At 61.0% G+C, this 57283-nt stretch carries 49 protein-coding genes (1 of these 49 cut by a window edge); 18 read left to right on the top strand and 31 right to left on the bottom strand.

Features of this window, described 5'->3' with window-relative positions; translation table 11 throughout:
* Window positions 1–98: 98 nt before the first annotated feature.
* The 4 genes from ACIP8I_RS00005 to ribBA form a co-directional block, all read right to left on the bottom strand.
* Entirely contained in the window at window positions 99–908 is an 810-nt protein-coding gene (locus ACIP8I_RS00005; protein ID WP_007965718.1) for an ABC transporter permease, read from the bottom strand.
* Window positions 909–914: 6 nt separating this feature from the next.
* Window positions 915–1859 carry an ABC transporter permease gene (locus ACIP8I_RS00010; protein WP_007965717.1) on the bottom strand — a complete coding sequence of 315 codons (945 nt, stop codon included), beginning with the start codon at window positions 1857–1859 and terminating at the stop codon, window positions 915–917.
* Window positions 1856–2881 (bottom strand): ABC transporter substrate-binding protein, encoded by a 1026-nt coding sequence (locus tag ACIP8I_RS00015; protein WP_115989585.1) that lies wholly within the window; start codon window positions 2879–2881, stop codon window positions 1856–1858. The genes ACIP8I_RS00010 and ACIP8I_RS00015 overlap by 4 nt, the downstream gene beginning before the upstream one ends.
* A 324-nt stretch (window positions 2882–3205) precedes the next feature.
* Window positions 3206–4321, bottom strand: coding sequence for a bifunctional 3,4-dihydroxy-2-butanone-4-phosphate synthase/GTP cyclohydrolase II (gene ribBA, locus ACIP8I_RS00020; RefSeq protein WP_400757785.1), 1116 nt, complete (start codon window positions 4319–4321; stop codon window positions 3206–3208).
* A gap of 69 nt (window positions 4322–4390) precedes the next feature.
* Between ribBA and ACIP8I_RS00025 the strand changes: the two genes are divergently transcribed.
* On the top strand, window positions 4391–4684 hold the full coding sequence (locus ACIP8I_RS00025; RefSeq protein ID WP_400757787.1) for a DUF1330 domain-containing protein: 294 nt from the start codon (window positions 4391–4393) through the stop codon (window positions 4682–4684).
* A 125-nt stretch (window positions 4685–4809) separates the two neighbouring features.
* Here ACIP8I_RS00025 and ACIP8I_RS00030 read toward each other — a convergent pair whose 3' ends face one another.
* From ACIP8I_RS00030 to ACIP8I_RS00060, 7 genes are all read right to left on the bottom strand, one after another.
* Window positions 4810–5373 carry an NUDIX hydrolase gene (locus tag ACIP8I_RS00030; protein ID WP_400757789.1) on the bottom strand — a complete coding sequence of 188 codons (564 nt, stop codon included), beginning with the start codon at window positions 5371–5373 and terminating at the stop codon, window positions 4810–4812.
* A gap of 1 nt (window position 5374) precedes the next feature.
* Complete coding sequence (locus ACIP8I_RS00035; RefSeq protein ID WP_007968636.1) at window positions 5375–6127, bottom strand: GntR family transcriptional regulator; 753 nt, start codon at window positions 6125–6127, stop codon at window positions 5375–5377.
* A 58-nt stretch (window positions 6128–6185) separates the two neighbouring features.
* Window positions 6186–6575, bottom strand: coding sequence for a carboxymuconolactone decarboxylase family protein (locus tag ACIP8I_RS00040; RefSeq protein WP_027613073.1), 390 nt, complete (start codon window positions 6573–6575; stop codon window positions 6186–6188).
* Between the two features lie 131 nt (window positions 6576–6706).
* Window positions 6707–7192 carry a flavin reductase family protein gene (locus tag ACIP8I_RS00045; RefSeq protein ID WP_166497336.1) on the bottom strand — a complete coding sequence of 162 codons (486 nt, stop codon included), beginning with the start codon at window positions 7190–7192 and terminating at the stop codon, window positions 6707–6709.
* Between the two features lie 12 nt (window positions 7193–7204).
* Complete coding sequence (locus ACIP8I_RS00050; protein WP_400757791.1) at window positions 7205–8686, bottom strand: aldehyde dehydrogenase; 1482 nt, start codon at window positions 8684–8686, stop codon at window positions 7205–7207.
* Complete coding sequence (locus ACIP8I_RS00055) at window positions 8683–9516, bottom strand: alpha/beta fold hydrolase (protein ID WP_330206142.1); 834 nt, start codon at window positions 9514–9516, stop codon at window positions 8683–8685. Before ACIP8I_RS00055 ends, ACIP8I_RS00050 begins: the two co-directional genes overlap by 4 nt.
* A 31-nt stretch (window positions 9517–9547) precedes the next feature.
* A complete protein-coding gene (locus ACIP8I_RS00060) occupies window positions 9548–10138 on the bottom strand; it encodes an amino acid synthesis family protein (RefSeq protein WP_025111640.1) in 591 nt (196 codons plus the stop codon).
* 438 nt (window positions 10139–10576) lie between these two features.
* Here ACIP8I_RS00060 and ACIP8I_RS00065 point away from each other — a divergent pair, with 438 nt between their 5' ends.
* Together ACIP8I_RS00065 and ACIP8I_RS00070 are read left to right on the top strand one after the other, a co-directional pair.
* Window positions 10577–11620 carry a WD40/YVTN/BNR-like repeat-containing protein gene (locus tag ACIP8I_RS00065; RefSeq protein ID WP_400757794.1) on the top strand — a complete coding sequence of 348 codons (1044 nt, stop codon included), beginning with the start codon at window positions 10577–10579 and terminating at the stop codon, window positions 11618–11620.
* Entirely contained in the window at window positions 11617–14001 is a 2385-nt protein-coding gene (locus ACIP8I_RS00070; protein ID WP_103369119.1) for an RND family transporter, read from the top strand. The genes ACIP8I_RS00065 and ACIP8I_RS00070 overlap by 4 nt, the downstream gene beginning before the upstream one ends.
* 261 nt (window positions 14002–14262) lie before the next feature.
* Here ACIP8I_RS00070 and ACIP8I_RS00075 read toward each other — a convergent pair whose 3' ends face one another.
* Both ACIP8I_RS00075 and ACIP8I_RS00080 read right to left on the bottom strand, forming a co-directional pair.
* Window positions 14263–14982: a FadR/GntR family transcriptional regulator gene (locus tag ACIP8I_RS00075; protein WP_007917986.1), complete on the bottom strand. Its 720-nt coding sequence runs from the start codon at window positions 14980–14982 to the stop codon at window positions 14263–14265.
* A gap of 253 nt (window positions 14983–15235) precedes the next feature.
* A complete protein-coding gene (locus ACIP8I_RS00080) occupies window positions 15236–16972 on the bottom strand; it encodes an IlvD/Edd family dehydratase (protein WP_400757796.1) in 1737 nt (578 codons plus the stop codon).
* Window positions 16973–17166: 194 nt separating this feature from the next.
* Between ACIP8I_RS00080 and ACIP8I_RS00085 the strand changes: the two genes are divergently transcribed.
* The 8 genes from ACIP8I_RS00085 to ACIP8I_RS00120 all read left to right on the top strand — a co-directional run bounded on the left by ACIP8I_RS00085 (window position 17167) and on the right by ACIP8I_RS00120 (window position 23894).
* Entirely contained in the window at window positions 17167–18489 is a 1323-nt protein-coding gene (locus tag ACIP8I_RS00085; RefSeq protein ID WP_123586618.1) for an MFS transporter, read from the top strand.
* Window positions 18490–18634: 145 nt separating this feature from the next.
* Entirely contained in the window at window positions 18635–19627 is a 993-nt protein-coding gene (gene araD1, locus ACIP8I_RS00090) for an AraD1 family protein (protein ID WP_400757797.1), read from the top strand.
* Between the two features lie 9 nt (window positions 19628–19636).
* Window positions 19637–21217, top strand: coding sequence for an aldehyde dehydrogenase (NADP(+)) (locus ACIP8I_RS00095; protein WP_400757798.1), 1581 nt, complete (start codon window positions 19637–19639; stop codon window positions 21215–21217).
* 169 nt (window positions 21218–21386) lie between these two features.
* Window positions 21387–21677, top strand: a complete 291-nt coding sequence (locus tag ACIP8I_RS00100; protein ID WP_400757800.1) for a DUF5629 family protein — start codon at window positions 21387–21389, stop codon at window positions 21675–21677.
* Window positions 21664–22839, top strand: coding sequence for a lactonase family protein (locus ACIP8I_RS00105; protein ID WP_400757801.1), 1176 nt, complete (start codon window positions 21664–21666; stop codon window positions 22837–22839). Before ACIP8I_RS00100 ends, ACIP8I_RS00105 begins: the two co-directional genes overlap by 14 nt.
* Before the next feature lie 157 nt (window positions 22840–22996).
* A complete protein-coding gene (locus tag ACIP8I_RS00110; protein ID WP_115989595.1) occupies window positions 22997–23176 on the top strand; it encodes a hypothetical protein in 180 nt (59 codons plus the stop codon).
* Between the two features lie 254 nt (window positions 23177–23430).
* A complete protein-coding gene (locus ACIP8I_RS00115) occupies window positions 23431–23640 on the top strand; it encodes a hypothetical protein (RefSeq protein WP_367084266.1) in 210 nt (69 codons plus the stop codon).
* Window positions 23637–23894: a hypothetical protein gene (locus ACIP8I_RS00120; RefSeq protein ID WP_400757803.1), complete on the top strand. Its 258-nt coding sequence runs from the start codon at window positions 23637–23639 to the stop codon at window positions 23892–23894. Before ACIP8I_RS00115 ends, ACIP8I_RS00120 begins: the two co-directional genes overlap by 4 nt.
* Before the next feature lie 160 nt (window positions 23895–24054).
* Here the strand turns inward: ACIP8I_RS00120 and ACIP8I_RS00125 are convergent, their stop codons facing one another.
* The 3 genes from ACIP8I_RS00125 to ACIP8I_RS00135 are packed head-to-tail and all read right to left on the bottom strand — an operon-like array spanning window position 24055 to window position 29518.
* A complete protein-coding gene (locus tag ACIP8I_RS00125; protein ID WP_400757805.1) occupies window positions 24055–24639 on the bottom strand; it encodes a glutathione S-transferase in 585 nt (194 codons plus the stop codon).
* Complete coding sequence (locus ACIP8I_RS00130; protein WP_400757807.1) at window positions 24636–28277, bottom strand: AAA family ATPase; 3642 nt, start codon at window positions 28275–28277, stop codon at window positions 24636–24638. Before ACIP8I_RS00130 ends, ACIP8I_RS00125 begins: the two co-directional genes overlap by 4 nt.
* Complete coding sequence (locus ACIP8I_RS00135; protein ID WP_400757809.1) at window positions 28274–29518, bottom strand: exonuclease SbcCD subunit D C-terminal domain-containing protein; 1245 nt, start codon at window positions 29516–29518, stop codon at window positions 28274–28276. Before ACIP8I_RS00135 ends, ACIP8I_RS00130 begins: the two co-directional genes overlap by 4 nt.
* Window positions 29519–29723: 205 nt before the next feature.
* Here ACIP8I_RS00135 and ACIP8I_RS00140 point away from each other — a divergent pair, with 205 nt between their 5' ends.
* Window positions 29724–33398 (top strand): RCC1 domain-containing protein, encoded by a 3675-nt coding sequence (locus ACIP8I_RS00140; RefSeq protein WP_400757811.1) that lies wholly within the window; start codon window positions 29724–29726, stop codon window positions 33396–33398.
* 89 nt (window positions 33399–33487) lie between these two features.
* Here ACIP8I_RS00140 and ACIP8I_RS00145 read toward each other — a convergent pair whose 3' ends face one another.
* The 7 genes from ACIP8I_RS00145 to ACIP8I_RS00175 form a co-directional block, all read right to left on the bottom strand.
* Window positions 33488–35125 carry a BatD family protein gene (locus ACIP8I_RS00145; protein WP_400757813.1) on the bottom strand — a complete coding sequence of 546 codons (1638 nt, stop codon included), beginning with the start codon at window positions 35123–35125 and terminating at the stop codon, window positions 33488–33490.
* A complete protein-coding gene (locus tag ACIP8I_RS00150) occupies window positions 35122–36858 on the bottom strand; it encodes a tetratricopeptide repeat protein (protein ID WP_400757815.1) in 1737 nt (578 codons plus the stop codon). The genes ACIP8I_RS00145 and ACIP8I_RS00150 overlap by 4 nt, the downstream gene beginning before the upstream one ends.
* Window positions 36855–37934, bottom strand: a complete 1080-nt coding sequence (locus tag ACIP8I_RS00155; protein ID WP_400757816.1) for a vWA domain-containing protein — start codon at window positions 37932–37934, stop codon at window positions 36855–36857. Before ACIP8I_RS00155 ends, ACIP8I_RS00150 begins: the two co-directional genes overlap by 4 nt.
* The gene (locus ACIP8I_RS00160) at window positions 37927–38424 is read right to left on the bottom strand and encodes a DUF4381 domain-containing protein (protein ID WP_400757818.1); all 498 of its coding nucleotides are present in this window, start codon (window positions 38422–38424) and stop codon (window positions 37927–37929) included. Before ACIP8I_RS00160 ends, ACIP8I_RS00155 begins: the two co-directional genes overlap by 8 nt.
* Window positions 38421–39365 carry a DUF58 domain-containing protein gene (locus ACIP8I_RS00165; protein WP_400757820.1) on the bottom strand — a complete coding sequence of 315 codons (945 nt, stop codon included), beginning with the start codon at window positions 39363–39365 and terminating at the stop codon, window positions 38421–38423. Before ACIP8I_RS00165 ends, ACIP8I_RS00160 begins: the two co-directional genes overlap by 4 nt.
* A 5-nt stretch (window positions 39366–39370) precedes the next feature.
* Window positions 39371–40330, bottom strand: a complete 960-nt coding sequence (locus ACIP8I_RS00170; protein ID WP_003218556.1) for a MoxR family ATPase — start codon at window positions 40328–40330, stop codon at window positions 39371–39373.
* A gap of 290 nt (window positions 40331–40620) precedes the next feature.
* Complete coding sequence (locus tag ACIP8I_RS00175; RefSeq protein ID WP_400757822.1) at window positions 40621–40974, bottom strand: hypothetical protein; 354 nt, start codon at window positions 40972–40974, stop codon at window positions 40621–40623.
* Between the two features lie 120 nt (window positions 40975–41094).
* On the opposite strand from ACIP8I_RS00175, the gene ACIP8I_RS00180 reads away from it, so the two are divergent.
* The gene (locus ACIP8I_RS00180; protein ID WP_400757824.1) at window positions 41095–42705 is read left to right on the top strand and encodes a hypothetical protein; all 1611 of its coding nucleotides are present in this window, start codon (window positions 41095–41097) and stop codon (window positions 42703–42705) included.
* Between the two features lie 49 nt (window positions 42706–42754).
* On the opposite strand, the gene cui is transcribed toward ACIP8I_RS00180, so the two are convergent.
* Both cui and ACIP8I_RS00190 read right to left on the bottom strand, forming a co-directional pair.
* Window positions 42755–43330 (bottom strand): colicin immunity protein Cui, encoded by a 576-nt coding sequence (cui, locus tag ACIP8I_RS00185; RefSeq protein ID WP_400757826.1) that lies wholly within the window; start codon window positions 43328–43330, stop codon window positions 42755–42757.
* Between the two features lie 78 nt (window positions 43331–43408).
* A complete protein-coding gene (locus ACIP8I_RS00190) occupies window positions 43409–43822 on the bottom strand; it encodes a colicin-like pore-forming protein (protein WP_400757828.1) in 414 nt (137 codons plus the stop codon).
* A 686-nt stretch (window positions 43823–44508) separates the two neighbouring features.
* Between ACIP8I_RS00190 and ACIP8I_RS00195 the strand changes: the two genes are divergently transcribed.
* The gene (locus ACIP8I_RS00195; RefSeq protein WP_400757830.1) at window positions 44509–49404 is read left to right on the top strand and encodes an NAD-glutamate dehydrogenase; all 4896 of its coding nucleotides are present in this window, start codon (window positions 44509–44511) and stop codon (window positions 49402–49404) included.
* 165 nt (window positions 49405–49569) lie between these two features.
* On the opposite strand, the gene ACIP8I_RS00200 is transcribed toward ACIP8I_RS00195, so the two are convergent.
* The 4 genes from ACIP8I_RS00200 to ACIP8I_RS00215 form a co-directional block, all read right to left on the bottom strand.
* Entirely contained in the window at window positions 49570–50283 is a 714-nt protein-coding gene (locus tag ACIP8I_RS00200) for an ATPase (protein WP_400757832.1), read from the bottom strand.
* A 241-nt stretch (window positions 50284–50524) separates the two neighbouring features.
* Window positions 50525–50926: a cupin domain-containing protein gene (locus tag ACIP8I_RS00205; protein WP_367084281.1), complete on the bottom strand. Its 402-nt coding sequence runs from the start codon at window positions 50924–50926 to the stop codon at window positions 50525–50527.
* Between the two features lie 253 nt (window positions 50927–51179).
* On the bottom strand, window positions 51180–51473 hold the full coding sequence (locus tag ACIP8I_RS00210; protein WP_400757834.1) for a putative quinol monooxygenase: 294 nt from the start codon (window positions 51471–51473) through the stop codon (window positions 51180–51182).
* A gap of 123 nt (window positions 51474–51596) precedes the next feature.
* Window positions 51597–53030 (bottom strand): PLP-dependent aminotransferase family protein, encoded by a 1434-nt coding sequence (locus ACIP8I_RS00215; RefSeq protein WP_400757836.1) that lies wholly within the window; start codon window positions 53028–53030, stop codon window positions 51597–51599.
* A 308-nt stretch (window positions 53031–53338) separates the two neighbouring features.
* Here ACIP8I_RS00215 and ACIP8I_RS00220 point away from each other — a divergent pair, with 308 nt between their 5' ends.
* The gene (locus tag ACIP8I_RS00220; protein ID WP_400757837.1) at window positions 53339–53779 is read left to right on the top strand and encodes a carboxymuconolactone decarboxylase family protein; all 441 of its coding nucleotides are present in this window, start codon (window positions 53339–53341) and stop codon (window positions 53777–53779) included.
* Window positions 53780–54078: 299 nt separating this feature from the next.
* Here the strand turns inward: ACIP8I_RS00220 and ACIP8I_RS00225 are convergent, their stop codons facing one another.
* Complete coding sequence (locus ACIP8I_RS00225; RefSeq protein WP_400757839.1) at window positions 54079–54393, bottom strand: hypothetical protein; 315 nt, start codon at window positions 54391–54393, stop codon at window positions 54079–54081.
* 207 nt (window positions 54394–54600) lie between these two features.
* Here ACIP8I_RS00225 and ACIP8I_RS00230 point away from each other — a divergent pair, with 207 nt between their 5' ends.
* Genes ACIP8I_RS00230 through ACIP8I_RS00240 form a run of 3 tightly spaced genes read left to right on the top strand, consistent with a single transcriptional unit; the run spans window position 54601 to window position 56784 of the window.
* A complete protein-coding gene (locus tag ACIP8I_RS00230) occupies window positions 54601–55266 on the top strand; it encodes a secretin and TonB N-terminal domain-containing protein (protein WP_400757841.1) in 666 nt (221 codons plus the stop codon).
* Complete coding sequence (locus ACIP8I_RS00235; protein ID WP_027613107.1) at window positions 55263–55814, top strand: RNA polymerase sigma factor; 552 nt, start codon at window positions 55263–55265, stop codon at window positions 55812–55814. Before ACIP8I_RS00230 ends, ACIP8I_RS00235 begins: the two co-directional genes overlap by 4 nt.
* 31 nt (window positions 55815–55845) lie before the next feature.
* Complete coding sequence (locus ACIP8I_RS00240) at window positions 55846–56784, top strand: FecR family protein (protein WP_400757843.1); 939 nt, start codon at window positions 55846–55848, stop codon at window positions 56782–56784.
* A 141-nt stretch (window positions 56785–56925) separates the two neighbouring features.
* Here the strand turns inward: ACIP8I_RS00240 and ACIP8I_RS00245 are convergent, their stop codons facing one another.
* Window positions 56926–57283, bottom strand: partial view of a prepilin-type N-terminal cleavage/methylation domain-containing protein gene (locus ACIP8I_RS00245; RefSeq protein WP_400757845.1) — the 3' portion only. The gene runs 251 nt beyond the window's last position; the window shows 358 of its 609 coding nt (coding positions 252–609); the start codon falls outside the window, past its right edge — the gene reads right to left on this strand; the stop codon is at window positions 56926–56928.

The raw sequence follows: 57283 nt of genomic DNA on the forward strand, positions 1-57283 counted from the left end.
GCGGTAGTGCTTGTTCAGATTGCGCAGGCTGACCAGTGGTTTGTCGTTCTGCTGGGATGCGTCTTTGATCACGGCACTCATGTCGTACTCCTGGGCGCTCAGGCGCTGATTTCGTTGCGCCGGCGCAGCGCGGCGGCGATCACCATGACCAATACCGACAGGCCGATCAGCAGCGTCGAAGCGACGGCGATCACCGGGGTCAGGTCCTGGCGCAAAGTGGTCCACATTTTCACGGGAAGGGTTTGCAGGGTCGGGCTGGCCATCATCACGCTGAGCACCACTTCGTCCCACGAAACCAGGAAGGCGAAGAGGGCGCCGGCGACCATGCCCGGGCGGATCGCCGGAAAGGTCACCTTGAATACCGCTTGCAGGCGTGAGGCGCCGCAGATCACCGCCGCGTCTTCAACCGACTGATCGAACAGCTTCAGCGAGTTGATGATCGAGATGATGGTGAACGGCAGCGCGACGATCACATGGCTGACCACGAAGGCGAACATGGTCCCGGTGTAACCGAGCTTGAGAAACAGCGCGTACACCGCCACCGCGATGATCACCAGCGGCACGATCATCGGCAGGGTGAACAGACCGTAGAGCATTTCCCGGCCGGGAAAACGCCCGCGCACCAAGGCAAACGCGGTTGGCAGACCGAGGGCCACGGCGCAGATCGTGGTCAGCACGGCAACCTTGAGGCTGGCTGCCGCAGCGTTCATCCAGTCGGCGTTGGAGAAGAACTGGCCGTACCATTTCAGCGTCCAGCCCGGCGGCGGGAACACCAGCCACTGCGACGAGCCGAACGACAGCAGGACGATGAACACGATCGGCAACAGCAGGAACAGGCCGATCAACCCGGTGGTGGCGTAGAGCCCGAAACGCATCCGGCGGCTCATGGCATTGGGAGTCAGGAGCATCTCGGCTTACCTCGCGTTGCTGGCGCCAACCGGGGATTCCGGCTGAAGCTTCAGGTAGAAATAGAACAGCACCAGCGTGATCGCGATCAGCAACGCGGCGCCGGCACTGGCCAGGCCCCAGTTGAGGAACGATTGCACCTGCTGAATGATGAACTCCGGCAGCATCATGTTCTGCGCCCCGCCCAGCAGCGCCGGGGTGACGTAATAACCGAGCGACATCACGAACACCATCAACCCGCCGGACGCCAGACCCGGCCGGCACAGCGGCAGGAACACCCGGAAGAAGTTGGTCCAGGGACTGGCGCCGCAGATCGAGCCAGCCTGCAGGATCATCGGGTCGATGGCCTGCATGGTCGCCTGCAACGGCAGGACGATGAACGGGATCATGATGTAGCTCATGCCGATCACCACGCCGGTGAGGTTGTGCACCATTTCCAGCGGCTGATCGATGATGCCCAGCGCCATCAAGGCCTTGTTGATCACCCCCGAGGCTTGCAGCAAAACCAGCCACGAATAGGTGCGGGCGAGCAGGCTGGTCCACATCGACAGCAGCACGATGTTGAGGATCCAGCGGCCCCAGCCGCGCGGCACCAGGGTGATCGCCCAGGCCAGTGGAAAGCCCAACAACAGGCTGAAGATCGTCACCAGCCCGGCCACCGAAAAGGTGTTGAGCAGCACCCGTGCGTAGGCCGAGTTGGCGAACAGTTGTTCATAGTTGCCAAGACCCGGGGTCGGTTCGAGCACGCCGCGCAACAGCAGGCCAATCAACGGCGCGAGAAAGAACAGGCCGAGGAACAGCAGTGCCGGCGCGAGGTTGCCGGCGCCGCGCCAGCGTTGTCTGAGGGACGGGGCTTGCGCCATTGCACTGGCCTTGCCTGTGGCCGGGCCGGCAGCGCTCGCGGCGCTCCCGGTGGCAGTGGAGGGACGGGACGCAGTGGCCGCCATTTTCATTTGACCAGCCATTCGTTCCACCGTGTCGCGATGGCTTGACCGTTCTTGGCCCAGTACGCGAAATCAAGAGTGATCTGATCCTTAGCGTAGGCAGTCGGCAGGTTCGGGGCCAGCACCGAGTCCAGGCGCGCCACGCTGTCGACGTTGACCGGGGCGTAGGCGGTCAGGTTGGAGAAGTCGGCCTGGCCTTTGGCACTGCTGGCATTGGCCAGAAACTTCATCGCCGCGTCCTTGTTTTTCGAACCTTTTGGAATCACCAGAATGTCGGCCATGACCAGGTTCTGTTTCCAGCTCACGCCCACCGGCGCGCCGTCTTCCTGCAGGGCGTGAATCCGCCCGTTCCAGAACTGGCCCATGCTCGCTTCACCGGAGGCCAGCAGTTGTTGCGACTGCGCGCCGCCGCCCCACCAGACGATGTCTTTCTTGATGGTGTCGAGTTTCTTGAAGGCGCGATCCAGATCCAGCGGGTAGAGCTTGTCAGCCGGCACGCCGTCGGCCAGCAGCGCCAGTTCGAGCACGCCGGGGCTCGGCCATTTGTACAGAGCGCGTTTGCCGGGGTAGGTCTTGGTGTCGAACAGGGCGGTCCAGTCCTGCGGCTTGGCCGCGCCGAGCTTGCCTTCGTTGTAGCCGAGGACGAAAGAGAAGAAGAACGAGCCGACGCCGTAATCGCTGACGAAACGCGGGTCGATCTTGTCGCGCTGGATGACTTTGAAATCGAGGGGTTCGAGCAGGCCTTCGGAAGCGGCGCGCAGGGCAAAGTCGGCTTCGACATCGACCACGTCCCACTGCACGTTGCCGCTCTCGACCATGGCTTTGAGTTTGCCATAGTCGGTCGGGCCGTCCTGGACAACGGTGATGCCGCTCGCCTTGCTGAACGGATCGGCCCAGGCCTGTTTCTGCGCATCCTGGGTGCTACCGCCCCAGCTGACGAAGTTCACGCTTTCGGCGGCCATTGCAGCCTGGCCGGTCACGCTCAGCAGTCCCGCAAAAAGGATTGCGGTTGCAGCTTTGTTCAACACCATTTTCACGCCCTCATTGTTGTGTTTTTGAGCGGGCTTGCGTTGTTGCCCGCCTGTCGGGAGCAGTAGCTGGACGGTTTTTTCAGGTCGTCCGGTCTATGGAATATCATATTATGGTATTCCAAACTTTGTGCAAGCACTTTGCCTTACCGGTTATCTGGCGGATGGGCTTTTTTGACCGCCGAAGGATTTTCGATGGGTGGAAAATTGTGGCGAGGGAGCTTGCTCCCGCTGGGTTGCGAAGCGACCCTCGCTTTACCCAGAAAAGGGGCCTGCTGCGCAGTCCAGCGGGAGCAAGCTCCCTCGCCACAGGTGATCTTCGTTTTCTCAGGAATGCTCGGTGAAAGGTATGCTCTCGACCACCTCCAGGTCATACCCGGTCAACCCCGCATACTTGAGCGGCGGCCCAAGATGCCGCAGCTTGCCGACGCCGAGGTTCTGCAGAATCTGCGCCCCGGTCCCCACCTCCGAATAGATCCGCGATTGCGAACGGCTGAACTGCCGCGGTGGCTGGGTCAGTTGCGGCACGCGCTCCAGCAATGCCTGCGACGATTCATGATTGGCCAACACCACCACAACTCCATGACCTTCTGCCGCAACCCGCTGCAGCGCCGCCCACAGTGTCCAGTTGCTCGGCCCGCTGTACTCGGCGCCGACCAGATCACGCAGCGGATCAATCACATGCACACGCACCAGCGTCGGCTCTTCGCGACGCAGATCGCCCATGACCATCGCCATGTGCACGCCGCCCTCGATGCGGTCTTCGAAAGTGATCAAACGAAAAGTGCCATGCACCGTCGGCAACTCACGCTCGCCGATGCGCTCGATGGTGTGTTCGGTGCTCAGGCGATAGTGGATCAGGTCGGCGATGGTGCCGATCTTGATCCCGTGCTTGCGCGCGAACACTTCCAGATCCGGGCGGCGGGCCATGGTGCCGTCATCGTTCATCACCTCGACGATCACCGAGGCCGGGGTGAAACCGGCGAGGCGCGCGAGGTCGCAACCGGCCTCGGTGTGGCCGGCGCGGGTCAGCACGCCGCCTTCCTTGGCACGCAGCGGGAAGATGTGGCCGGGCTGCACCAGGTCTTCGGCGCGGGCGTCCTTGGCCACGGCGGCCGCGACTGTACGCGCGCGGTCAGCCGCAGAAATGCCAGTGGTGACGCCGACCGCCGCTTCAATCGACACGGTGAACGCGGTGCTGAACACGCTGCCATTGCTCGGCACCATCTGCTCAAGGCCCAGGCGTTGACAGTGCTCGTCGGTCAACGTCAGGCAAATCAACCCGCGCGCCTCACGGGCCATGAAGCTGATCGCCTGGGGCGTGCAGCAGTCGGCGGCCAGCAGCAGGTCGCCTTCGTTTTCCCGATCTTCGTCATCGACCAGCAGGACCATTTTGCCGAGGCGATAATCTTCGAGGATTTCTTCGATGCTGTTGAAGGCCATGCTGGACTCTCAGGGTGGGTTGCAAATAATATTGGTATACCATAATACAAAATCAACAAAGAGGTCACTATGAAGGCGTACTGGATTGCCCACGTGGATGTCGATGATGCCGAGCACTACAGCCAATACACCCAGCGCGCGCCGGCCGCGTTTGCCGAGTTCGGCGCGAAGTTTCTAGCCCGGGGCGGGCGCAGCGAAGCGCTGGAGGGCAGGGCTACGCCTCAGCGTAGCGTGGTGATCGAGTTCGAGAGCTATGAGAAGGCCGTAGCGTGCTACCACTCGGCGGCGTATCAGGAGGCGAAAAGTTATCGCGAGGAATGGGCGAGGGCGGAGATTGTCATCGTCGAAGGCCTGGCACCATAACCCCTGTAGGAGCTGCCGCAGGCTGCGATCTTTTGATGTTGTTTTTTAAAATCAAAGTCAAAAGATCGCCCGATCGCGGCCCGAGCCTGCGGCAGCTCCTACAGGGATCGAGAAGAGATCGGGTATCAGCGGATAAAGTGAATCTTCCCGCTGTCATCATTGCCCATGTAGATCCCATACACCCCGGCCTGACGCTCCTCGATGTAACGCTCAAGAATCTGCCGGATCGCCGGGTAATAGATCTGCTCCCACGGAATGTCTTCAGGGGCAAAGAACTTGTAGTCGAGGGTCTCAGGGCCGAACTGGCCGGTGATCTCCAGCGCGAGGGCGCGGAAGATGATGTACACCTCGCTGATCTTCGGCACGCTGAAAATCGAGTACGGCGAGACGATTTCCGCACGCACGCCGCTTTCTTCCCAGACTTCACGCAGCGCCGCCTGCTCGGTGGTTTCGCCGCTTTCCATGAAGCCGGCCGGCAGCGTCCAGGTGCCCGGGCGCGGCGGGATCGCCCGTTGGCACAAAAGGTATTTGCCGTCCTGCTCGATGATGCAGCCGGCGATGATCTTCGGGTTGACGTAGTGGATGTAGCCGCAGGCGCGGCACATCAGGCGCTCGTGCGTATCGCCCGGCGGCACCTGCTGACCGAGGTCAGGGCCACCGCATTTCGGGCAAAAGCTCGGGCTGAACATGTCAGTGACCTATGCGCGGTTCTTTCAGCGCGATGGGCAGGGTGATGTTCGGCGTGGCGCCGGTCTCTTCCTGCTTGCGCTTGAGGTAGTCGAGGGCCACGGCGGCCGCAGCGCGCACGTGATCGACACAGGCCTGATGCGCCGCCAGCGGATCACCGCTCTTGATCGCCTCAACCATTTTTTCCATTTCGTGGTTACTCGCGCCGCGCCGGTTTTCCTGGGATACCGAGGTCGCCCGCAGGTAGCTGATGCGCGCCTGCAACTGGCGCAGCTGCGTGGCCGCGACGTGGTTGCCCGAGCCTTCGAGCAGCACGTCGTAGAAGCCCTGCACCGAGTCGATCACCTGCTGCAGTTCGCCGTCCTTGAGCGCCTTGCGGTTCTCGTCGAGGGCTTTTTCCAGGGCCTTGATGTCCTTGGCCTTGGCGCGCAGGGTGAACAGCTGGACGATCAGACCTTCGAGCACGCAACGCAGCTCATAGATGTCGACTGCATCGGCGAGGGTTATGATCGCCACCCGTGGGCCTTTGGCATCGGCAAACTCGACCAGTCCTTCGGACTCCAGGTGACGCAAGGCTTCGCGTACCGATGTGCGGCTGACACCGAGGCGATCGCACAGGTCGCGCTCGACCAGACGATCGCCGGGCATGAGCTGGAAATTCATGATCGCGCTACGCAGTTTATCCAGCACGATTTCGCGCAGGGTAACGGGGTTGCGATTGACCTTGAAGCTGTCGTCGAGTGGCTGGCGTTTCATGGGGTCCGCTCTTGAAGTTGGCTGTCCATGCCAGACGGGCATCTAAACAGCCGAGGGGTTAACTGGAGGCCTCGGCGTCGGCTTCGGCGAAGGCTTCACGGGCGAGCCGGAAACTGTCCACGGCTGCCGGGACGCCGCAATAAATACCGACCTGAAGCAGAATTTCGCGTATTTGCTCACGACTCAGGCCGTTACGCAAGGCGCCGCGCACATGCAGCTTGAGTTCGTGCGGGCGGTTGAGCGCCGAGATCATCGCCAGGTTGATCATGCTGCGCTCCTTGAGCGACAAACCCTCGCGCCCCCAGACATGGCCCCAGCAATATTCGGTGACCATTTCCTGCAGCGGGCGGGTGAAGTCATCGGCGTTGTCGATGGAGCGCTGCACATAGGCTTCGCCCAGTACCTGGGTGCGGATCTTCAGGCCTTTTTCGTACTTTTCGTTGCTCATATTCTTCGGCTCACCTCAATCCCTGTGGGAGCTGGCTTGCCAGCGATAGCGGTGGTTCAGTCAGCATTGATGTTGAATGTTCCGACGTCATCGCTGGCAAGCCAGCTCCCACAGGGTTTTGCATTGTTCTTTCAGGCCAGGGTCGGCAACGGCCCAAGCTTGCCCTTGTGATAAATCATCGGCGTCACCGGTTGCTCGGGCAGGATCAGGTTCTTCACCGCGCCGACAATGATCGCGTGATCACCACCGTCGTATTCACGCCACAACTCGCATTCGATGATTGCCGTGGCCTTGGCGAGGATCGGGTTACCCAGTTCGCTCAAATGCCACTGGATGTCTTTGGCCTTGTCCTTGCCTTTACCAGCAAAGGCATAGGCTTCAGCGGTCTGGTCGGCGGACAGCAAATGGATCGCGAATTTCTTGCTGTCGCGCAGCACCGGGTAGGTGTCGGAGGCGTAGTTGGGGCAAAACAGCACCAGCGCCGGGTCAATCGACAGCGCGCTGAAGGCGCTGGCGGTGATGCCGACGATGGCGCCATCCGGGTCGAGGGTGGTGACCACCGTGACCCCGGACGGAAACGAGCTCATGACGTCTTTGTAAATGCCGGGTTCGATCATGTCGCAGGACTCCTAGCGCATCACAAACGGATCAGGCATCGGTGCCTGAGAGAGGTTGATCCACACCGTTTTCAGTTCGGTGTAGGCCAGCACCGAATCGATGCCGCTTTCGCGTCCATAGCCACTGTTCTTGAAGCCGCCGATCGGCGCCATCGCCGACACCGCGCGGTAGGTGTTGACCCAGATGATCCCCGAACGCACATCCCGCGCCAGACGATGGGCGCGACCGAGATCGCGGGTCCAGATGCCGGCGGCAAGGCCGAACTGCGAGTCGTTGGCAATCGTCAGCGCCTCGGCTTCATCTTTGAAGCGAATCACCGAAGCCACCGGGCCGAAGACTTCTTCCTGCATGATCTTCATCGAGTTGCGGTCGCACTCGAACAACGTCGGCTCGTAGAACCAGCCGTCACCGAGATCGTTCGGACGCTTGCCGCCGGTGCGCAAACGCGCACCTTCAGCGATGGCGTCAGCCACCAGACCTTCGACCACTGCCAGTTGCTGCGCGGTGGCCATCGGGCCCATCTCGCTGTGGTCTTCCTGCGGGTTGCCGATGCGGATGCGCTGGGCGCGTTCCACCAGGCGGTTGACGAACTCGTCGTAGATTTCGTCCTGCACCAGCAGGCGTGAACCGGACACGCAGCTCTGGCCCGAGGCCGCGTAGATCCCGGCAATCGCGCCGTTGATCGCGCTGTCCAGATCGGCGTCGGCGAAGATGATGTTCGGCGATTTGCCGCCGAGTTCCAGCGACAGCTTGGCGAAGTTTTCGGCGCTGCTGCGCACCACATGCCGGGCCGTGGCCGCGCCGCCGGTGAAGGCGATCTTGCGGATCAGCGGATGGCGGGTGAGGGCGGCGCCGGTGCTCGGGCCGTAACCGGTGACGACGTTGACCACGCCCGGCGGAATCCCGGCTTCGAGGGCCAGACGTGCCAGCTCAAGGATGGTCGCCGAGGCGTGCTCGGACGGCTTGATCACGATGGTGTTGCCGGCAGCGAGGGCCGGGGCCAGTTTGATCGCAGTCAGGTACAGCGGGCTGTTCCACGGAATGATCGCGGCAACCACACCCATCGCTTCGTGCACGGTGTAGGCAAACAGGTCGGGCTTGTCCAGCGGCAGGGTGCCGCCTTCGAGCTTGTCTGCGAGGCCTGCGGTGTAGTGGAAGAACTCCGGCAGATAACCGATCTGACCACGGGTTTCGCGGATCAGTTTGCCGTTGTCGCGGCTTTCCAACTGCGCCAGTTGTTCCTTGTTTTCTGCGATCAGGTCACCGAGACGCCGCAGCAGTTTGCCGCGGGCAGTGGCGGTGAGGCCGCGCCAGGCCGGGCTGTCGAAGGCAGTCTGCGCCGCTTGCACGGCGCGTTCGACATCGGCTTCATCGGCGTCGGGCAGTTCGGCCCAGGCTTGCGCGCTGGCCGGGTTGAGGCTTGTGAAAGTCTTGCCGGAGAGGGCGTCGACCCATTCTCCGCCGATGCACATCTGGAAGCGTGCGAGTGTCATGCAACGATCCCCTTTATAGGGTTTTGTCGGGAGTGTGCGTAGTCGAGAAATTCCAGCAGCGTCTGGTTGACCAGACGCGGCGACTCTACCGGCATCATATGCCGTTGCTCGGGCAGCACCGCAACCTTCGCACCGGGAATGCGCCGGGCCAGTTGCTCGGCCATTTCCGGGGTGGAACCGGGGTCGAGTTCGCCGGTGGCGATCAGCGTCGGTGCCTGGATGCTGCCGAGGTCGTCGGCGCGGTACATGTCCTGGGTGGCGAACAATTCGTAGGTGGTCAGGTAGCCTTGCGGATCATTGCCTGCCAGGGTCTGACGAATGGCCGCGATCTGCGCCGGGTTGGCCGCCTGATATTCACGGCTGAACCAGCGCGACAGCGCCGCTTCGGCATTGGCATCCGGCCCGTGTTCGGCGGCTTGTGCAGTGCGGGCGATGACCCCGGCGCGCTGTTCTTCGCTGCGGTTGAACACGCTGTTGAGTACCACCAGGCTTTGCAGGCGCTCCGGGTAATGCAGGGCAAACGCCCGCGCCACCAAGCCACCCATGGAGAAACCGATCACCGCTGCCTGGGGCAGATTCAGGTGATCGAGCAGCTCCAGCAACTGATCGGCATAACCGAGCAGGCCGGTGCCGCTGGCCGGGCGCGGGCTGGCGCCATGGCCGAGCATGTCGTAGGCGATCACCTGGTATTGGGCAGACAGGCCAACGATCTGGCCGCCCCACATTTCTTTGTTCAGGCCCACGCCGTGGATCAAGACCACGGGCTGGCCTTGGCCGGTCGCCAGGTAACTGGTGCCAGCCGGGGTGAGTTCAGCGGTGAGCCGAATCATGGAGCGCTCCTGCAATGCCTTTTTATTGTGATTACTGGGCTTTTTCGGCGGCCAGTTCTTCCAGATCGATGTAGCGGTTGCCGATGCGCGGGTGCAGGCGGCCACCGTCGGCGCACCCGAGCACCACGACGATTTCGTCGGCACGCGGCGCGTCTTCGATCTGCATTTCCAGGGTGATGTAGTGCGAACGCTGACCTTCGTCGTCCTTGTGCATCATCGGGATCTGGATCGACGTGCCCGGGCCGCCGCGCTTGTTGGTGAAGCTCAGGTAGCTCTTGGCCTTGACCGCCTCGCGGTAGTGATTACCGAAGCGCAGGGTATGGATCACCGCCGAGGCGTGTTCGATCTCACCGTCGGCGCCGACCACTGCCGCTTTGCCGTAAGCCTCGATCTTTTCGGCGCCACCAATGATGCCCACCAGCCGCTCGACCATCATGGCGCCGAGGTCGGAGCAGTTGGCGCGGATCTGCGGTTTCAGATCCTCGACGAAACCGTTGCCGACCCACGGGTTCTTCATCACCACGGCCAGCCCGACCATGGTCACTGGCTTGTCAGTGGCCTTGCCACCTTCGATGAAGGTTTCTTCGACATAGCTGACGATCTTGCGAATTTCGAAACTCATGAGCTGCTCCGTAGGGGGATTGAGAGTGTCTGTGCGTCTGATGGTATACCATAATACCGATCGTGCAAGTCCCCCCGATAACTTTTGCCGCATCACTCCGGCGAATGGTCATATATTCAAATCCTACAACCGCCACCAACCCCTGTAGGAGTGAGCCTGCTCGCGATAGTGGTGTGTCAGTCGGGAATTTCTAACCTGATCCACCGCAATCGCGAGCAGGCTCACTCCTACAGGTGAAATCACCCGCCGATTTGGTTAACAAAAGATAACGTGGCGCCGATTGTCAGACGTTTCCAAAGCCCGATAGGATGAGCCAGCTTCCCAAGGCGCTCTGGACTGCGGGTTTCACGGCTATGCTTGTGACCCATCAGTCACCACGAGCACCCTTGCGGCGCCCTAAGGCCGAACGGCCTAACAATAATAAATAGGGGAAGGTCTATGAGTCGTTGCCGCCCGCCGGCGTTACGCAACACCGCGTTGCTGGCCACAGCACTCACTCTGCTGGGCTGTGCTGCCTTGTCGGCACCCGCGCTGGCCGCCGAAGCGCCGGCCGACGGGGTGTATTCCACCGAATCGGCCAAAGCCGCCAAAAGCCTGATACTCGATGTTGTCCACGCCGGCACCCGCCTGGTGGCGGTCGGTGATCGTGGGCACATTCTCTATTCCGATGACCAGGGCAAAACCTGGACTCAAGCCAAAGTGCCGACCCGGCAACTGCTGACGGCAGTGTACTTCGTCGATGACAAGCACGGCTGGGCGGTGGGGCACGACGCGCAGATCCTCGCCAGCGACGACGGCGGCCTGACCTGGAGCAAACAGTTCGAAGACCTCAAGCGCGAAGCACCGCTGCTCGACGTCTGGTTCCAGGACGTCAACCACGGTGTTGCGGTCGGCGCTTACGGCGCACTACTGGAAACCACCGACGGCGGCAAGAACTGGCAGGATGTCAGCGACCGCCTCGACAACCAGGATCAGTTCCACCTCAACGCCATCGCCGCCGTCAAGGACGCCGGGCTGTTCATCGTCGGCGAGCAGGGCAGCATGTTCCGCTCCCCGGACTGGGGCCAGACCTGGGAGAAACTCCAGGGCCCCTATCAGGGCTCGCTGTTCGGCGTGATCGGCACTGCGCAAGCGCAAACCCTGTTGGCCTACGGCCTGCGCGGCAACCTCTATCGCTCCACCGATTTCGGAAGCACCTGGCAGCAGGTCGAACTCAAGGCCGCGCGCGGTGCGCTGGAGTTCGGTCTGTCCGGCGCCACGCTGCTTGCCGATGGCTCGATCGTGATCGTCGGCAACGGCGGCTCGGTGATCAGCAGCAGCGACAACGGCGAAACCTTCAGCGTGTTCAACCGCCCGGACCGCATCTCGCTGTCCTCGGTGACAGCGGCCGGCGACGGCAATCTGATTCTGACCGGGCAGGGCGGCGTGCACACCACGCAGCCAAACGGCGCCGAAATCAATAATAAGAAGGCGGGGCTATGACTTCCTTGATCACTCCTCAGCAGGACAAAGCGACGCTCCTCGAACGTCTGATTTTCAACAACCGCCCGGCCGTGATCCTGATCTGCCTGGTGGTCAGCATTTTCCTGTTCTGGCAAGCCACGCTGATCCGCCCGTCCACCAGTTTCGAAAAAATGATCCCGCTCAAGCATCCGTTCATCGAGAAGATGATGGAGCACCGCAACGATCTGGCGAACCTGGGCAACACCGTGCGCATTTCGGTGGAAGCCAAGGACGGCGACATCTTCTCCAAGGAGTACATGGAGACGCTGCGCCAGATCAACGACGAGGTGTTCTACATCTCCGGCGTCGACCGCTCCGGCCTCAAGTCGCTGTGGAGTCCGAGCGTACGCTGGACTGAAGTGACCGAAGAGGGTTTCGCCGGCGGTGAAGTGATTCCGCAAAGCTACGACGGCTCGCCGGACAGCCTTGACATGCTGCGCAACAACGTCCTCAAGTCGGGACAGGTCGGGCGGCTGGTGTCCAACGACTTCAAGTCGAGCATCGTCGACATCCCGCTGCTGGAGTCCTACCCGGACCCGCAGGATCAGGGCAAGTTGCTCGCCCTGGACTACCGCCAGTTCTCCCATGAACTCGAAGACAAGATCCGCAACAAGTTCGAAGCGCAGAACCCCAACGTCAAGATCCACATCGTCGGCTTCGCCAAGAAGGTGGGTGACCTGATCGACGGCCTGGTGATGGTGGTGATGTTCTTCGGCATCGCTTTCGTCATCACCCTGATCCTGCTGCTGTGGTTCACCAACTGTCTGCGCAGCACGGTGGCGGTGTTGAGCACCACGCTGGTGGCGGTGGTCTGGCAGCTCGGGCTGATGCACTTCTTCGGTTTCGGGCTGGATCCGTATTCGATGCTGGTGCCGTTCCTGATCTTCGCCATCGGCATTTCCCACGGCGTGCAGAAGATCAACGGGATCGCCCTGCAATCGAGTGAAGCGGACAACGCCCTGACGGCGGCGCGGCGCACTTTCCGGCAGCTGTTCCTGCCGGGGATGATCGCGATTCTCGCCGACGCCGTGGGCTTCATCACCCTGCTGATCATCGACATCGGGGTAATCCGCGAACTGGCGATCGGCGCATCCATCGGTGTGGCGGTGATCGTGTTCACCAACCTGATCCTGCTGCCGGTGGCGATTTCCTATGTCGGCATCAGCAAGCGCGCCATCGCCAAGAGCAAGAAGGACGCGAATCGCGAGCATCCGTTCTGGCGCTTCCTGTCGAACTTCGCCAGCCCGAAAGTTGCACCAATCTCCATCGCCCTGGCGCTGATCGCCTTCGGCGGTGGCCTCTGGTACAGCCAGAACCTGAAAATCGGCGACCTCGACCAGGGTGCACCGGAGCTGCGTCCGGACTCGCGCTACAACAAGGACAACAACTTCATCATCAACAACTACTCCACCAGTTCCGACGTGCTGGTGGTGATGGTCAAGACCGCTACCGAAGGTTGCTCGCGTTACGAAGCGATGGCGCCGATCGACGAGCTGATGTGGAAGATGCAGAACACCGAGGGCGTGCAGTCGGCGATCTCGCTGGTGACCGTGTCCAAGCAGATGATCAAGGGCATGAACGAGGGCAACCTGAAATGGGAAACCCTGTCGCGCAACCCGGACGTGCTGAACAACTCGATCGCCCGCGCCGACGGCCTGTACAACAACAGCTGTTCGCTGGCGCCGGTGCTGATCTTCCTCAATGACCACAAGGCCGAAACCCTGGATCGCGCTGTACACGCGGTGCAGGAATTCGCCAAGGCCAACAACAAGGACGGTCTGGAATTCATCCTTGCCGCCGGTAATGCCGGGATCGAGGCGGCCACCAACGAAGTGATCAAACAGGCCGAACTGACCATCCTGATCCTGGTGTACATCTGCGTGGCGGTGATGTGCATGATCACCTTCCGCTCATGGGCGGCAACCCTGTGCATCGTCCTGCCGCTGGTGCTGACCTCGGTGCTGGGCAACGCGCTGATGGCGTTCATGGGCATCGGCGTCAAGGTCGCGACCCTGCCGGTGGTGGCGCTGGGCGTGGGGATTGGCGTGGACTACGGGATCTACATCTATAGCCGACTGGAAAGTTTCCTGCGCGCCGGGCTGCCGTTGCAGGAAGCCTATTACCAGACCTTGAAATCCACCGGCAAAGCGGTGCTGTTCACCGGTCTGTGCCTGGCGATCGGCGTGTGCACTTGGATCTTCTCGGCGATCAAGTTCCAGGCCGACATGGGCCTGATGCTGACCTTCATGTTGCTGTGGAACATGTTCGGTGCGCTGTGGCTGCTGCCGGCGCTGGCGAAGTTCCTGATCAAACCGGAGAAGCTGGCGGGGCAGAAGGGCAACTCGCTGTTTGCTCACTGATCCGGACGCCTGAAACGACAAAGCCGCAACCTTGGGGTTGCGGCTTTTTTATGAGTCAAGATCAAAAGCCCCTCACCCTAGCCCTCTCCCGGGGGGAGAGGGGACCGATCCGGGGATATTGGAGATCTGCACCGACTTGAACGACTTGCTTTGAATCCATAATCGACTCAGTCATTCAGGTCGATGTATGACGAAGAACAACTCGGTCAGTTCCCTCTCCCTCCGGGAGAGGGCTAGGGTGAGGGCCGGCGGTCTCAAGGCTTAAGAAAGTTCGGTGCCTAGCACGACGCTAAGCGCACTGCGCGCATCATCCAGCTGCACCAGCGTCGCATGCCTTGCACCCAGCGCATCACGGTTCTCGATCGCGGTGAGAATCGCCTTGTGCCGAGGCAACGCCAGTTCATGCAGGTTCGGCCGCTGGTTGGAATGCTTCAACGCCTCGGCAATCGCCACCGAGAGCATGTTGCACAGGTTCGCCAGCAGATCGTTGTGAGTCGCGTCGGCGATGCGGCTGTGGAAGTCCAGATCCGGTTGCAGCAAGGCCTCCGGCGTCGGCGCGGCTTCCATGCGTTGATAGGCTTCGCCGATGGCCGCGATGTCGGCCTCGGTCGCATGCTGGGCGGCGAGGGCGGCAGCGGCCGGTTCGATGATGCTGCGCACACTGGTCAGCACATTGAAGAATTCATTTTGCGGGCTGCTTTGCATCAGCCAGTGCAGCACGTCCGGGTCGAGCATGTGCCACTCGCGGCGCGCCTTGACCACCGTGCCAACGCGCGGTTTGGAGTACACCAGCCCCTTGGCCACCAGCACCCGCGTGGCCTCGCGCAACACCGGCCGGCTCACCGCGTATTCCTCGCACAACAGCGCTTCGGCGGGCAGTTTGTCGTCGGGCAAAAAGCGTCCGGAGACGATCTGCATGCCCAGTTCCTGGACAATGCGCGAGTGCATGCTTTTGCGGTCGGAAGGTTTGCGGTAATCCATGGGGAACGGCGCGATCCTGAGCGATGGAGATGCCGCGCATCATAGCAGGCGTGCGGCGCAATCATCAGGCCTGAAATCTGCGAACACCCTGTGGCGAGGGAGCTTGCTCCCGCTGGGCTGCGCAGCGGCCCCAAAACCGGTATATGCGGTTCTCCTGTGATACCGCTAATGCTGATTTGCGACTGCTACGCAGCCGAGCGGGAGCAAGCTCCCTCGCCACAGTGGTTGGATTCAGGCCTGAAAGATTTTGCTGTTAATGAGAATGTCGCGGGACTTCGGCCCCTCGGCAACCCACCAGGAAGTCAAAGTCACAGCCCTGATCCGCCTGCAGCACATGATCGATGTACAGCTGACGATAGCCACCCAACAACAATTGCTGCGGTGGCTGCAGATCGGCCATGCGCGCCGCGAGTTCGGCGTCGGGAATATCCAGATGCAAACGTCCGCTGGCGCAATCGAGTTCGATCCAGTCGCCTTCCTGCACCACCGCCAACGGCCCGCCGGCCGCCGCTTCCGGAGCAACGTGCAAAACCACCGTGCCGTACGCGGTGCCGCTCATGCGCGCATCGGAAATGCGCACCATGTCGGTCACGCCTTGCGCCAGCAGCTTGGCCGGCAAACCCATGTTGCCGACCTCGGCCATGCCCGGATAACCCTTCGGCCCGCAGTTCTTCATCACCAGAATCGAGTCTTTATCGACATCCAGTTCCGGATCATTGATTCGCGCCTTGTACATGTCGAAGTTCTCGAACACCACCGCGCGACCGCGATGCTGCATCAGCTCAGGCGTAGCGGCGGACGGCTTGAGCACCGCACCGAGCGGCGCCAGGTTGCCGCGCAGCACGCAGATACCGCCGTCAGCGCGGATCGGATTGTCGAGGGTGCGGATCACTTCGTCCTCGCCATAGATCGGCGCGTCCTTGGTGTTTTCGCCCAGCGATTTACCGTTGACGGTCAGGGCATTCGGATTGGGGATCAGATTGGCCTCACCGAGACGCCGCAGTACTGCCGGCAAGCCACCGGCGTAGTAAAACTCTTCCATCAGAAAACGCCCGGACGGTTGCAGGTCGACGATGGTCGGCATGCCGCGCCCGATGCGGGTCCAGTCGTCCAGATCCAGCTCGACGCCGATGCGCCCGGCGATGGCTTTCAAGTGGATCACCGCGTTGGTCGAACCGCCGATGGCGGCGTTTACACGGATAGCGTTTTCAAACGCTTCCTTGGTCAGGATCTTCGACAGGCGCAAGTCTTCGCGCACCATCTCCACCGCGCGCATGCCGGACATGTGCGCCAACACGTAACGCCGCGCATCGACTGCCGGAATCGCCGCGTTGTGCGGCAGGGACGTGCCCAGTGCTTCGGCCATGCAGGCCATGGTCGACGCAGTGCCCATGGTGTTGCAGGTGCCCGCCGAGCGTGACATGCCGCCCTCGGCTGCGAGGAAATCGTCAATGGTGATGGTGCCGGCCTTGACCTGTTCGCTGAGCTGCCAGACCACGGTGCCGGAGCCGATGTCCTTGCCCTTGTGCTTGCCGTTGAGCATCGGCCCGCCGGTGACGACGATCGCTGGCACGTCGCAACTGGCCGCGCCCATCAGTAGCGCCGGGGTGGTCTTGTCGCAGCCGGTCAGCAGCACCACGCCGTCAATCGGGTTGCCGCGAATCGCTTCCTCGACGTCCATGCTTGCCAGGTTGCGGGTGAGCATGGCGGTGGGGCGCAAGTTTGACTCGCCATTGGAGAACACCGGGAACTCCACCGGAAAGCCACCAGCCTCGATCACTCCGCGTTTGACGTGCTCGGCGATCTGGCGGAAATGCGCGTTGCACGGGGTCAGTTCCGACCAGGTGTTGCAGATGCCGATGATCGGCTTGCCATGAAACTGGTGGTCGGCGATGCCCTGATTCTTCATCCAGCTGCGATACATGAAGCCGTTCTTGTCGGCGGTGCCAAACCATTGGGCCGAGCGCAGGGTGGGTTTCTTCTCAGACATGATCGATTCTCTTATTGTAAGACTATTGTTTGCGAGTTACGGCTAAACATAAGCGCAAAATCGCCGCTTTGGAAGTGTTGTTGGGTAATTAGTATTACTATATAGTCGTTTTCGACGGAGGGATTGGCCCTGGCGGTTTTCCGCGAGAGGCGTCCCCCGAGGTTCTATAAAAACAACAATCGGAGACCGATCCCATGAGCCAGGAACTGCGGCTTGTTCGCCGCATCACGCTGAAACTGATTCCTTTCCTGATCCTGCTGTACCTGATCGCCTATGTGGATCGCTCCGCCGTCGGCTTCGCCAAGCTGCACATGGGCGCCGACATCGGCATCGGTGATGCGGCCTATGGTCTCGGTGCCGGGCTGTTTTTCATCGGTTACTTTCTTCTCGAAATCCCCAGCAACCTGATGCTCGAGCGCTTCGGTGCGCGGCGCTGGTTCGCACGGATCATGATCACCTGGGGCGCGATCACCATCGGCATGGCGTTCGTCCAGGGCCCGCACAGTTTCTACGTGATGCGCTTTCTGCTCGGCGCGGCGGAGGCGGGGTTCTTCCCCGGCGTTCTGTACTACATCACCCAATGGTTCCCGGTGCGCCATCGCGGCAAGATCCTCGGCCTGTTCATCCTCTCCCAGCCGATCGCGATGATGATCACCGGCCCGGTGTCCGGTGGTTTGCTGGGCATGGACGGCATCCTCGGTCTGCACGGCTGGCAGTGGCTGTTCATCGTCATTGGCACCCCGGCGATCCTGCTGACCTGGCCGGTCCTGCGCTGGCTGCCGGACGGCCCGCAGAACGTGACGTGGATGGATCAGGCCGAGAAAGACTGGCTGACCGGCGAACTGAAAAAGGATTTGCAGGAATACGGCCAGACCCGTCACGGCAACCCGCTGCATGCACTCAAGGACAAACGCGTGTTGCTGCTGGCGCTGTTCTACCTGCCGGTGACCCTGAGCATTTATGGCCTCGGCCTGTGGCTGCCGACGCTGATCAAACAGTTCGGCGGCAGCGATCTGGTCACCGGTTTCGTCTCGGCGGTGCCGTACATCTTTGGCATCGTCGGCCTGCTGATCGTGCCGCGCAGTTCCGACCGCATGAATGATCGCTACGGCCACTTGGCGGTGCTCTATGTATTGGGCGCGCTGGGCCTGTTCTTCAGCGCGTGGCTGACCCTGCCGGTGGCGCAACTGGCGGCGCTGTGCCTGGTGGCGTTCGCGCTGTTTTCCTGCACGGCGGTGTTCTGGACCTTGCCGGGGCGGTTCTTTGCCGGTGCGAGTGCGGCGGCTGGGATTGCGCTGATCAACTCGGTGGGCAACCTCGGCGGGTATATCGGGCCGTTCGTGATCGGCGCGTTGAAGGAATACACCGGGAATCTGGCTTCGGGGCTGTATTTCCTCAGTGGGGTGATGGTGTTCGGTTTGATTCTGACGGGCATCGTCTACCGCGTGCTGGAGCGCAAGCACGTGCTGCCGGTTGAGCAGTTCGCCGCCAGTGCACGGGGCGCCACAAGAACCTGACTGGCCGACACCGACCCTTGTAGGAGTGAGCCTGCTCGCGATGAGGCCGGCACATTCAATATTTATGGTGATTGACACACCGCAATCGCGAGCAGGCTCACTCCTACAGGGGCTGCGGTGTTCAGACTAAAACAGGAGAGGACATATGCATCTGGTTCAATTCGAATTGAATGACGGCGAGCGCCGCGTCGGCGTGGTCGACAACGGGCTGGTCCGCGAAGTGCAGGACGCCCGCAGCGTACGCGATCTCGCGCTGGCCGCGATTGAGGCCGGCGGCACCCTGGAGCAGCAAGTACAAACCCACGGCCTGGGCATCAGTCATGACTATGCGCAGTTGCTCAAAGACCGGCGCATCCTGCCGCCGCTGGATCACCCGGACCCGGCGCACCTGCTGGTCAGCGGTACCGGCCTGACGCACCTGGGCAGCGCTTCGGCGCGGGACAAGATGCACCAGCAGGCCGGCGACGAAGCGCAAATGACCGACACCATGCGCATCTTCAAATGGGGCGTGGAGGGTGGCAAACCGGCGGCGGGGCAGGCGGGCGTGCAGCCGGAATGGTTCTACAAGGGCGACGGCAGCATCGTCGTGCGTCCGGGCGATGCGTTCCCGCTGCCGCCGTTCGCCGAGGATGCCGGTGAGGAACCGGAGATGGCCGGGCTCTACGTCATCGGCCACGACGGCAAACCGTATCGCCTCGGTTTCGCGGTGGGCAATGAGTTCTCCGACCACGTCATGGAACGCAAGAACTACCTGTACCTGGCCCACTCGAAACTGCGCAGTTGCAGCTACGGCCCGGAACTGCGCACCGGCGAGCTGCCGCAGCATCTGGCCGGCACCAGCCGCATCCTGCGCAACGGCGAAGTGCTGTGGCAGAACGAATTCCTCAGCGGCGAAGCCAACATGTGCCACAGCCTCGCCAACCTCGAATACCACCATTTCAAATACCGCCAGTTTCTGCGTCCTGGCGACGTGCACATCCATTTTTTCGGCACCGCGACCCTGTCGTTCGCCGATGGCATCCGCACCCAACCGGGCGACCAGTTTGAAATCAGCCAGGCCGAATTTGGCGCACCGCTGGTCAACGGTATCGCTCCGGCAGCAGCGGCTTTTCAACCGAACAGCATCGGCACCCTTTAAGGAGCTCCCATGACTCAGATTCTCGGCCACAACTACATCGGCGGACAGCGCAGCGCAGCAGGCAACGTCAAACTGCAAAGCGTCGACGCGACTACTGGCGAACAGCTGCCGTACGATTTCATTCAAGCGACTGAAGCCGAAGTCGATGCCGCCGCCAGAGCCGCCGCCGCAGCGTACCCGGCCTATCGCAGCCTCAGCGCCGAACGCCGCGCGCAATTTCTCGACGCGATTGCCGATGAACTGGATGCGTTGGGTGATGAGTTCGTCGCGCTGGTCTGCCGCGAAACCGCGCTGCCTGCGGGGCGGATTCAGGGCGAGCGCGGGCGTACCAGCGGGCAGATGCGCCTGTTCGCCAAAGTCCTGCGGCGCGGTGATTTCTACGGTGCGCGAATCGACCTGCCATTGCCGGATCGCCAGCCGTTGCCGCGCCCGGATCTGCGGCAGTACCGCATCGGCCTCGGCCCGGTGGCGGTGTTTGGGGCGAGCAACTTTCCGTTGGCGTTTTCCACTGCGGGCGGCGATACCGCTGCGGCGCTGGCCGCTGGTTGCCCGGTGGTGTTCAAGGCTCACTCGGGCCACATGGCAACCGCTGAGCTTGTCGCCGATGCACTGATTCGCGCGGCGGAAAAAACCGCGATGCCGGCAGGCGTGTTCAACATGATTTACGGCGGTGGCGTCGGCGAGTGGCTGGTCAAGCATCCGGCGATTCAGGCTGTCGGCTTCACCGGTTCGCTCAAGGGCGGTCGGGCACTGTGCGACATGGCAGCGGCGCGACCGCAACCGATTCCGGTGTTCGCCGAAATGTCGAGTATCAACCCGGTGATCGTTCTGCCTCAAGCCTTGGCTGAGCGCTCGGAAACCATTGCCCGCGACCTGACCGCTTCGGTGGTGCAGGGCTGCGGCCAGTTCTGCACCAATCCGGGTTTGGTCATTGGTATTCGTTCGCCGCAGTTCAGCGCCTTCGTCCAGCAACTCGCCGGGCTGATTGACGACCAACCGCCGCAGACCATGCTCAACGCCGGCACCCTCGGCAGCTATGGCAAAGGCCTGCAGAAACTCTTGACGCATTCCGGGATCGAGCACTTGGCGGGCCAGCCGCAGCAGGGTAATCAGGCGCAGCCGCAGTTGTTCAAGGCCGATGTCAGCCTGTTGATCAACGGCGATGAAGTGCTGCAGGAAGAAGTGTTCGGCCCGACCACGGTGATCGTCGAAGTGGCGGACAAGGCCGAGCTGAGCGCGGCATTGCACGGCCTGCACGGGCAACTGACAGCGACGATGATCGGCGAACAGGCCGACTTCGAACGCTTCCCGGAACTGACGCCGCTGCTCGAGCAGAAAGTCGGACGGATCCTGCTCAATGGCTATCCGACGGGTGTGGAAGTGTGTGATGCGATGGTGCATGGCGGGCCGTACCCGGCGACATCCGATGCGCGCGGCACGTCGGTGGGGACGCTGGCGATTGATCGCTTCCTGCGCCCGGTGTGCTTCCAGAACTACCCCGATAGCCTGTTGCCCGAACCGCTGAAGAATGCCAACCCGTTGCGCATTCAGCGCCTGGTAGACGGCAAGCCGTCACGCGAAGCCCTCTGACCCACACCGCAAATCCCCTGTAGGAGTGAGCCTGCTCGCGATAGCGGTTTCACATTCGACATCTTGGTTGGATGACATACCGCCATCGCGAGCAGGCTCACTCCTACAAGGGCCGGGCACGACAATGAGCTATCATTGGCCCTTTCCCCCCTAAGAAAGACTGTTTGCCATGACTGCCCAAACCCTTCTCAACGCCCTCGAACACTGCGGCATGGTTGAAATCGACGGCCTGCACGCCTTCGAATTCGCCCTCGACGAAGACGACAACCTGCACATCGAATGCATGGATGGCCGAGCGACCAAGCATTGGGAATTTACGCCGGCTCAGGTCGCAGCGGCTACTTTTGATAACGACCTGCAGAGCTGGTTGATCGTTGGTGATTCCGGCGAGCATCGCCTGGTTTGCCTCGACGCATTCGGCGGCAGCGACGACGAGGACGAAACCGATGAACATGCGTAAATTCTGGCCACTGCTGATGGCCGGCAGCGTCGGTGCGATGGGCCTGTCCAGTGCCAGCGCCGAGACCTATCAATTGCTGGTTGGCTCCTACACCGCCGGCACCAGCCAGGGCATCTATCGAATGAATTTCGATAGCGCCACCGGCCAGATCGCCGCCAAGCCGCTGCAAGTGATCAAGAGCGAAAACCCGTCGTGGCTGACCCTGTCCAAAGACCAGCATCGGCTGTTCGTAGTCAACGAAAACGGCCCCGGCCAGAAAGACCCGGTCGGCCGCGTCAGCAGCTATTCCATTGATCCCAAGACCCACGCCCTGACCCTGATCAATCAAGTGCAGAGCCTGGGCAACGAGCCGACCCATTCGAGCCTCAGTGGCGATGCCAGCCATCTGTTCGTCAGCAACTATTCGGTGATGGAAGATCCGGGCGGCACGCTGGCGGTGTTGCCGGTCGGTGCCGATGGCAAACTGAAACCGGTGGTGCAGATGAGCGCGCACCCGGCGAGCCGGGTCAATCCCGAGCGCCAGGCGTCCAACCACGTGCACTCGACGGTGTCCTCGCCGGATGGTCGCTATGTGTTCTCCAATGATCTGGGGGCGGACAAGGTGTTCATCTATCGATTCGACCCGAAAGCCAACCCGTATCTGCCACTGACTCCGGCGAAAACCGCGTCGGTGAGCCTGCCCGCCGGTAGCGGCCCGCGCCATCTCCTGTTCAGCGCGGACGGCAAGCATGCCTGGCTGACCATGGAAATGAGCGCGCAGGTCGCGGTGTTCGACTACCACGACGGCGTGCTGACCCAGACGCAACTGGTCGATCTCGCCGCCGGCCAGCCGACTTCGGACAAGGCCGGCGCAGCGCTGCACGCGTCGGCCGACGGCAAGTTCCTCTACGTCAGCAATCGCGGCACCGCCAATCAGCTGGTGGTATTCAGCATCGATCCGGCGACCGGGCAGCTCAAAGAGCTGCAAAAACGCTCGGTGGAAGGCGATCACCCGCGTGAGTTCAGCCTCGATCCGAGTGGCAAGTTCCTGCTGATCGCCAACCAGAAGAGCAACGAAATTGTCGTCGTCGAGCGCGATGCCAAGACCGGTCTGCTCGGCAAAACCGTGCAAAAACTGCCGATGGACGCCCCGAGCGATCTGAAGTTTCTAGTGCGACAATAAGCCACAGGCCCCGGTTTGCGGGGCCTGTCTCGTTGTATTAATCGCGCTGATATCCGGTAATGCTACAAAGCATTTCAAGCGATCAACCCTCGAGCGTTAAGTTTGCTTCACGGCCCAACCGGGCAAAGCAAGCCAACCGAACACGAGGGTTACCGCCATGAATTTCAATCTCTTCTCTGTCATCGCCGCTTCCGCCATCTCCGCCACCGTTGCATTGCCAGCCAGTGCCAACGTTGAAATCGCCGGCAAAAAATCCCACACCCAGAGCTACACCCAGAAATACCTGCAACAGAGCGCCAACTTCTACGCCGCACTGGATCACAAAGCCCAACACTGAAAGTCTGATTTGGCACCACTCCCTGTAGGAGCTGCCGAAGGCTGCGATCTTTTGACGTTTAAGATCAAAAGATCGCAGCCTTCGGCAGCTCCTACACGTTTGTGTGTTGAACATTTCGATAGGCTTTTTTCAACGCCGAGATAGACCGGCTAAATAATCAACCAAGCTGATGTTTACTATGGCAAACCCTGACTGGTTACCGTGGCTTTTTTGATTGATCCTGACGGCACTGAAACATGCCCACGGAGCACTTCATGGCCAGTTCAATCATTACCTCAGCCAAGCGCGGCGCCTACCTGGCCATCGGTCTTTACCTGGCACTGGTGCTGTTTGTCAGCATCGCGTCGCAGACGCAACACAACTTCGAAGCACCGATCGAAGTCGCACACCCCGGCATCCAGTTCGAACACCGCGCAGACGTGCTGGTTGATCGCGCTGAACTCGCAGGAGTGGGCGGCGCATGAAAGGCTACAGACTCTGGGTCATCGCCAGCCTGGCTCTGATGACCAATGGCGCGGCGTTACTCGGCTTCGGCCAAGGCTCGGTCGGTGCACTGGCGCGGGCCATAGAGGCCAATCACAGCATTGCGCACAACATCGAACGGGCCAGCTCCCAAGGGTTGCTGGCCGGCAATCCGCCGATCAAGGCCGAAGTCGACTTTCTTGGTCCATTTGAAGTGGACTGCATGGCGTTGGGTATGTGTGACGCTCTTGCATAACCTGTGGCGAGGGAGCTTGCTCCCGCTGGGTTGCGAAGCAGCCCAAAATGCCGCGATCCCCTATTTCTGATGATCCGTGTTGAATGGTTTTGCGACTGCTGCGCAGCCGAGCGGGAGCAAGCTCCCTCGCCACAGGGTGGCGGCAAGCAGGCAGAGGGGATTATTTCTTCATGATCGAGGTGAAGAGGTCGGATTCGAGGAAGCGCGGTAGCCACGCCTGCAAACGAACGAAAGGCGTCTGCGCAAACCACTCGCGATCAACATGTGCAAACTGCCGCACGAACGGCAGCAGGGCGATATCCGCCAGGCTGGGATGCTCAGTCAGCAAGTAATCGCGATCAGCCAGCAATTCATCCAGCCGCTGCAAAAACACCGCGCCCTCAGCCCGATAAACCTCCATCGGTTGTTCGGGATAACGCTCGGCGTACTTGTAACGGTTCAAATGCACTTTGAACACTTGATCATTGGCTTCGATCAATTCGGCAATTCGTGAATCACCGCCGAGCAGCCAATTGTCCGGATCGTTCTGCGCCAGCGCCCAGCGCATGATTTCCAGGCTCTCATCGATCACCCGGCCATCGGCATCCAGCACCGGCACCGTGCCTTTGGGCGAGATCGCCAGCATCGCGGCCGGTTTGGCCTTGAGGCTGACTTCGACGATCTCCACCGGCACGCCCGAATAACGCAGGGCCATCCGCGCGCGCATCGCGTACGGGCAGCGGCGGAATGAATACAACGTATTCATTTCACCTCCAGTGTGCTCAAACCATTGCCCAGGCGTTGCACCTGAATCTGCACCGGAATCCGTTCGTGCATTTCCTGCACGTGGGAAATCACTGCGACCTTGCGTCCCTGCGCCTGCAAGCCGTCGAGGGCGTCCATCGCCAGTTGCAGCGATTCCGGGTCGAGGCTGCCGAAGCCTTCGTCGATGAACAGCGATTCGATTTTCAGCGTGCTCGAGGCCATCGATGCCAGCCCCAGCGCCAGAGCCAGCGACACCAAAAAGGTCTCGCCGCCGGACAGCGAATGCACCGAGCGCAATTCGTCGCCCATCTCGGTATCCATCACCAGCAGGCCGAGCATGCTGCCACCGCGCTTCAAGCGATAGCGTTTGACCAGTTGGCGCAACTGCACGTTGGCGTGATGCACCAGCAGGTCGAGGTTGTAGGCCTGGGCGATCTTGCGGAAGGTGTCGCCGGTGGCCGAACCGATCAAGGCATTCAGGCGCGCCCAGCGCTGGTACTCGGCATAGGCGTCGGCGATCTGCTGCGCGAGTGCCTGATTGGCGTTTTGCCGGCGCTGATCTTCGGCCTGTTCGGCGCGCAGTTCGGCGCACTGTTGCTCGCTGAGATTGAACTGGTTCTGCAGGTCGGCGAGGGCGCTGGCGAGTTGCTCGGCATCGAGATTGCCATTGTGCTGCGCCTGATGATCGGCCAGACGCTGATCACGTTCCTGCAGCAGCACTCTGGCCTGTTCGATGGCTTTTTCGTTGTGCTGCAAGCGCTGGCGCAGCTCGCTGAGCTGCGTGTCATCGACGCGCAGCAGGTCTTCGAGGCCGCCGTCATCCAGTTCAGGATGGCGTGCGCGCCAGTCGGCAATTTTCTGCGTCAGCTCATTGTCTTCGCTTTGCAGTGCCTGCAAGCGTTCTTGCTGAGCCTTGAGTTCGGCGCCAATTTGCACCCGTTGCGTGCGCACGTTCTGCAGTTCCGCGGCGGTGCCGGTTTCGGCGTTGCGCGCCTGCTCCACGGCCTGCTCCAGTTGCTGCTGCCAGTGCTCGGCGCTGCTGTGTTCGCCCAGCAGTTGTGCGAGTTTTTCCTGACTGGCCTGTTGCTGCGTGGCCAGGGCGCCGAATTGCTGCTCGGCGCTTTGCAGCTGCTGTACGCGGCTGAGCTGGCGATCCTGTTCCTTCTCCAGCGTCTGCTGGCGTTGCTGCTGCTCTGCCAATTCTTCCTTCTGCTGCTCGACCTGCGCCAGACGCTCGGCAATCTGTCGATCCAGTTGCATGAAGGTCGCCGCCGGCTCGACGCGCAAGGCTTCGAGGGTGTCGGCAGGTAGCAGGCTGGCGAACGCGGTGAGTTCTTCGTCGAGACGCTGACGGTCGCTGCTCAGTTCGCGTTGTTGGTTGCTCAGGTGTTGCGCCGCTTGCTGATGCGCGGTTTCGGCGTTACGCAGTTGCTGGGTCAGGCGCGCCGCGTCCTGTTGCAGGGTGAGCAGGGCGCTCTGGCGTTGTTCGTCCTGGGTGATGCTCTGGTTCAGTTGATCGTTTTGCCGGGTCAGCCAGGCATCGCGTTTGTCGGCGTCCTGATTGAGCAACTGAGGCGCCAGTGGATGCGCCTGCAGACTCGGCGCCAGTGCCTGCTGCTGGGCGTTCAATTGCTCCTGCTGTTGCAGCAACTCTTTCTGCCGGGCGATCACGCCGCCGACTTCGGCGCGCAGCTCGGTGAGTTTTTCCTTGAGCTGATCCACCGCTTGCTGCGCACTGGCCTGCTCGGACTCGTCGTGGCGGCCGAGGCTTTGCAACAGCGCTTCGGGCTGATGATACGGATGCTCGTTGCTGCCGCAGACCGGGCACGGTTGATCGTCCTGCAACTGTGCGCGCAACTCTTCGACACTGGCGCTGCGGGCCAGACGCTGACGTTCAAGCAGTTCACGGGTGACGTTGAGGGTTTGCTCGGCGACGGTCAGTTCGGCTTTGCTTTTCACCCCGTCCTGGGTCAGCCGTTCGCGCTCCTGTTGCGCATCGAGCAGGCGCTGTTGCAGCTCGGCGCCGCGTTTTTCAAACTCCTGCTGACTGGCCCAGAGCCGCGTCAGATCTTCGATGGCGCGCAGTTGTTTGCGGTTGTCCTGCAGCAGATTGCCAAGGATGCCGATCTGTTCGGCGACGGCATCCGGCTCGGCGCCGGCCTCTTTGAACAGTACTTCCAGTTGCTGCTTTTGCGTGGCCAGTGCTTCGGCGCTGTGCGCGGCGTTCTGTTCGAGGGTCGCCAGTTCGGCCTGGCCCTTGTTCAGGCGATTGCCGATCAGCATCAGCTGTTGCAGGCGATCCCGATAGGCATTCCACGCATCGCTGAGCGGCGCCAGATCGGCACTTTGCTCCAGTCCGGCGGCGATTTTCTGCAAGCGTTCGGCGACTTGCACCTGTTTATCCTGCAAGGTCTGAATCGCGCTCTGACCCTCACTGCAGGCCTGCTCGGCGGCTTGCCGGGCCTCGGCGCTGAGGGCGGTGTCCTTGGCGAGGCGGGCGAGAGTGCTTTGCTCGTCGAAGGCCTGACGCAGCAGCGGGGCGCTTTCGCTGTGGCGCTGCTGCGCTTCGCTGAGGGCGACTTTTGCCGACTCAAGCGTTTGTTCCAGTTGCGTCTGTTTTTCGCCGAGTTCGCCGTGCTGCTGAGTGTGCGCAGCAATCTGCGCCGCCAGCGGCGTCAGTTGCGCATCGAGTTCAGTCTTGCGCGCGAACTGGTGGCGTTGCGGGGCGAGTTGCTCCAGGCGCGTCAGCTTCAGGCGCTCGCCGGCCAGGCCTTCCCACTGTTGTTGCGCACTGTGCAGTTGTTCGGCAGCCGCTTGCTGCGCGTCCTGCAACTGACGCAAATCCTTGAGCCAGCTGTGCTGTTGTTCCAGTTGCTTGAGCTGCGCCTGCTGCACCTTCAATTGCTGCTGGGCGGCGTTGAAACGCTCGTCCAGTACTGCGCGGGCTTCGGGCGTCAGCGGGGTGACGCCGGTGGCCTGATCCTGCAGCAGCTTGTGCGCTTCGCGGGCTTCTTTGGTCTTGTCGAACGCGCGGCGGCCGAGGCGGGTGTAGAGCGCGGTGTCGGTGAGCTTTTCCAGCAGTTCGCTGCGATCGTTGTCGTCAGCCTTGAGAAACGCGCTGAACTCGCTCTGAGCCAGCAGCACGGCGCGGGTGAACTGTTCGAAGTTCAGACCGAGCGCGGCTTCGAGTTGGGTTTTGTATTCGCCTTTCTGACTGGCGAGCAGTTGATCCTGATCGATGTCACGCAGGCTCTGACGGCTGATCTGCAACTTGCCGCCAGCCTTTTCCCGGGCGCGGTTGGCTTCCCAGCGCGCACGGTAACGGCGGCCATCGACGCCGACGAAATCCACTTCCGCATAACCTTCACCGGTGCCGCGCCGCAGCAAGGTGCGCGGGTCGCCGGTGGCGATTTCACCGTCGGCGTCCGGCACCTTGGCGTCACGGCTGGTGTTGTTCAGGCGCGGCACGGCGCCGAACAACGCCAGGCACAACGCGTCGAGCAAGGTACTTTTACCGGCGCCGGTCGGCCCGGTGATCGCGAACAGACCGGCGCTGGCCAGCGGTTCAGCGGTGAAGTCGATTTCGAACGGCCCGGCCAGCGAGGCGAGGTTTTTCAAGCGAATGGCGAGAATCTTCATGGCTGCTCGCCCTCCATCTGTACGTCCTGCAGCAGTTCGGCGAAGTCCTTGAGCGTCTGCTCATCGACCTCGTTGCCGTAGTTGTCGAGCCAGGCGCGACTGAACAGTTCTTGCGGCGTGAGCTGATCCAGTTCGACCAGCGCGCTGCCGTCGTCGCTGCCATCGGTGCCACGGTTGCCGGCGTATTCGGCAGCGATCCGCACCAGGCGCACGGCTTTGCCTTGCAGGGCGTTTTCCACTTGATGGCGCAGATCCGGCTGTGGCTCGTCGAGGGTCACGCGCACTTCCAGCCAAGGCTGGCGCTGGGTTTCAGCGAGCAGATCGATGTTCGGCAGATCAGCCAGTTGCAGCAGAATCTCTGCCAGCGGTGCCGGGCCGATGCGTTGCAGGTTGACCGAGCGCGGGATCAGTTTCGGTTCAACGCTGACCAGGGTTTCGCCGTCGAGGGTGATGTCGAGAATCTGATGCTGATAGCCAATCTCCGAGAACGACAACGGAATCGGCGAGCCGCTGTAGCGGATGCGTTCTTCACCGTTGACCTTCTGCGGCTTGTGCAAATGGCCGAGGGCGACGTAACTGATGCTCGGCCCGAACAGGCTGGCGGGCAGCGCTTCGGCGTTACCGATGATCAGACTGCGCTCGGAGTCTTCCGAGACCGAGCCGCCAGCCATGTGCGCGTGGCTGATGGCGACCAGTGCCTGGCCGGGTTTGCGCTTGGCATTCGCCGCTTCGATCAGCCATTCATGCACCTGGCCAATGCCACGCAGATAGTCGTCGCCCAGATGCGCACCGGTCACTTCCGCCGGACGCAGGAACGGCAGCGCCAGGCACCACGCGGCGATCTCGCCTTCAGCGTTCGGCAGTGGAAGCAGCAGACGTTCGGCGTCGAGCTGGCCGTCATCCAGCCACAACACGCGGCCCAGCGCATGGGTGCGCAAACGGCGCATCAACGGCGCAGGCAGTTCGATCCGCGAGCCGGAATCGTGGTTGCCGGCAATCATCACGATGGTCAGCAACGGCTGCTGCTCGTGGGCGCTGACGATGAAGTCGTAGAGACGTTCCTGGGCTTTGACCGGCGGGTTGACCGTGTCAAAAATGTCCCCGGCGATCAGCAGCACGTCCGGCTGCGCCAGTTGCAGTTGGCGCAGCAGCCATTCGAGAAAGCACGCATGCTCGAAATCGCGCTCCTGGCCGTGCAGGTTTTGCCCAAGGTGCCAGTCGGAGGTGTGGAACAGACGCAAGGTGGACTCCGCATCAATTAAAAGAGGTGATGGCCGCGAGGAAATGATGGGCGGCTGAAGAGGGGGGAGTTTACAGATTATTGGAGAGTGAGGGCTTGTTGTGGCGATCAAGCAATTCCAGTGCGCGGGTCTCGCTGCGTCTGGCCCATTCATCGTTCGAACCGGCTTACCCGCTTGTCGCAACTGTCAGATCTGACAGTTGCTGATGCCTGAAGGGTTCAAGCAGTGTCGAGCAGCCAATATTCCATTGCGGAGAACGCTCATGACGGCTGAATACGAAAGGAACGATCCTGAAGGTCCAATGGCCCTTTTCCCTCTGTTCCTGCCCAATGCGACATCGTCTATAGAAGATTACGACTATGGTGTTCCGGTGCGAGCCGTAGAGGGTGGGTTGAGATTTTCTATCGATCCATGGTTATCCATGTCGGTCGACGACTATCTCGAGATCTTTTGGGGCAACTCGCTGAGTGCGGTGTGGAGCAAGTCAATTGACAAGGATGATCTGAATCGCCGGGTGACAGGCAGTATCAACGAATCCTTCATCGTGCGCGGTGATACGCATCCGGTGTTCTATCGTGTGACAAGACCCGGAGGGGGTGAGGGTGAGGACTCGCGACCATTGCTGAGCGTATTGGTGAAACTCGATCGGCCCGGTGGCTTCGATAGTAATATCGGCGAACCGGGCCATCAAGGTCTGCGATATTCCATTCCCCAGGCAATCATTGATGATGGCGTCGGCCCGGATGAGGCTGCGCTGGGCATACCGATCACCATTCTTCCCTACGAGTTCATGCGCAAGAACGACCTCATCCGCTTGACATGGGGGTCCGAGGAACTCGTCACGAAGGTCGAACAGCGTCACATTGATGACCCGTTGAACAACCCGCTGGTGGTCATGGTCGATGCAAAGACGCTGGAGGACGCCGGGGACGGCGCCAGGATTGCGGTTACCTATCAGATCATCGACGAATGCGGCAATTATCCGGATGAGCGTTCACCTTGGGCGGTAACCACCTACATTCTGGTCGATCTGAAACAGAACCGGCTCGATCCTGCCATTGTGATTTCCGCCGATCCTGATACCGATATCATTGATCTTGAAGCGTTGGGCGAGGAGGACGTTGAGGTCATTGTCAACACGGCGGGAAGTGCCTTCAAGGTCAATGACAAAATTGCCCTGAAGTGGTTCGGCATACCGGCAGAAGGCACTCCGGTGATTTATGAACCAGCCGAATTGCCGGTGGTTCGGGTGGGGGTCGCGGTCCCATTCAGTGTGCCTAATGCGATCGTGCGGGCGATCGCCATGGGGCGTGCCAGTGTCTCTTATCTGTTGAAACGCGAGGGATCACTGGATCGGCCATCGAAGAATGCCAGTGTCAGTGTCTCCGGGGTCATCGAGCGTCTGCCCGCGCCTGCCGTTGTCGAGGCTCCCGAGGGTTATCTTGATCCTGATCTGCGTTGGGCGACGGTGGAGTGTCCGTGGTATCCCGGACGTCGATCCAGCGATCTGCTGAAACTGATCTGGGAAGCCACACGTCCCGGCGGCGGTACTGTTCATTACGAAGAGGCCATGCCGGTGGGCGACGTGCCGGATGGCGAGCCGGTATTGCGCAATGTCATAAGCACCGAGATCCAGCGTTTCGACGGCTTGCAGGTGTCGGTGTTTTATACCGTTGCCAACGACGATGAGTCGATTTTCAACGTCCGCGAATCGTATCCGTTTGTCATGCAAGTCGGCGAGGCGCTGCCTTTGTTCTCGTCACCGCGGGTGCAAGAAGCAGTACCCGGTACTTCATTGATAGATCCGGATGCGGTACCACCCTTGGGTTGTAAATTGATTGCAACGCATCTCGAAACCCAGGTCGACGACGAAGTGCATTATCGGTGGCGCGGTTCGGTCGGTAGCGGCAGCACCAGTGGCTCACTGCGTCTTACCTCGCAAACGGCGGGTAAGGAAGTGCCGTTCACGGTGCCTAAACAGTTTGTGACCAACAACCTCAATCGCCGGATCGTCATTGATTACTTTATTGTCCGTAACAACAAAACCCTGGGTTACTCGCTCCCTCTGACGTTACGCGTTGGCAATGCTTTGCTGGATTTTGATCCGCCCTCAATTGACGGCGCGCGCGGCGACCAGATCGATGTAAGTGCGGTGCCAGGTGTCGGCGCGACCTTGCGTCTCGCCGCTGCGTACGGATTAAGGGTTGGTGACAGCGGTGAAATCCGCTGGATAGGAACACCGGGAGGTGGTACGGCCATCGTGCCGTTTAGCGTGGAGAGCGGAGAAGCGGGGCGCGACAAGCTGGTGACCGTTCCGAGGTCGGTGGTGTTGGCCAACGTCGGGCGGGAGATCTCGCTGGACTGCACCGTGGTGCGTCAGGCCGGTGGTCGCCAGTATTCGCGGGTGGCGGTTTATGACGTGCATGTTTCGCTGGGGACGGGACGCTTGCTGGTGATGGGCGCGCGCTCGCGGGGTAATTACCAGATTTATGGCGGCGGGACTGCGTGGTTGACCGCGCTGGACGCAACCACCCGGCAGCCGATCAAGGCCTGGTGGCGTTATAATGGCGAGGAGGGCGAGGTCAGTGGTACGACGTTCCGTGACACTCGACCGGATCGGCTGCTGCATGTGCGGATCAGTGATGATCAGGTGACGATCAATCCGCAGAACTTGTGCGGGAACGGGAATTTTATATCCGGCCATGAAGCAAATAACGCAGCCTTTGCCGCGCGGACGGAGCGTGGAGCACTGGTGGCATGGGGCAGTCCGGAACGTGGTGGAAATTTGGGGGATTCGTTACCGGCCATTTCTGATGCCGTATCGCTGAGTGCTTGCGGTTACGCCTTTGCGGCACGACAGGCCTCGGGTGCGGTAGTGGCTTGGGGGCTGAGGAGTCACGGAGGAGACGTGCCGGAACCCACCAGTCTTTTGCGAGATATCGTAGCGGTAAGCGGTAACGGTTATGTGCTCTGTGCGCTGCGTCGTGATGGGAGTCTGGTGGCGTGGGGAAGCCCTACTTGGGGTGCAGCACTTCCAGAGCCGGTAGCTGCGCTGAGGGATGTTGTCAAAGTGATTGGCAACCTCTACGCCTTTGCTGCGCTTCGGGCCAATGGCTCGGTAGTGGCTTGGGGGGATCATGGTCACGGGGGGGGCGTGCCGGTGCCAATTGCAAACTTGACTGACGTTGTAGACGTAGTGGCCAGCTATGCAGCTTTTGCTGCGTTACGCGCAGATGGTTCGGTAGTGGCATGGGGGCACGGTGCATACGGTGGAGTTGTACCCGCCGAAATTTTAGCGCTCTGGGATATTCAGGAACTCGTTGGTGGGAACTTGGGTTTGGCAGCGCGACGAAGTGATGGAGGTGTCGTTGCTTGGGGTTATGAGAATATCGGGCAGGTCCCCGATCCGATTGCAGCAATGAAAAACATCGTAATGGTGACCGGAAACCATTGGGCGTTCGCCGCGCTTCTAAGCTCGGGGAATGTAGTGGCTTGGGGGTATCATCCTGTTCCAGCACCCATTGCTGCACTGAGAGATATCGTACAAGTGGTTGCTGCGGGGGAAGCTTTCGCCGCATTACGCGCCAACGGTGAAGTCGTCGCATGGGGAAATGCTACCTATGGCGGCGAGATACCCGCTTCTATATCCGGCAAGCTGATCAACGTCCGCGCCATTTATGGCAACACCCATGCCTTCGCCGCGCTGACCTCCAGCGGCGAAGTCGTGACCTGGGGGCGTGGCCCGGCCGGCGGTAACAGCGATGGTGTCGCCGACCAGCTCAACGGCAAAATCTTCTACGAAGCTACAGCTTTGTCCCGTGGTTTGGGAATGCGCGAGACACGACTGCTTGAAGCAGCAGAAAGTGAACAAACCTCATAACACCGTCAACGCCTGAAAGATCGCAACCTGCGGCAGCTCCTACACGTGATCCCTGTAGGAGCTGCCGCAGGCTGCGATCTTTTGATCTTTCACTTCGGATAGAGCGGCGGCAATCCACTGTCACCCACCGGATCCTGCACCCGCTCAGCCGCCGGAATCGTGCGGATTGCCCGCCACAAATCCTCACCCTGCCAATGCTGCCCGGTCTCGCTATACAGCGCGCCGTTGAGGCCGTCGAGAGCGTCGGAAAGCGGTACGAAGCGCGCCGCCATATCCGCCAAAGTCTCCGGCTGCTGCCGCGCCCACGCATCCAGCGCCTGCCGCGTTGCTTGCGGGTCATTGGCCTGACACGCCCGTTTGATGTCGTCCAGCAACGTGCGCGGGCTCGGCCCGGTTTGCGCGGTGCGGTGCACCGCCGGTTGCCATCTTGCACGCCACCACAGGCCGAAGCCGAGCAGGGTGGTGCAGGCGAGGATCAGGGTGCTGAGTTTCCACCACCACAACACGTCGTTATCGACGGCGTTCACTTGCAGGGTGCCGGCCGGGGTGTCGACCTGCAGGCTCGGGTTGGTCGCCACTTGCAGGGTGCGCGCCGGCAGGCTGGTGTGTTCCAGATGATCTTCGAAGGTGTTCCACCAGATCACGTCCACCGTTGGCAACTCGATCGCGCCGCTGCGGCTGGGCACCAGCGCTTCGCGTTCTTCCCGGCTGCCGATCAGGCCGCGCTCGCCGCTCTGGTTGCTCAGCACCGGTTGATCCGGGTAACGGCGCAGGCCGTTGGCCTCGGTGGCGGGCAGGGCGGGCAACTGCGAACTGGCCAGGCCTTCGGCTTTCAGCGTCAGGCTGCGGGTCAGGGAGTCGCCGACCTGAAGATGATCCGGCTCAGGGTTCCAGCTTTCGCTCAGGCTCAGGCTGCGTGCGGGCAGCCACGGCGCATCGGCCGGGTAGGTCAGCGGTTTCGGTTTGACCGTCAGGGCGATCTCGGCGGAATTGACCCGCAACAGCTTGCCCGGTTTCGGGCCCTGCACGGTCGCGTCCTGGGCCGGCTGGGTGTCGACCAACGTGGCGCTGAACGTCTGCGGGGCAATGAGCAGCAAGCCGCTGTGCTGCGGATAGATCGCATAGCGCATCTCGATCACGCCATGGCGCACACCGTTGATGTCTTTTTCGTAGGTGCGCGTATCGCCCAGTTGCTCGACGCGCGTGTCGGCGATCTGCAGCGGGGTCAGGCTGCTGTCGTCGTACAGCGACACCGAGTGATAGATGCGCAACGTCAGGATCGCCTGAGCCTGCACATAGACGCTGGACTGGTCGAGGCTGGCCTCGATGAACACCGGGGCCGGGTTGTTCTTCTCTTCGCGAATGTCGCTCTCGACCACTTGCACGGTGATCGGCTGGCTCTGCACATCACCCAGTTGCAGCGGCGGAATGATCACGCTGCCGTTCTCTTTCGGCAGCAGGGTGATGATCCAGCGCGTGGTGGCGCGGTTGTCGCCATTGAGGGTGTTCAACTGGTTGACCTGGCGCGTGCCACGCACCTCGAACAGCGGCTCCAGCGGCGTCAGGTCGGGTTTGCCGAACTGGGTGACGTCGCTGGTTTCGAGGGTGAGTTCGACCGTCTCGCCGGAGTTCAGGCGACTGCGATCCACGCTGGCCGTCAGCTCGGCCGCCTGAGCGGTGGTCGTGCAGAGCAGCAGGGGCAGCAACAGAGCGGTGAAACGGGTCATCGAGTTTTTTCCTGATCCTGATGTTGTTGCTGTTCGTACCAGAATTTGCGTCGCAGCAGTTCGCCCGGATCGTCGGGGATCTTGCCCAGCCATTGTTCCAGCGCCTGACGTTGTTCGCCTTCGAGGTTGTCCTCGCTCGGGCGCAGCGTCGGCACGGTGTCCGTTTCTTCCGCCTCGTCGAGGCCCGGCACCTCGTTGGGACGTGGTTGCGGCGGGGTGGTCGGCGGCGGCTCGCTGGCCGACTCGCCGGGCTGGGCCTCGCTCGGGGTGTCACTTTTCACCGCGGGTGGTGGCGTGGTCGCTGGCGGTGGTTCCTCGCCGGGCACGTTCGGCTGCGCCGGTTGTGGCTGCGGCTCGACTGGCGGCGGGGTGTTCTTTTGCTTGAGCAGGTTTTCCACCAGGGCCTTGTTGGTCAGCGCCGGGCGCAAATCCGGTTGCAGTTCCAGCGCCTGTTCATAGGCATCGATCGCCGCTTCCAGCTCACCACTTTTTGCCAGGGCGTTGCCACGATTGTAGTGGGCGCGGGCATCGCTGCCTTCGGCGAAACGCTGAGCGGCGCCACTGTAATCGCCGGCCTCGTACAACGCCAGCCCTTGCCACTGGTGATCTTCGAAGTGTTCGGCCGCCTCGGCCGGGCGCTTCTGCTTGAGCAGGTGCAGGCCCTGTTGGTCGGGGCGCAGCCACAGGTCTTCGAAGTCAAAGGCGTAGCTTGGCTGCGGCAGGCACAGCAGCAAGGGCAGGCAGAACAACCAGCCACGCCGTCCGGCACAGGCGGCCAGCAGCAATAGCGGCAACAACAGCCAGTAACCCTGATCGGCCCAGGTGTCGAGGCGCACGGTCTGGCCATCGTCGCGCAGGCTGCGCGGGCCATCGAGCAGGCCGAGGGCGCGCAAATCGGTCTCGTCCAGCCGCGCACTGTGGTACTCGCCGCCGACACTGGCGAGGAATGCGCCAAGGGCCGGGCTGTCGAGTTGCGGCACGCGAATCGCGCCTTGTTCGTCCTTGAGGAAACTGCCGTCCTCCTGAGCGATCGGCGCGCCTTCGGCGGTGCCGATACCGAGCATCAGCAGTTGTGCCGATTGTTGGCCAAGGGCGCGGCGAATGCCTTGGCGTTCCTCTTCGGTCAGCGAGGAGCCGATCAGCAGGATCCGTCCCTGGCCGAGCGCGCCTTGCTTGAGCAGGGCCAGCGCCTTGCTCACGCCGAGATCAGCGCGATGGCCGCTTTCCGGCATCAGCGACGGCTTGAGCGCGTCGAGCAGATTGTGGCTGGTCGCCAGGTCATCCGACAGCGGCACCAGCGTGTGCGCGCTGCCGGCGTAGACGACGATCGCGGTCTGCGCGTCGCTGCGTACCTGTAACAGGTCGAACAGCTTGCGCCGGGCCTGTTCCAGTCGTGTTGGCGGCGAGTCGGTGGCGAGCATTTCCGGGGTCAGCTCCAGCACCACCACCAACGGATCGGCGGGTTTCTGGCTGGTCTGTTCGACGCGCTCCCAGCTCGGCCCGAGCAGGGCTACGATAGTCAGCAGCCACGCCACGCCAAGGGCCACCCACGGCAGCTTGCTGTCGCGCCCGCTGCCACCGCTGAGCAGGGTCGAATGGAACGCCGGCGGCAGAATCATCTGCCAGCGTCCGGCACGTTTCTGTCGGTGCCAGAGTTGCCAGAGCAGCCAGCCCAGCAGCGGCAGGAGCAGCAGCCACCAGGGGCGGAACCAGTGCGGCCAGAGCGCGATCATCGGCGCCTCCGCAGACGCAGGCGTTTCAGACGCTCACGCCAGTCGGGTAACGGACTTTGCAGATACAGCTCCTTGGTGAGCAGGCGTTGCAGCGGGTTGTCCGGCCACAAGTCGCGGGCGACCAGCAACAGGCTCAGCAGCAGGGCCAACGCCAGCGGCCACTGATACAAGGCTTGCGCCGGGCGTGCCTGGGTCGGTTGCTGGGTCACCGGCTCGAGCTGATCGAGGGTCTCCCTGATCGCTTGCAGCTCTTTGCCGTCGCGGGCGCGGAAGTACTGGCCGCCGGTGGCTGCGGCAATCGCCTTGAGCGCCGGCTCGTCGAGGTCCAGGCTCGGATTGACCCCGAGCAGGCCGGTGCTGCCACTGTCTTGCGGGTCCGCGCCAATGCCGATCGGGTAGATTTTCACCCCTTCGCTGGCGGCCAGTTTTGCTGCGGTCAACGGATCGATTTCGCCGCCGTTGTTGGCGCCGTCGGTGACCAGAATCAACACCCGGCTCTGGGCCGGACGCATGCGCAGGCGCTTCAGCGCCAGGCCGATTGCATCACCGATGGCGGTGTTTTTGCCGGCAATGCCGATCCGCGCTTCATCGAGCCAGACGCGCACGGTGTGGCGGTCAAACGTCAGCGGTGCCTGCAGATAGGCCTGACTGCCGAACAGGATCAGACCGACGCGGTCGCCATCACGGCTTTCAAGGAAATCCCCGAGCAGATGCTGGACCAGCGACAAGCGACTGACGTCTTCGTCCTGCCACTGCATGTCGGGGAAGTCCATCGAACCGGACACGTCCACCGCCACCAGCAGATCGCGGCCGCTGGCGGCAATCGGCAACGGTTCGCCGAGCCATTGCGGGCGGGCGGCGGCGCTCAGCAATAGCAGCCACAGCAGCAGGAACGGCGCTTGCTGGCGCCACGCCGGCAGGTTGGCGCGTGCCCGCCGACGGGCGAGGCCTTCGAGGTCTGAGAGAAAACTCACGCGCAACGCCGGCTCGCCGCTGTCGGCCACCGGCAACACCAGACGCATCAGCCACGGCAGCGGCAACAGCACGAAGATCCACGGCCAGGCGAACTCAAACATGCTTGCGAATCCAGGTGTCGACGGCTTGGGTCAGGCCGGCGATGGCTTTGTCATCGAGTTTGCATTCGGGTTTGTAGGCGCCTTCGACCAGCACCATCCAGCGTGTCAGGCCGGCGGCCGGGCAACGGTTGTCGAGAAATGCCAGCCATTTGCGGCCATTGAGCGTGTGGCTCTGGCTGTAGGGGTAGTGGTTGCGGCACAGGCGTTTGAGCAGGCCGTTGAGCTGTTGCAACCAGGCTCCGGCCGGTGCGCCGTCGTAGGGTTTGGGCATCTGGGCCAGTTCGGCCAGCGCGGCGATGCGCACGGGATCGAGTGGCTGTTCGGCGCGCACGATCGGGCGTTTCTTGATCGGAATGAACCGACGCAAGCGCCACGCCGCGAACCCGAGCAACGGCAGCAATAACAGCAGCAGCCACCAGCCCGGCGCTGGTGGCCAGAAGTCGATGGGCGGTGGGGAGATCAGCGGTTGCAGTTGCTCGAGGCCGTTCATCGACTGCTCCCCGGGCGCTGCGGATTGAGGAACTCGCGCATCTGCTCGACCATTTCGCTTTGCGTGCTCAGCGGCATCAGCAGCACCCGTAGTTTCTGCGCGAGCAATTCCCAACGCGCGATACGGGCTTCGGCCTGAGCGCGATAGGTCTGGCGCAGATCGAAATTGAGCGTGTCGAGTTCCAGTTGCGCGCCGCGTTCGGCGAAGCGTAAAAGCCCGGCGGCGGGCAGGGCGTGATCCAGCGGATCGGACAGCGGCAGCATCAGCAGGTCGCAATGGCGCGACAGCAGACTTAACTGCTGCTCGGCGCTGTCGGACAGCGCACGCTCATCGCAGATCACGATCACCAGACTGCCCGGGCGCAGCACCTCACGCGCCCGGCGCAGCGCTGCGCCGAGGGCATCGCGGTCCGGTTCGCGTTCGCTGTGCAGCGATTGATTGACCTTCACCAGACGGTTGAGCAATTGCAGCAGGCTCTGCTTGCTGCGGCGCGGTTTGATTTCGTAATGCTCGTTGTCGCCGAACACCAGCCCGCCGACCCGGTCGTTGTGCCCCAGCGCGGCCCAGCCGATCAGCGCCGCCGCTTGCGCTGCAAGCACCGACTTGAACATCAGCCCGGAGCCGAAAAACAGCCGCGTGCTTTGCTCGACCATGATGAAAATCGGTCGCTCGCGTTCTTCATGAAACAGCTTGGTGTGCGGCTCTTGGGTGCGCGCGGTCACGCGCCAGTCGATGGTGCGCACGTCGTCGCCGGCCTGGTAGACCCGCACCTGATCGAAGTCCACGCCACGCCCACGGAATTTCGAGTGATGCAGGCCGATCAGCGGGCTGCGCTGGCTCGGCGTGGAAAACAGCTGCACTTCGCGCACACGGTGGCGCATCTCGATCAGATCGGTGAGGCTGATGCGGATGCCCGGTTCGGACGGCAGGGGGGCGTTCATGGGGGTCAAGCGACGGCTACGACGTCGAGAATCCGCTGCACCACCCGATCCTGATCGATGCCGGCGGCTTCGGCTTCAAACGACAGAATGATGCGGTGACGCAACACGTCGAACAGCACCGCCTGAATGTCTTCCGGGCTGACGAAGTCGCGCCCGGCCAGCCAGGCGTGGGCACGGGCGCAGCGGTCGAGGGCGATCGAGCCGCGCGGACTGGCGCCATAGGCGATCCACTCGGCCATCTCCGGGTCGAACTTGGCCGGGGTGCGCGTGGCCATGACCAGCTGCACCAGGTATTCCTCCACGGCGTCGGCCATGTACAGACCGAGGATTTCCTTGCGCGCGGCGAAGATCGCCTGCTGGCTAACCCGGCGCTCGGGCTTGGTTTCGCCGTTGAGCGCTTCGCCACGGGCTTGTTGCAGGATCCGGCGTTCGACGGCGGCATCCGGGAAGCCGATTTTGACGTGCATCAGAAAGCGGTCGAGCTGCGCTTCGGGCAGCGGGTAGGTGCCTTCCTGCTCGATCGGGTTTTGCGTGGCCATTACCAGAAACAGCGGCGACAGTTCGTAGGTGCTGCGGCCGACGCTGACCTGACGCTCGGCCATGGCTTCGAGCAGCGCCGATTGCACCTTGGCCGGCGCCCGGTTGATTTCGTCCGCCAGCACCAGGTTGTGGAAGATCGGCCCCTGCTGGAACACGAAACTGCCGGTTTCCGGGCGATAGATCTCGGTGCCGGTGATGTCGGCCGGCAGCAGGTCCGGGGTGAACTGGATGCGATGGAACTGGGCTTCGATGCCCTCGGCGAGTTCTTTGATCGCTTTGGTCTTGGCCAGACCCGGAGCGCCCTCGACCAGCATGTGGCCGTCGGCGAGCAGGGCGATGAGCAAGCGCTCGATGAGTTTTTCCTGGCCGAGAATCTGCGTTGAAAGAAAGGTTCGCAGCGCCAGCAGCGCTTCACGATGTTCCATCGGTGACTGTTCCTGGAAAGGGTGGCCCCAGGCGTTCGGATAACGCCGGGGCTGGGGGCGTTACTTTAATCCATCGAGGGGGGTGGCGACTAACGGCATTTTGCGCAAAGTGCGGGAAATGACCGGGGGATTTGTTGGAATTTTGTAGCGGGGGAGTGTTGCGGTGGCAGTTCTGGCCTCTTCGCTGGCAAGCCAGCTCCCACAGGTATCAGCGGTGCGAATGCGATTTATGCAACACATCGGTCTCTGTGGGAGCTGGCTTGCCAGCGATGAGGCCAGTCCAGCCAGCATCAAATCTGGCTGATATAGGTCCCGGTGCCATCAAGGATGTTCTTCAGGGTTTCTTCAACTTCAGCCAGATCAACCATGTCCGGATTGAAGGTAATCTCCAGCACATCATCGCCATTCAACGCATCGGCATCCGCCGCCGCGATCTCGATCTTCAGCAGGGTCTTGCTCAGGGTGACTTTTACGCCATCCAGCGTCGAAGGCTCGCCATCCAGGGTGATCTCCAGCTCCTCCTCATCGGGATAACGGCTCATCAAAAACATCTCGCCCTTGTCGCTGTGGCAACAGAGCATGGCCATGTTGTCTTCTTCGTCGTCGCACGGGTTGACGATCAGTAGGGCGGTGGTCATTTGCATGGGGGAATTCCTGGCCGACGGGCGCTAAGTGCAATCGAAAGCGCGATTTTGCCAGCCTTGGCGCATTTGCGCTGCTCTCTTGCGTGGGTTGCTTTGTTGCTGCCTGCAATACGAGGGCGGGTGAAACCTGACGGAATCAGTGAAGAGGGAAAATTCCGACGGATGAATCCTGGGCTGATGGCTGAAATTTCCGAGGACGCCGCAGGAAAAATTACTTGTCTAAACTTGGTAGCCGTTTTCTGCTTTTTCGCTTGTTTTATCGCCACGATTGTCATTATTTTGCGGTTCAAGCGCAAAGGAGTGCGTCAACACAAACTAAAAAAAGGACCTCTTTCAATGCATCCGTATTTCGAACGCGCTGAGGAAATTGCACACCTGTCCGACGATCAGATCGAGCAGATTTATCAGCGATATCTGGACGGGGAAAAAAGCGCTGCGCTTCTGGTCGAGTATCAGATCCCTGCCACTGTCCGCAGCTTGCTCAAGGTTTTGCCGCCGATTGTCAGTCAGGATCTGAAGTGCCCTTATTGCGATGTGCCGATGTGGGTGCGTCGGCACGCCCGGGGCACTCCGGTCTCGCAGCGTCATCCTTACAAGTGCATACGGTGCGAGCACCGATACTCTGCATCCGCCCGCCATGGCCGACGCATGGCGTGTACTTGCCCGGCATGTTGCCAGGTTCATCAGCAACAATTGGCGGCGCAGGCCGAGCGTGATCGACGCGAACTTGAATCGCGCTTCGGTATACCGAGTCCGGCGGTGCCGTATTCGACCCTTGGGTTTGTGCAGAAACTGACGTTGCTGGCCTTGCTTGACGATGGCAATGCCAACCATCCCGAATGGATCGCGCCGTTGAGCGCGACATCCCGAAGCGAACATCTGGCACCGAGCGTCGAGGCCAGCGAGGAAAAACTGAAGAGTCTGCACGAGGCTGGCGTGTTAACGGTCGCGACGAGCTCTGATATCAGGGCTTTCGATCGCACTGAGGGTTGTAGTATCAGTGACTATTGCGCAGTGCGCTGGCAGCCTAATGTGGCACTCGGCGGAGTTGCGCGCTGTAATCGGGAAAGTCTGTACCTGACGCTCTATCAGGAGCTGTCCGGCGACATTCAAGTCGCCTGGAAGAGCGAACTCTACGGGCTGATTTTCGATCTTGCCCGAGAAGAATCGCTTCAATACATCCGTGTGCTGGCCAATGAAGTCGGTTTTTCATTCACGGCCGAGGCGCGTGCCGAAACGGTTGTGGGGCAACTCCTGCAGGATTTTTCCGTAAGCCAGCTCTATTACTTTGCCCGCCTGGCGGTAAAAAACGCTGCGCACTTCTACGCCACCGGCAACTCCAAAGGTCGCAGTCACGCGTCCAACACCATCCCGCGCAACATGCTCGGGACCGCTCAGGACGCCCTGACTCGGAACTGGCGCAAAAACGCACACCGCGATTCGCGGGTACCGCAATCGGCGTTGCATCGGCTGTTGTACGACGTAGTGCTCAAGGACAGCGGTGCCGGGTTTTCCAAGTCGCCGGGAGTGTATTGGCGCGATGAACTGGTGCCGCAATTCTTTTCCACGGCAGCTTTTGACAGCGACCTGCTCGGTCATTTGAGGCTGTTTTGCCGAGAGTGTGACTCCAGCAATATCGACGCCAGCATGGATAAATTGATCCTGAAAACCATGTGTTACGACTGCGCCACCGTGAGTAAATTCAGGGCGTTCGAGGAGCTGCCTGACTGATGTTGATGGGGGGCTGTAAACAGCTCAGGAAAAAGGGAAGGCATAGCGCTCAATGAGAGTGGCGGCGTTCCCTTTTTTCCTTCCAGTTCTTGATCAGCAAGTACGGAAAGTAAAAAAAGATTCGATGGATCAGAAATGGGATGACAAAGAAAAGTATCAACATGCCTGAAGAGAATATCGAGTAAAACAATATGTTTTGTCCAAACAGGTTTCCATATTTTCCGGTGCCTTTTCCAAGATCTGTTTCGGTTAAATAAAAAGCTAATATAAAAAACATAATCATAAAGGCTGTAAAGAATATTCCGGTGATGAATCGAGTTAAAATCCTGTTTTTGTACTGGGCCGGGTCAATCTTCATTGTTTTGTAAATTTTGTAGAATAGAATTGGCGCAAATATTGGTCCGATAACTGCTACATAGTTTGCGGTTGCTTTTGAACTGAAGGGGAATAAGGAAGACCAGAATCCGCTCAAGCCGAAAAGCTGGTTGTCTAAGAAGTCGTTGATGGCAAAATCCAAGCCGCTTTGCGGGAGTGCAGGAAGAAGAAGGTTTATAAAAAAGATCGGCGCGCAGAAAAGGGAAATCAATAATGGAGGTCCAGTCAGTTCGGGATGGTTTTTATTCATCTTGGTGTTTTCCAGTAGGCAGGCTGTGTTGCCTATTTAACAGAGCCAGCCGGAAGGCTGGCCCGTTACAGATGTTTGCTATCCTTTTGAGGAAGCGCCATTGAACTGATCAAGGATCAGTGTATTTATTTTTTCCACGTTATCAGCGCTCAAAAAAGCTGCTGCCAAGGCAATTAATAAGCCGACTACCACGATACCGGGTACGGTAGTAACCAGTGCCGGGAAAAAGTAGGCGGCGGTCACTGCCAGTAATGCGCCTGCCCCCATACCAGCCGCAATACTCTCAAGCTCCAGCATCAACGGTTTCCAATTGCCTTCCTGGAAACCAATTTCCAGATAGTCACTTTCTATCGCCAGTGTGAGCCCATGCATCGGGTTGCCCAGCGGATAATTTTTAAGAATGTCTCCGCGGATGTTTCCAGGGTTCAAATTAATTATTTCCCATGAGCCATCGCCGTAAAATATCGTTGCCGGCAGGTCAAGTTGTCGCATGTGTTGATTCCTTTCTTTGATGGAGACCCGTTCCGTGGGTCGGCTTGATAACTGATGCCTGGTTTTTTATGAGGTGCGCTTATATAGATAGCACTGCCGATTTTTGCGTTCAAATCGTGCTGTAGGAATTCGGTCTTCAAATTATGTGAGACATTTCTTGTCAGTTTGTAAGGATTCTTTAGTGTGTTTCTACTTGTTGTTTTTATTGGTTTTTTTGGTGCGAACAATCGAAGGCTGTGTAAGCTTTGGCGGGTGTAATTTCCCAAGGAGGAAAGGTGCGGCGGGAACGAATTTCAGCTAATCGGTCATTTCAGGTGCGCTTGCCTGTTGAGTGGCCACCTGAAACGCGAGATTTCTCTTTGGCTGCTAATGTTTACCGGTGCGCAGGCCCACGGTTACGTGCCAATGACCGAATATGTCGCAGCACCGCAAGCAGGCACATTGTCGCACCCATTAAGCTGCGCAACGGATGAGCACCCGTAAAGGCATTGTCGGCAGTCCCGACAGTCGTTTTTGCAGATGCCCATTCAATGGAAGGTGAATGTGACCTGAGTGTCTCGTCCAGCTTCACCCACCTGTCACCTGTTTCCTCTGCCCGAGAATCAGGAACAGGGCGACACAAGCCCCGCAAGGGGTGTTGCACGCGACGCTTTCCATCAATAACAAGCTTAAGCGGAGTACCACAGATGGCGTTCTTCACCGCAGCCAGCAAAGCCGACTTCCAGCACCAACTGCAAGCGGCACTGGCGCAGCACATCAGTGAACAGGCACTGCCACAAGTGGCGCTGTTCGCTGAACAAATCTTCGGCATCATTTCCCTGGACGAGCTGACCCAACGTCGCCTCTCCGACCTCGCTGGCTGTACTCTTTCCGCGTGGCGCCTGCTTGAGCGCTTCGATCACGCGCAACCGCAAGTGCGCGTCTACAACCCTGATTACGAGCGTCATGGCTGGCAGTCGACCCACACCGCGGTCGAAGTCCTGCACCACGACCTGCCATTTCTGGTCGACTCGGTCCGCACCGAGCTGAACCGTCGCGGCTACAGCATCCACACCCTGCAGACCACCGTGCTCAGCGTACGTCGTGGCAGCAAGGGCGAGCTGCTGGAAATCCTGCCCAAGGGCAGCACCGGCGAAGGCGTGCTGCACGAGTCGCTGATGTACCTGGAAATCGACCGCTGCGCCAATGCGGCCGAACTGAATGTGCTGAGCAAAGAGCTGGAGCAGGTGCTCGGTGAAGTGCGCGTCGCGGTCGCTGATTTCGAGCCGATGAAGGCCAAGGTGCAGGAGATCCTCACCAAGCTCGATAACAGCGCATTCGCCGTCGATGCCGACGAAAAGACCGAAATCAAAAGCTTTCTGGAATGGCTGGTGGGCAACCACTTCACCTTCCTCGGCTACGAAGAGTTCACCGTCGTCGATCAGGCCGATGGCGGCCATATCGAATACGACCAGAATTCCTTCCTTGGCCTGACCAAACTGCTGCGCACCGGTCTGACCAACGAAGACCGTCACATCGAAGACTACGCGGTGAACTACCTGCGCGAACCGACCCTGCTGTCGTTCGCCAAGGCTGCGCACCCGAGCCGCGTACACCGTCCGGCCTACCCGGACTACGTGTCGATCCGTGAAATCGACGCCGACGGTAAAGTCATCAAGGAACACCGCTTCATGGGCCTGTACACCTCCTCGGTGTATGGCGAGAGCGTGCGGGTCATTCCGTTCATTCGTCGCAAGGTCGAAGAAATCGAACGCCGTTCCGGCTTCCAGTCCAAGGCTCACCTGGGCAAGGAACTGGCGCAGGTACTCGAAGTGCTGCCGCGTGACGACCTGTTCCAGACCCCGGTCGACGAACTGTTCAGCACCGTGATGTCGATCGTGCAGATCCAGGAACGCAACAAGATCCGCGTGTTCCTGCGCAAAGACCCGTACGGTCGCTTCTGCTACTGCCTGGCCTACGTGCCGCGCGACATCTATTCCACCGAAGTGCGGCAGAAGATCCAGCAGGTGCTGATGGAGCGCCTGAAGGCCACCGACTGCGAGTTCTGGACCTTCTTCTCCGAGTCCGTGCTGGCTCGCGTGCAACTGATCCTGCGTGTCGATCCGAAGAACCGCCTCGACATCGATCCGCTGCTGCTGGAAAAAGAAGTGGTACAGGCCTGCCGCAGCTGGCAGGACGACTATGCCGCACTGACCGTCGAAAGCTTCGGCGAAGCCCACGGCACCAACGTGCTGGCAGACTTCCCGAAAGGCTTCCCGGCCGGCTACCGCGAGCGTTTCGCAGCGCATTCGGCCGTGGTCGACATGCAGCACCTGCTGAGCCTGAACGAAAAAAATCCGCTGGTGATGAGCTTCTATCAGCCGCTGGGCCAGGTCTCCGGCCAACGCGAGCTGCATTGCAAGCTGTACCACGCCGACACCCCACTGGCGCTGTCCGACGTCTTGCCGATTCTGGAAAACCTCGGCCTGCGCGTGCTGGGTGAGTTCCCGTACCGTCTGCGCCACACCAACGGCCGCGAGTTCTGGATTCATGACTTCGCGTTCACTGCGGCAGAAGGTCTGGACCTCGACATCCAGCAACTCAACGACACCCTGCAGGACGCGTTCGTCCACATCGTCCGTGGCGATGCCGAGAACGATGCGTTCAACCGTCTGGTGCTGACCGCCGGTCTGCCATGGCGTGACGTGGCGCTGCTGCGCGCCTACGCCCGTTACCTGAAGCAGATCCGTCTGGGCTTCGACCTGGGTTACATCGCCAGCACCCTGAACAACCATACCGACATCGCTCGCGAGCTGACCCGGTTGTTCAAGACCCGTTTCTACCTGGCGCGCAAGCTGGGCAGCGATGATCTGGAAGACAAGCAACAGCGTCTGGAGCAGGCGATTCTGACCGCACTGGACGACGTTCAGGTGCTCAACGAAGACCGCATCCTGCGTCGTTACCTGGACCTGATCAAAGCCACTCTGCGGACCAACTTCTATCAGACTGATGCCAACGGCCAGAACAAGTCGTACTTCAGCTTCAAGTTCAACCCGCACGCGATCCCTGAGCTGCCGAAGCCGGTACCGAAGTTCGAAATCTTCGTCTACTCGCCACGCGTCGAAGGCGTGCACCTGCGCTTCGGCAACGTTGCGCGCGGTGGTCTGCGCTGGTCCGACCGTGAAGAAGACTTCCGTACCGAAGTCCTCGGCCTGGTAAAAGCCCAGCAAGTGAAGAACTCGGTCATCGTGCCGGTGGGCGCGAAGGGCGGCTTCCTGCCGCGTCGCCTGCCACTGGGCGGCAGCCGTGACGAGATCGCGGCCGAGGGCATCGCCTGCTACCGCATCTTCATTTCCGGTCTGCTGGACATCACCGACAACCTGAAAGACGGCGCGCTGGTGCCGCCGGCCAACGTCGTGCGGCATGACGACGATGACCCGTACCTGGTGGTGGCCGCGGACAAGGGCACTGCGACCTTCTCCGACATCGCCAACGGCATCGCCATCGACTACGGTTTCTGGCTGGGCGACGCGTTCGCTTCCGGTGGTTCCGCCGGTTACGACCACAAGAAAATGGGCATCACCGCCAAGGGCGCGTGGGTCGGCGTACAGCGCCACTTCCGCGAGCGCGGCATCAATGTTCAGGAAGACAGCATTACTGTGGTCGGCGTCGGTGACATGGCCGGTGACGTATTCGGTAACGGCCTGTTGATGTCCGACAAGCTGCAACTGGTTGCCGCGTTCAACCACATGCACATCTTCATCGATCCGAACCCGAACCCGGCCACCAGCTTCGTCGAGCGTCAGCGCATGTTCGACCTGCCGCGTTCGGCCTGGACTGACTACGACACCAGCATCATGTCCGAAGGCGGCGGCATCTTCTCGCGCAGCGCGAAGAGCATCGCCATCTCGCCGCAGATGAAAGAACGCTTCGACATCAAGGCCGACAAGCTGACCCCGACCGAACTGCTGAACGCCTTGCTCAAGGCACCGGTGGATCTGCTGTGGAACGGCGGTATCGGTACTTACGTCAAGGCCAGCACCGAAAGCCATGCCGACGTCGGCGACAAGGCCAACGATGCGCTGCGCGTGAACGGTAACGAACTGCGCTGCAAAGTCGTGGGCGAGGGCGGTAACCTCGGTATGACCCAACTGGGTCGTGTGGAATTCGGTCTCAATGGCGGCGGTTCCAACACCGACTTCATCGACAACGCCGGTGGCGTGGACTGCTCCGACCACGAAGTGAACATCAAGATCCTGCTGAACGAAGTGGTTCAGGCCGGCGACATGACCGACAAGCAACGCAACCAGTTGCTGGCGAGCATGACCGACGAAGTCGGTGGTCTGGTGCTGGGCAACAACTACAAGCAGACCCAGGCCCTGTCTCTGGCGGCGCGTCGTGCCTACGAGCGCATTGCCGAATACAAGCGTCTGATGAGCGATCTGGAAGGCCGTGGCAAGCTGGACCGTGCCATCGAGTTCCTGCCGACCGAAGAGCAGATCAACGAGCGCGTTGCGGCAGGCCATGGCCTGACTCGTCCCGAGCTGTCGGTGCTGATCTCGTACAGCAAGATCGACCTCAAGGAACAGCTGCTGAACTCGCTGGTGCCGGACGACGACTACCTGACCCGCGACATGGAAACGGCGTTCCCGCCGACCCTGGTCAGCAAGTTTTCCGAAGCCATGCGTCGTCACCGTCTGAAGCGCGAGATCGTCAGCACCCAGATCGCCAACGACCTGGTCAACCACATGGGCATCACCTTCGTTCAGCGACTCAAAGAGTCCACCGGCATGAGCCCGGCGAACGTGGCCGGCGCCTACGTAATCGTGCGTGACATCTTCCACCTCCCGCACTGGTTCCGTCAGATCGAAGCGCTCGACTATCAGGTCTCCGCTGACGTGCAATTGGAGCTGATGGACGAGCTGATGCGTCTGGGCCGCCGTGCTACACGCTGGTTCCTGCGTGCCCGTCGCAACGAGCAGAACGCTGCCCGTGATGTCGCGCATTTCGGTCCGCACCTCAAGGAATTGGGTCTGAAGCTCGACGAACTGCTGAGCGGCGAAATCCGTGAAAACTGGCAGGCGCGTTATCAGGCTTACGTCGCGGCCGGTGTGCCGGAGTTGCTGGCGCGTATGGTGGCGGGTACCTCGCACCTGTACACCCTGCTGCCGATCATCGAAGCCTCCGACGTCACTGGCCAGGATCCGGCCGAAGTGGCCAAGGCCTACTTCGCCGTGGGCAGTGCGCTGGACATCACCTGGTACCTGCAACAGATCAGCGCACTGCCGGTTGAAAACAACTGGCAGGCTCTGGCCCGTGAAGCGTTCCGTGACGATGTGGACTGGCAGCAACGTGCGATCACCATCTCCGTCCTGCAACAGGGCGACGGCACGCTGGACGTGGAAGCACGCCTGGCGCTGTGGATGGCACAGCACGAAAGCATGATCGAGCGCTGGCGCGCCATGCTGGTGGAAATCCGTGCTGCGAGCGGCACTGACTACGCCATGTATGCCGTGGCCAACCGTGAGCTGCTGGACCTCGCGTTGAGCGGGCAAGCGGTGGTGCCTGCGACTGCTGCAAATGCCGAGCTTGAACTGGCCTGAGTAGTGCTTGAATGAGAAAGCCCCGGTGTCGTGAGATGCCGGGGCTTTTTTGTGTCTGTTGGTTTTGTGGTGGTCGGGCTGGCCCCTTCGCGAGCAGGCTCACTCCTACAAGGGAAACGCATTCCAACTGTAGGAGTGAGCCTGCTCGCGATGAGGGCCTTACTTTCAATACAACTTATGTGCTTGTTTGTTATCAAGCATCGACACTTTATCTGTCGGCCTGGTCAATAAATTGTTGAGCGACTGATCAAACTTCTGCAACGCCCGAACTTGCACATCCTGCTGTTGATTAATATCAGCGACGATCTCTTCCGAACGTTTGAAGTCCGCCCAAACCGGTGTCAGTTCTTTGGCCTCCGAACCTTTCGCCGTGCCGATGTAGTTCAACTTCGCATCATAAAAATCCGCACTGACATCAGCCTTGATGTCGGAGCTGCGCGAAGTGATCAACTGGCTGTGGGTGTCGATGATTGCCACCACGTCGGGGTGCGCCGCGCGCAGGCTCTGCATGTCCGGATAGACCGTCACCGAGCCGAACTGCCGCTGCAGCGAGGCCTTGACCCAGTCCACCGCCATGTCCGGTTTCGAGGTGGCGACGTAGGCGTCGTGGATCGGCTGCACCAGCAGGCTCTGGCCGAAACCGGTGCCGGCGTTGGCCTGGTAGTTACGTAGATATTCGCGATTGGTCTGGGTGCTCGGGCTGTAGACCACGCCCAGTGACACGCCGGGGCCGCTTTTCACCTGGGCGGCGCTACTGCGGCCGACCGGTTGGGTGAACAGTGTATCGAGGGACGAGACCGCTCTTGGCGCGGTGGGTACGGAACAGGCGGACAAGGCTAAAACCGATATCGCCAAGGTACTGGCAAAGGCAAGTTTCATGGTGAGTCTCCCGTGAAGCAACTTCAGTCGGAAAGTCAGAGTTGTCGCGGCTGTTTGTGACGGGCGCACGACAGTTGATTCAGACTAAACCCGCCAAGCTGTAAATAAGCTGACAATTTTTCGAGTTGTGGCGATGCATTAGTTTTATTGGCTTTAAGGCAAATCGGTTAATTGCCCCGGGAAATAAAAAGGCGCAAAACAGTGTTTTGCGCCTTTTTATTTATGGCTGTGCAAACAACCATCAGTTTTTCAGGGGGATCAATACTTGCTCGTCCGGGGCCAATACCATGAACACCAGCAACTTCGCCGGTTTGCTGTTGCTGGCGTTTTTCGACACCAGATGCTCGGAGCCGGCCGGTTCGTACCAGAACTGGCCTTTCTTGTAGGTGATCGCCTGTTCACCCTTGACCTGGGAAATCACTTCGCCTTCGAGCACGTAGGCCATGGCGGTGCCGTCGTGTTTGTGGGCGATGGAGGACTGGCCGGGTTTGTAGTCGACTTCGATCATCATGGCTTTCTTGCCGGGGGCGTTTTTCAGCATCTGGTCTTGCAGGACGGTGACTTTCTCGGACGGGTCGTGGGCCAGGGCTGCGGCGGACATGGACAGGGCGAGAGCGGCGGTGAAGAGGTGCAGGGCTTTCATCTTGGATCACCAGTTGGGGAGGGGTGGTGACCACAGTAGTCTGCGGGGCGGGGTATTCAAACGGCCAATATTCGGGAAGATCGGGTGACCAATCCGGGCCGGACGAGAAACGACAGTGGCGAGGGAGCTTGCTCCCGCTGGGCGCGAAGCGCCCCAAAAACCTGGCACCTGATTCCTTCAGACGAATCACATTGGCCGGTTTGCGACTGCTGCGCAGCCGAGCGGGAGCAAGCTCCCTCGCCACAGGGGCAGATCAGACGATTGGGAAACTGTTGAAATCCACACTATTGGCCAAACGGCTATCGATCAGGTCAATAAACCCCTGCGCCTCGGGCCGGTTGAAATGCGCCTGCATCGCCGCTTCCGACTGCCAGCGTGCGCTCACCATCCAGCGGTGGCTGTCCTCGGGGCAGCGGTCGACCATATAGGCGTCGCAGCCCGGTGTCTGACGCAAGGTGTCGACGATCTTCTGCAACTGCCGGCCGAGTTCTTCCGAACGCCCGGCGGCGGCACGCACCTGGACGGTGTTGATCACTTGGTTGGACATTGCTCACACTCCTGAATCAGGCCGGACGAATCCTGCTCATTGAGGGATAACGCCAGTGCAGAATAGGCTTGCACCTGCTGATCACCAATAACCAATCGGCAGTTAATCGCCCAGACCAATCATTCACGCCACTTGTTGCAGAATGTCGCGCAGGCGATCCAGAGCGGTGTCGATGTCCAGCGTCTCGATGGCGCCGAAGCCGAAGTACAGGCCGTTTCTCGCCGGTTGCTGGTGATAGAACCCATTGATTGAATACAGCCCGACCTCGACCTTTTTCGCCAGCTCGATCACCAGCGGCAGATCCACCGGCACCTTGCAGAATACCGCCATGTGGAAGCCAGCACTGGCCGGCACCGCGTCGAGCCAAGGTGAAAGATCACCGGCCATACGCGCCAGAATCCGTTCGCGGCGCTGGGCGTAAATCCCGTGGCAACGGCGAATGTGTTTGAGCAAACAACCCTCGGCGATGAACTTGGCCAGCGCCCATTGCGGCAGGGTCGAGGCGTGCAGGTCGGTCAGCTGTTTGGCGCGGATCACCGCTTCGAGGATCGCCGGCGGCAGGATCGCGTAACCCAGACGCAACTCCGGCAGCAGGGTCTTGGAGAAGGTGCCGACGTAGGCGACGATGCCGCGCTGATCGAGGCTGAACAGAGAGTCCGTCGGCCGGCCTTCGTAGCGGAATTCGCTGTCATAGTCGTCCTCGATGATGATCGCGCCCAGCTCATACGCCCGGGCCAGCAAAGCCTCGCGGCGCGCCTGGCTCATCGGCATGCCCAGCGGGAACTGGTGCGACGGGGTGACGTAAATCATCCGCGTGCCTTCGGGAATCTGCTCGACCACAATCCCTTCGGCATCCACCGGCACGCCGACCACCTCGGCGCCGTGGGTGCCAAACAACAGACGGGCCGGCGGATAACCCGGATCTTCCATCGCCACCCGGCTGCCGGGGCTGATCAGCACGCGGGTGATCAGGTCCAGCGCCTGTTGCGCGCCGTTGCACACCACGATGTCTTCGTCTTGACAGTTGATCCCGCGCGAGAACGCAATGTGCCGGGCAATCGCATTGCGCAGCGCCGGCAGGCCCTCGGGCACGCTGTAGAACCCCTTGGACGCGGCCATTTGGCGCATCGCGTGCGAGACGCAGCGGCGCCAGTCGTCATGGGGGAATTGGCCCTTGCTGGTGGCGCCGCCAATGAAGTCGTAGCGCAACGAACCTTGCAGCGTCGGATGGCGCAGGAACACCGGCAGGTTGCGCCAGCTTTCGATGACCTCGGCGCTGGCCAGTTCGGTATGGCTTTGCTTGCGCTGGATCTGCGCCGGGCGGGCATTGACGTAGGTGCCTTTGCCGATCACCCCGGTGAGAAAGTTTTCGTAGGTCAGCTGCGCATAAGTGTCGGAAATGGTCTTGCGCGAGATCCCCAGTTGCTCGGCCAGCAGACGGCTGGGCGGCAACTGCGTACCGGCAGCCAGACGCCCGGACTCGATGGCGCCGCGCAGCTGCTGGTACAACTGACCGGCCAGGTCCTTGCGGCCATTGATCACGACGTGAAGTTCCATACCGACGCGGCTCCGGGGGCGATTGAAGTGTCGGCCAGATTACCGCTGTTGCGTGATGGGCAGTAGTTGCGCAGCACAAAAACCCGAAATTGGCCTAGACCCCCTGTGGGAGCGAGCTTGCTCGCGAATGCGGTGGGTGAGTCAACACTTTAGTAGCTGACACGACGCCTTCGCGAGCAAGCTCGCTCCCACAGGTTCTATGTGTATCTGTTGGGCAGTGGTGTAGCGATATTCCGTGAAATTGGGGCTGTAACGCTGGCGCATCAGCGCTTACCGTAAATCCACTATCCCGCATTCCGAGACCTGCCATGTCCCCGCGTCTGGACTACTACAACGCCTCACCCAAGGCGATGAAAGCCATGATCGCCATGGAAGCGCTGACCCGCGACCTGAGCATCGAGGCGCCGCTGTTGCAACTGATCAGGATCCGCGCCTCACAGCTCAACGGCTGCGCGTTCTGCACCGACATGCACTCGGTGGACGCGCGGCGGGCCGGGGAGAGTGAGCGGCGTTTGTATGCGATCGCGGTGTGGCGCGACAGCGGTTTTTTCAATCCCCGCGAGCGCGCCGCGTTGGCCTGGGCCGAGGCGGTGACGCTGTTGGCGGAAAGTCATGTGCCGGACGATGTTTATCAGTTGGCCAAGGCGCAATTCAGTGAGGCTGAACTGGTGGACCTGACCATGGCCGTCACCACCATCAACAGCTGGAATCGCCTGGCGGTAAGCTTTCGCCAGACCCCAAGCGATTGACATGCACATAACCTGTGGCGAGGGAGCTTGCTCCCGCTCGGCTGCGCAGCAGTCGCCAAACCTTTGCATGCGGTCTGTCAGCTAATACCGGTTCGGCAGGTTTGGGGGCGCTGCGCACCCCAGCGGGAGCAAGCTCCCTCGCCACAAAGTTTGGTCTTCAGTTTGGTGGAAAGATCGCAGCCTTCGGCAGCTCCTGCATGGGATCGAATGTAGGAGCTGCCGAAGGCTGCGATCTTTTGACTTTGATTTTTGAAAGCCAGATCAAAAGATCGCAGCGTGCCGCAGCTCCTACAGGGGCCTCAGTTTGGTGGGCGCTGTGGTTTGACTGAGGTGCCGAAGGTGTTGCCCATACGTGTGCCAGTTGCGGCCGGTGTCGCGAGGCCAACCTGATTCGGTGGCCGCTTGTTCACCGGCACATTCAGCGCTTCCTGATTCTTCTGCGCAGCCGTAGCGCCTTCGGGATTGTTACCCATCTGCTGACTCAGACAATCGTAATTCGGCGCCTTGTAGCCACCCACCGTCACCTCCACACAGCCCAGCGGCTGCTCGGCTTGGGCGCTGGCGAAGGCGCTCAGCAGCAGCCCGCCGAGGGCGATTTTCCACAGTGATTTCATGCAAGCCTCCTGGCCGGCCCGAAGCGGCCGTTCTCTGAATGCAGTCTAGTGCAAGCCTTGCGCGAATCCCGTGATGGTTTTTTTGCACCGCCCGTCACACCAGGTTCATAAACAGCCATCAGGATGACGGTTTTCAGGGGTACGTCAGCCGTGCAGCGAGGCAGTTCCAGGGACGGTCTTCAGCGTTCAGCGACTCTCGTGCGCCGGGTGAGTCTGGGGCTGCTGCTTGGCTGGTTCAGCGGTGCGGCGACAGCCGAACCGGTGCCGGCCGATATGCGCATGACGCTGCACATCCCGGCGCAGGACCTGGCCCGGGCGCTGGATCAGTACAGCCACGCCACGGGCGTTGCGGTGCTGGTCGACAGCCAGTTGAGTCGTGGCCGGCGCTCGTTGGCGGTCGATGGCGAATACACCGCTGCTGACGCCTTGCGCCGTTTGCTCGGCGGCAGCGGGCTGATGGCGCGTTATGCCCGCGACGACGCGTTCACCTTGCAAGTGGCGCAGGTCGAAGACGTGCCGTCGGCCCTGGACAAAACCACCCCGGTCAGCGCCGCCGTGAGTCGCAGCTACGCCACCGCGGTGCAAGCGGCGATCGAGCGCAACCTGTGCCGTTCGCCGCTGACCCGTCCGGGCAGTTATCGCGCGGTGTTGCAGGTCTGGGTCGGGCGCGACGGCGTGGTGCAGCACAACCGGTTGGTCACCACCACCGGTGATGTACGGCGCGATACCGCGCTGGTAGAGAGCTTTCGCAATCTCAGGATCGACCGGCCGACGCCCAGCGCGTTGCGTCAGCCGGTCACGTTGCTGTTGTTACCGGAGTCGTCAGGGAAACGCATGGAATGCACCAAATGGGAAGGAGTTTCCGGGGGATGAAAGACACCGGACAAGGTTCGATGGTCCAGCTGTTCCTGACGTCTTACGAGGACTTTCGGGTGCGCTTGCGACGCCGTCTCGGCTCGGAGGATCTGGCCAACGACGTGCTGCACGAAACCTACCTGCGGGTCGACCGCATGGAAACGCCGCCGAACCTGCTGCGGCCCAATGCCTACCTCTATCGCATGGCCCTGAACATCGCCGCCGACCGCCGTCAGGCCGATGCGCGCCTGCTCACCGGCGAGGAAGTCGAAGAGCTGCTACAGATCGGCGACGAGGCGCTGGATCCGGCGCGGGTGGTCGGTGGGCAGAAGGAAATCCAGTCGCTGCTCAGCGCCCTCTACGAGCTGCCAGCGCGGCGTCGCAGAATCTTCATCGCGGCGCGGCTGGAGGAGGCGCCGCACCTGGAAATTTCCCAGCGCTTCGGCATCTCCACACGCATGGTCGAGAAGGAAATCAAAGCCGCATTGGGCTTCTGCGCGGCGAAACTGGAAAGAAAAGTGTTTCAGCGGTTCGGTCGCGGGGCCGGAAAACCGTCATCTGAATAGTGCCCGATCAATTCGTTGAGAATCTGCGCGTTTGAACATCTTTCGACTGACACCTGCCGAGCCATCGGCGGCCGACAATCTGCACAGCGAAGCCCACGACTGGTTGGTCCTGCTGACCTCCGGCCGCGCCACCGTGGCCGACGCCCGCGCCTTGCGCCAGTGGTGCGCGCAGAGCGCCGAACATGCCCAGGCTTTCGAGCAGGCCAAGGTGTTGTGGCACAACCTGCAGCCTGCCGCTGAAATGCTGCAGTCGCCTCGGCGCTTCGGTCGCCGGGCGTTTCTCGGTGGCGCGATTGCCGCATCGGCGGCGTTCCTGCTGGTGCGCGGGACGATTCCCGGTGGCTTCGAAGGGCTCGGCGCCGACTACATCACCGAGGTCGGCCAGCAGAAGCGTTTCGAACCAGCCGACGGCGTGCGCCTGGAACTCAACACTCAGACCCGCATCAACCAGCGCGCCGGCGATGATGGCGTGCAGGGTTTCGAACTGGTCAGCGGCGAAGTCGAAGTGCAGACCGCGCGGTTGCCATTGGCGATGCAGGCCGGAGGAGGGTGGTTGCGGGCGAGTCAGGCGCGGTTCAACCTGCGTAACACCGATCAGCAAGTCTGCGTGACCTGCCTTGATGGTTCGGTGGACGTCAATGTCGATGGCCGCAGCCTGCGCCTGCAGCCCGGTGAACAACTGACCTACGACGCGCAGCAAGTGGGCGCAGTACAAAGCGTCGACACCGCCGCAGTGATGAACTGGCGGCAGCAGGTGTTGGTATTCAACGGCGCAACCCTCAGCCAGATGATCGACGAGATCAACCGCTACCGCCCCGGCATGTTGCTGCTGCTCAACCGCGAACTCGGCCAACGCCGCGTCCAGGCCCGCTTCAGCCTCGACCAACTCGCCGGCGTCGCCCTGCTGATCCGCGATGCCTACGGCGTCAAATGCACCGAACTACCCGGCGGCGTCGTCGTCCTCAGCTAATCCAACCCAACACCCACAAACACCATAAAACCCTGTGGGAGCTGGCTTGCCAGCGATAGCGGCATGTCAGGCAATGAGATGTTGGATGTGAATACCCCATCGCTGGCAAGCCAGCTCCCACAGGGACCTCAGTAATCCAGATTATTGCAGCGGCCCCATCACCTGCCGATACCGCTCCACCCCCTGCGCCGTCTCCCGCGTCAACCTTACCTCCAACCCCAACGGATCCTCCCGCCGATTCCCACTCAACTGCCGCCAACCCTTATCCACCTCCCAAACCCGCACCTGCACATCACTCACACCCTGCAACACCGCCATCCCAACCCCCGGCGCCGGCAACGGATATCGACTGCGCGCCTCAGCCACCGCCCGATACAACGTATCCCCCTTGACCCACCAACGCACCCGCTGCAAAGCCCCAGGCTGATCCGCCGCACTGCGAATGATATCCAGCCGAAACCCCATGCTGTCACTGCTGCGCACCGTCAGCGCAGGCGGC

This window comes from Pseudomonas sp. NPDC088414, assembly GCF_044753325.1.
Lineage (GTDB): Bacteria > Pseudomonadota > Gammaproteobacteria > Pseudomonadales > Pseudomonadaceae > Aquipseudomonas.

Coding starts and splice junctions, on each gene's coding strand:
- ACIP8I_RS00190 (WP_400757828.1), bottom strand. CDS start 43,822: ATGCGACAACTTGACCTGCCGGCAACGATATTTTACGGCGATGGCTCA.
- ACIP8I_RS00120 (WP_400757803.1), top strand. CDS start 23,637: ATGAAAGGCTACAGACTCTGGGTCATCGCCAGCCTGGCTCTGATGACC.
- ACIP8I_RS00100 (WP_400757800.1), top strand. CDS start 21,387: ATGACTGCCCAAACCCTTCTCAACGCCCTCGAACACTGCGGCATGGTT.
- ACIP8I_RS00035 (WP_007968636.1), bottom strand. CDS start 6,127: ATGAAACGCCAGCCACTCGACGACAGCTTCAAGGTCAATCGCAACCCC.
- ACIP8I_RS00045 (WP_166497336.1), bottom strand. CDS start 7,192: ATGATCGAACCCGGCATTTACAAAGACGTCATGAGCTCGTTTCCGTCC.
- ACIP8I_RS00095 (WP_400757798.1), top strand. CDS start 19,637: ATGACTCAGATTCTCGGCCACAACTACATCGGCGGACAGCGCAGCGCA.
- ACIP8I_RS00050 (WP_400757791.1), bottom strand. CDS start 8,686: ATGACACTCGCACGCTTCCAGATGTGCATCGGCGGAGAATGGGTCGAC.
- ACIP8I_RS00195 (WP_400757830.1), top strand. CDS start 44,509: ATGGCGTTCTTCACCGCAGCCAGCAAAGCCGACTTCCAGCACCAACTG.
- ACIP8I_RS00165 (WP_400757820.1), bottom strand. CDS start 39,365: ATGAACGCCCCCCTGCCGTCCGAACCGGGCATCCGCATCAGCCTCACC.
- ACIP8I_RS00080 (WP_400757796.1), bottom strand. CDS start 16,972: ATGTCTGAGAAGAAACCCACCCTGCGCTCGGCCCAATGGTTTGGCACC.
- ACIP8I_RS00085 (WP_123586618.1), top strand. CDS start 17,167: ATGAGCCAGGAACTGCGGCTTGTTCGCCGCATCACGCTGAAACTGATT.
- ACIP8I_RS00215 (WP_400757836.1), bottom strand. CDS start 53,030: ATGGAACTTCACGTCGTGATCAATGGCCGCAAGGACCTGGCCGGTCAG.
- ACIP8I_RS00170 (WP_003218556.1), bottom strand. CDS start 40,330: ATGGAACATCGTGAAGCGCTGCTGGCGCTGCGAACCTTTCTTTCAACG.
- ACIP8I_RS00115 (WP_367084266.1), top strand. CDS start 23,431: ATGGCCAGTTCAATCATTACCTCAGCCAAGCGCGGCGCCTACCTGGCC.
- ACIP8I_RS00210 (WP_400757834.1), bottom strand. CDS start 51,473: ATGTCCAACCAAGTGATCAACACCGTCCAGGTGCGTGCCGCCGCCGGG.
- ACIP8I_RS00105 (WP_400757801.1), top strand. CDS start 21,664: ATGAACATGCGTAAATTCTGGCCACTGCTGATGGCCGGCAGCGTCGGT.
- ACIP8I_RS00075 (WP_007917986.1), bottom strand. CDS start 14,982: ATGGATTACCGCAAACCTTCCGACCGCAAAAGCATGCACTCGCGCATT.
- ACIP8I_RS00150 (WP_400757815.1), bottom strand. CDS start 36,858: ATGATCGCGCTCTGGCCGCACTGGTTCCGCCCCTGGTGGCTGCTGCTC.
- ACIP8I_RS00015 (WP_115989585.1), bottom strand. CDS start 2,881: ATGGTGTTGAACAAAGCTGCAACCGCAATCCTTTTTGCGGGACTGCTG.
- ACIP8I_RS00235 (WP_027613107.1), top strand. CDS start 55,263: ATGAAAGACACCGGACAAGGTTCGATGGTCCAGCTGTTCCTGACGTCT.
- ACIP8I_RS00070 (WP_103369119.1), top strand. CDS start 11,617: ATGACTTCCTTGATCACTCCTCAGCAGGACAAAGCGACGCTCCTCGAA.
- ACIP8I_RS00140 (WP_400757811.1), top strand. CDS start 29,724: ATGCCTGAAGGGTTCAAGCAGTGTCGAGCAGCCAATATTCCATTGCGG.
- ACIP8I_RS00130 (WP_400757807.1), bottom strand. CDS start 28,277: ATGAAGATTCTCGCCATTCGCTTGAAAAACCTCGCCTCGCTGGCCGGG.
- araD1 (WP_400757797.1), top strand. CDS start 18,635: ATGCATCTGGTTCAATTCGAATTGAATGACGGCGAGCGCCGCGTCGGC.
- ACIP8I_RS00175 (WP_400757822.1), bottom strand. CDS start 40,974: ATGCAAATGACCACCGCCCTACTGATCGTCAACCCGTGCGACGACGAA.
- cui (WP_400757826.1), bottom strand. CDS start 43,330: ATGAATAAAAACCATCCCGAACTGACTGGACCTCCATTATTGATTTCC.
- ACIP8I_RS00145 (WP_400757813.1), bottom strand. CDS start 35,125: ATGACCCGTTTCACCGCTCTGTTGCTGCCCCTGCTGCTCTGCACGACC.
- ACIP8I_RS00065 (WP_400757794.1), top strand. CDS start 10,577: ATGAGTCGTTGCCGCCCGCCGGCGTTACGCAACACCGCGTTGCTGGCC.
- ACIP8I_RS00220 (WP_400757837.1), top strand. CDS start 53,339: ATGTCCCCGCGTCTGGACTACTACAACGCCTCACCCAAGGCGATGAAA.
- ACIP8I_RS00005 (WP_007965718.1), bottom strand. CDS start 908: ATGCTCCTGACTCCCAATGCCATGAGCCGCCGGATGCGTTTCGGGCTC.
- ACIP8I_RS00055 (WP_330206142.1), bottom strand. CDS start 9,516: ATGATTCGGCTCACCGCTGAACTCACCCCGGCTGGCACCAGTTACCTG.
- ACIP8I_RS00225 (WP_400757839.1), bottom strand. CDS start 54,393: ATGAAATCACTGTGGAAAATCGCCCTCGGCGGGCTGCTGCTGAGCGCC.
- ACIP8I_RS00060 (WP_025111640.1), bottom strand. CDS start 10,138: ATGAGTTTCGAAATTCGCAAGATCGTCAGCTATGTCGAAGAAACCTTC.
- ACIP8I_RS00010 (WP_007965717.1), bottom strand. CDS start 1,859: ATGAAAATGGCGGCCACTGCGTCCCGTCCCTCCACTGCCACCGGGAGC.
- ribBA (WP_400757785.1), bottom strand. CDS start 4,321: ATGGCCTTCAACAGCATCGAAGAAATCCTCGAAGATTATCGCCTCGGC.
- ACIP8I_RS00125 (WP_400757805.1), bottom strand. CDS start 24,639: ATGAATACGTTGTATTCATTCCGCCGCTGCCCGTACGCGATGCGCGCG.
- ACIP8I_RS00205 (WP_367084281.1), bottom strand. CDS start 50,926: ATGAAAGCCCTGCACCTCTTCACCGCCGCTCTCGCCCTGTCCATGTCC.
- ACIP8I_RS00025 (WP_400757787.1), top strand. CDS start 4,391: ATGAAGGCGTACTGGATTGCCCACGTGGATGTCGATGATGCCGAGCAC.
- ACIP8I_RS00110 (WP_115989595.1), top strand. CDS start 22,997: ATGAATTTCAATCTCTTCTCTGTCATCGCCGCTTCCGCCATCTCCGCC.
- ACIP8I_RS00040 (WP_027613073.1), bottom strand. CDS start 6,575: ATGAGCAACGAAAAGTACGAAAAAGGCCTGAAGATCCGCACCCAGGTA.
- ACIP8I_RS00155 (WP_400757816.1), bottom strand. CDS start 37,934: ATGTTTGAGTTCGCCTGGCCGTGGATCTTCGTGCTGTTGCCGCTGCCG.
- ACIP8I_RS00030 (WP_400757789.1), bottom strand. CDS start 5,373: ATGTTCAGCCCGAGCTTTTGCCCGAAATGCGGTGGCCCTGACCTCGGT.
- ACIP8I_RS00160 (WP_400757818.1), bottom strand. CDS start 38,424: ATGAACGGCCTCGAGCAACTGCAACCGCTGATCTCCCCACCGCCCATC.
- ACIP8I_RS00200 (WP_400757832.1), bottom strand. CDS start 50,283: ATGAAACTTGCCTTTGCCAGTACCTTGGCGATATCGGTTTTAGCCTTG.